The following is a 53,344-nucleotide window of genomic DNA, read 5'->3' on the forward strand; positions in this document are numbered from 1 at the left end:
CCACGCACGAGCGCAGGTGTTCCTCGCTCTGTGCCTTCGCCTCGTCGTCGCAATCACCAACTACGAACGCGGAGACAATCCGGGAAGCACGATCATCACGGTGTGAGAAGAGTTCTATGACACCCTCTGTCGTTTCCGGCAGTTCCACCGTCGCATTTGACACAATTAGTTACCGATATCCCCTCGGTCTGGACGGTTCGACAGCGCGGTGGACGAATACCCCCGGGCCTGTCCCGGTTATCGAACTTACGACGGCACGACGGTGATCGTGCTGCCGCGGTCGATGGCTCGTTCTAGTTCCTCGGCGATGCCCGACCCGCGCGAGACCTGGATCTCGCCGCCGCGGGAGACCGTCGCGGTAAAGAGATACTCGCCGTCGGCCTGCAGTTCAACGGTGTCGCCAGCGTGGCCCTCAAGCGGGACGATCACGTGCCGGGAGGTGACCTCCGGCTGGACGATTTCGCCCTCCTTGCCACCTGATTCGGTCTGGGGGCCGCCCGACGGCCCGGAGGGGCGCTCCTCGAAGGTCCGAACGTCGATGTCGATACCGAGGCGGTTCTCCACGTCGGAGATGCGGCCGCCGCCCTTGCCGATGACCTGCGAGATGTCGTCGTCCTCGACCCACACGATGGCGGTGTTGGGGCCGCGGAGTTCGACCTCGACGTGGCCGCGGGCAATCGAGCGGATTTCCCGTTCGACCTCCTGCTTGGCGAGGCGGTCGACGCCCGAGTCCTCTTGGTCGTCCTCGTCGCCCAGCGGCACTGTGACGACCTGGTTGTTGAAGGTGTAGATCTCGAACTCCGGCCGGCCGGTCTCGAAGTCCTTGACCATGATGACCGGTCGCGCGAGGTCGTCCTCCATGAGCCCCTGCGGGACCTTGACCTCGGTCGTCACGTCGTAGACCGTGTGGACCTCACCGGCCTCGATGTAGACGACGGTGTCGACGATCTGGGGGATGAGCCCCAGTTCGACGCGGCCGATGAGCCGCTGGAGCGCGTCGATGGCGCGGGTCGCGTGGACGACGCCGACCATGCCGACGCCGGCCAGCCGCATGTCAGCGAACACCTCGAAGTCGTCGGTCTTGCGGACCTCGTCGTAGATGGTGTAGTCCGGCCGGACCATCAACAGTGAGTCGGCGGTCTTCTCCATCGAGCCGCCGAGTTCGGTGTACTGCGTGATGTTCGGACCGACCTGGAGGTCGCGTGGCTTCTCCATCGTCTTGACCGCGTAGTCGGCGTCGACGAGGAACTCGCCGACCGCCTGGGCAAAGGTCGACTTCCCGGCCCCGGGCGAGCCGGAGATGAGGACGCCCCGTTGGTGTTCGGTGAAGCGGTCCCGGAGCTGGTCCGCGTACTCGTAGTCGTCCAGTTCGGTCTTGACGATGGGCCGGACGGCCGTGATTTCGAGTGCGTCGGCGAAGGGCGGCCGTGCGATGGCGATCCGGTAGTCCCGGAACTGGGTGATCGTCATGCCGGGTTCATCCAGTTCGAGGAAGCCGTCCGGCGAGGCGCGGGCGCTCTCCTCGATGTCGGCGGCGTACTCCCGAAGCTCGCTCTCGGTCGCGGGGTCGTCCCGGATCGGCGTGTACTGCATGTCGCCGATAGAGCCCTTCTTCGCGTACGGCTGGACGCCGACCTTGAGGTGGACGCTCATCGTCCCCTCGTCGAAGAAGTTCTCGATCTGGAGGCGGTCGACCGTCCGCTTGATCGGCTCGACGAACTCCACCGAGAGCCCTTTCGCACGGGCCACCTGGGCCTGCACGTCGTCGCTGGTCACGAGCGTTGCGTCGCGGTCACCGGCGATGTCCCGGATGAGTGCGTCGATCTGCCCTTCACCAGCCTCACGCTTCTCGATGGCATCGGGCCGCCGGCCCACGTACTCCACGTCGATGGTGCCTTCCTCGGCCAGATCGACGAGCGTCTGGAGCTCTTCGAGGCCCTCCCAGCCCGTCTCACGGCCGTCGTTCGCCTGTGCTTCGAGTTCGCCGACGACGGCCTCGGGGACCACGACCGTCGCGCCGGCAAAGCCCATGCCGTCGACATCGGTGTCGGGGTCGGCATCGGCTTTCACTTGGTCGGACACGCGGCCGTCGATGACCACGCTCGTGTCCGGTACGATTTCCATATCGGGCCGTTGGAGACTGCCGTTGATAAGGGTGTGGAGTCCACGTGCCCCGTCGGCCGAAGTGAGCGTCGCTGGACCGCCCTCTCGAACCGCCAAATCGCGGGCCAGCGAGCCTGCCTCGGATTTTTGCCGCTCCGGCTCCCGACCCACGGTATGAACGCGCTCGTGTCGCTGACCCGCGACCTCGTTTCGATCCCGAGTCACGACGACGAAGCGGCTGCGGGGGAGTACATCCGGCAGTGGCTCGAAACCAACACCGACGCGCGAGTCACTCGCGACGACCACGGGAACGTCATCGCTCGCAAGGGCCGGGGCGAGGAGTCGCTCGCGCTCGTCGGTCACCACGACGTGGTCCCGCCGGACGATACGCAAGTCGACAGCGACGGCGAGTACGTCGTCGAGGAACGCGACGGTCGGCTCTACGCCCGCGGCGCGGCGGACATGAAGGGATGTGTCGCCGCGGCGATGCTGGCGTTCCGGGACGCCGACCCCGCCAGGGAACTGATATTCGCCTCTTTCATCGGCGAGGAACAGGGCGGTGTCGGCTGTCAGGCCGCCATCGAGGACGGTTTCGCGCCCGACTACGCCGTCGTCGGCGAGGGCTCGACCGGCTACTCCACCCCCGGCGTCACGGACGTGGCCGTCGCCCACAAGGGCCGGCGCGGATCGACCATCGTCGCCGAGGGCGCGGCGGCCCACGCCAGCGAACCCGAGGCCGGCGCGAACGCCATCTACCACGCGACCGACGCCGTCGACGTGGTCCGGGATCTCGACTTCCCAGAAACGACCGTGCTCGGCCACGAAATGAGCGGAAGCGTCGCTGTCACCGAAATCGACGGGGGCTCGGCCTGGAACGTCATCCCCGAGCGGTGCGAGGTCACAGTCGACGAGCGGACGGTCCCCGGCGAGCGCGCGCCGCTTGACAGGGTCGAAGCTATCGACGGCGTCACCTGGCGCGTCGATCAGGATCTCCCGCCGATGGCCTGTGGTGACGCCGACTTCGCGGACGCGGTGCTCGACGCGGCGACCGCGGCCCAGGACGGTGCGCCAGAGCACGTCGTCAAACCGCACGCGACCGACGCCGGCTGGCTCGCCAAGGCCGGGACCGAGTGTGTGGTCGTCGGCGCGGCCGAACCCGGCGAGGCCCACACCGCCGACGAGAGCGTTTCGCTGGCCGTTCTGGAGCGGTGCTACGAGGTCTACGAGCGCGTCGCCGAGTCGTGGGCTGGTCGCTGAACCGTTCTCCCGATCGCCGACTTTCGGCGGCAGAGCGTGTTTGTTTTGCTAATCGGGAGAAAATGAGACGATCGGTCGACTATAATCCGAAATCCGGTATATTGATGTTTGGTTGACGAAATACTTGTCTATTCGTCTGTCCTTTTACATTGGCGACACTTCCAGCGACGTGGAGCGATGAAACGAAGACGACTCATGAAAGCGGCAGGCGCACTGGGCGTTCTTGGAGCGGGGACCGGCTCACAGTTCCTCGGCGAGAACATCGATCTCGCGGCAGCACAAGAAGAGGACGGAACGGACACATCGGAGTCCGACGACGCATACGAAGTCGATACGGTCGTCGAATCGACGCCCGAGAACGTGGTCTGGGGGGCAATCGACCCGACAAAAGAACCCGTAGAACGAGTCGAATCCGGCTCAGTCGTCCAGATCGAGACGATATCCCACGAAGGAATTTTGGAGGACCAACCAGGTCCGGAGGAGTTCTTCACGAATGCGGGGATTCCGGAATCGGACATCCTGGAAGACCAGGTCAGAGTGTACGAGGAGGTCCCACACGACGGCGGCGGGCCACACGTCGTCACCGGGCCGGTCTACATCGAGGACGCCGAACCGGGCGACGTGCTGGAGGTCGAAGTGCTTGATATCGACTTCCGCGTTCCGTACGGCGCGAACACGATGCGACAGCGGAAGGGCGGCCTCCCCTCGGAGTTCACGTGGAACGACAGCGAGGTCATCGAGTTCGACTTAGAGCGTGGTGTGGCCGAACTCAGCGACACGACCGAGATACCGCTGGAGCCGTTCCAGGGCATCATGGCCGTCGGTCCGACGATGACAACGGGTCGGGTGAACTCGGTGCCGCCGGGTCCGTTCGGCGGTAACATCGACATCCAGGGAACCGGCATCGGGACGACACTCTACTTCCCGGTGTTCGTTCCTGGCGCGCTGTTTTTCACCGGAGACGGACACGCGCTCCAGGGCAACGGCGAGGTCGATCTCACCGCACTGGAGACATCGCTGTCGCCGACGTTCCGGTTCACCCTGCACAAGAACGCCCAGCAGATGGACTGGCCCATCGCCGAGACTGACGAGGACGTGTACGTCATGGGAATCAACGACGACCTCGACAATGCGATGGAACAGGCGCTCCGCGAGGCGATTTCGCTGCTCGTCCACCAGAAGGACATGACGCCGACGGAAGCCTATCGCCTACTGAGTCTGGCCGGGGATTTCAACGTCTCACAGATCGTGGACATCAACAAGGGCATTCACGGTAAAATCCCGAAAGGCATCTTCACTGATGGCTTCGAAATAGACCCGCAGACCCTGGGTGAGAGTTTCTGAAAGGGCGATAGGCGTTCGACTGCGGCCGACATCCCCGCGGCGAGGCGGTGCGGCCGACGCACTCCTTACCGGCGACACCGGGTCTTTAGGGTCGCCGGCCTAACCCCGCTGTATGGCAACAGCGAGCGAGGACAGCGAGTCCACGTACGAGCAGTTCCTGGATCACGTCCGCCGCCTCCACTACGTCGGCGACGCCGGAGGGATCCTCAACTGGGACCAGCAGGTGATGATGCCCGACGCCGGGACGCCGGCCCGGGCGAAGCAGACCTCCGCCATCTCGACACTCCATCACGACCTGCTGACTGACGACGACCTAGCCGACTGGCTGGACGAACTCGACGACGCCGACCTCGACCCCGAGCAAGAGGCCGTCGTCCGGGAGGTCCGGCGGGACCACGAACGGGCCACTAGGGTCCCCGCCGATCTGGTCGAACGCATCTCCGAAGCGTCTTCGAACGCCCTGCCGGTCTGGAAGGAGGCCAAGGCCGAGGACGACTTCGACGCCTTCGCCGACATCTTGGAGGAACTGGTCGAACTCCGTCGGGAATACGCCGAGGCCATCGACCCTGACCGCGACCCCTACGAGGTCCTGTTCGAGGAGTATGAGCCGTATCTCGGCATCGACACCGCCGAGGCGGTGCTGACGGAACTGCGGGATGCGCTCGTCCCGCTCATCGACGACATCGCCGACAGCGACGTGACCCTCGCGGACCCGTTCGTGGGCACCTACGACGACGACACACAGCACGGCCTCGTCGAGACGGCGCTTGACACGCTGGGCTACGACTGGGACCGCGGCCGCCTCGACACCGCACCTCATCCGTTCTCGATGGGGACGCAGTTCGACGCTCGCGTCACCACCCGCTTCACTCCCGAGGACCCGCTGGACGCGCTCGGGTCGACCATCCACGAGTTCGGTCACGCCACGTACACGCTCGGCCTGCCACAGGAGGCGTACGGCACGCCGCTGGGCGACAACCGCGACCTCTCGGTTCACGAGTCCCAGTCCCGATTCTGGGAGAACCACATCGGCCGCTCGCGCCCGTTCTGGGACTTCTTCGCCGAGACGGCCAACGACCACCTCGGGACCGACGCCACCGCCCGGCAGTTTTACGAGGCGTCCAACGAGGTGTACGACGACAACCTCATCCGGGTCGAAGCGGACGAGCTAACGTATCACATGCACATCATCGTCCGCTTCGAGATCGAGCGGGACCTCATCCGCGGGGACCTCGACGTGGCGGACGTGCCAGCGGTCTGGAACGACAAGATGGAGGAGTATCTCGGCATCCGGCCCGACACCGACGCCGAGGGCTGTCTGCAGGACATCCACTGGACCAACGGGGCCTTCGGCTACTTCCCCACCTACACGCTCGGGTCGGTGCTGGCCGCGCAACTGGACCACCACGCACGCCAGGACATCGACGGCTTCGACGACCACGTCCGCGCCGGTGAGTTCGACCCGATCCACGACTGGCTCACCGAGCACGTCCACCAGCACGGCGCCCGCTACCGGACTGACGACCTCGTTCGGGAGGCCACCGGCGAATCCTTCACCGCCGACTACTTCCTCGACTACGTCGACGAGAAGTACCGCGCGCTGTACGACTGCTGACACGACGGCTGGCGACCCCGTTCTCCAGCTATCGTCTGTGATACCGTTGGGTATTCCGTTTTTATGTTGCCGTCCCATTCTTCTGAGTACTATGGCTGAGAGACCGGCGGAACATGCAACGAAACAGACAGGAACAGGGATCGACGACGATATCGACGCGGATATCGAGGACGACATCGCGGAGAACATCGATACGGAAGCCGGCTACAGCCACGAGGCGGCGAGCGAGATCCAGACGATGCTGGCCGAGCTGGAGAACTCGTCGGTCGGCATCGCTGAGGAGACCGACGACATCCGCGAACAGGCCGCCGAGCAGTACGAGAGTCTGACAGACATCGCCAACGAGGTGTCGAATCTCTCGGCGTCGGTCGAGCAGATCGCCTCCTCGTCCGAGGAAGTTTCGGCCGCCTCCCGCGAAGCGACGGAACTCGCCGAGCGCGGGCAGGGGAACGCCGACGATGTCCACGAGGCAATGGAGAACATCCAGCAGGCCGCCGATAGCGTCGCCGAGGATGTCAAGACGATTCAGGAGAGCGTCCAGGAGATCGACGAGATCGTCGATGTCATCAACGACATCGCCGACCAGACGAACATGCTCGCGCTGAACGCGTCCATCGAAGCCGCCCGTGCCGGCGAGGCCGGCGAGGGCTTCGCCGTCGTCGCCAACGAGGTCAAGAGCCTCGCCGAGGAGTCACAGGAGCAGGCGACGACCATCGAGGAGATGATCGACGGTATCCAGGACGACACCGAAAACGCCGTCGAGAGCCTCGAAGAGAGCAACGACGAGATCGACGAGGGTATCGATACCGTCGAGGAGTCGACCGAAATCCTCGAAGAGATCGACGACACCGTTCGCGAGGTCAACAACGGCATCGAGGAGGTCGCCACCGCCACGGACCAGCAGGCCGCCTCGACCGAAGAAGTGGCGAGCATGATCGACCAGTCCACGGGCGCAGCCGAGGAAATCGCCGACAGCACGGCCGATATCGCCGACAGGTCCGACGCGCAGACGGACCTTCTCACCGACATCAACCAGGCGATAGACGACCTTGTCGCGGACCTCCAGCGCAATACCTGAGTACCCGAATTAACCGCCTGTTTGTATCGGTTTTGTACCCCGAAACGTCGTCTCGGGACGAACCCGGCGTTTATTTCTCCGGGCTGCCAACCCTCGCTATGCGACCGGATCTGGATCCAGAACAGCTCGACCGGTACTCCCGGCACATCATCATGAACGACGTGGGGCCGGAGGGCCAGGCGGCACTCCTTGACACTGACGTACTGGTCGTCGGGGCCGGCGGCCTCGGCGCACCGGTGCTCCAGTACCTCGCGGCCGCGGGCATCGGACGGCTCGGCATCGTCGACGACGACACCGTCGAGCGGTCGAACCTCCAGCGACAGGTCATCCACGGCGACGACGACATCGGGCGGCCGAAGGTGGACAGCGCCGCGGAGTTCGTCACCGGCCTCAACCCCGACGTGACCGTCGACCGCCACGAACTACGGCTGGCGCGGGAGAACGCGACTGACCTGGTGGCCGACTACGATATCGTCGTCGACGCCTCCGACAACTTCGCCACGCGGTTCCTCGTCAACGACGCCTGCACGCTCTCGGGCACGCCCTTTTCCCACGGCGCGATCTTCCAGTTCGAGGGGCAGGTGACGACGTTCTCCGGCGACAGCCCGTGTTACCGCTGTCTGTTCCCCGAAGCGCCGCCGGAGGGGACCGTCCCCGACTGTGCGACCGCGGGCGTCCTCGGCGTCCTGCCGGGCACCATCGGCTGCATGCAGGCGACCGAGGTCGTCAAACTCGCGATGGACTACGGCGAGACGCTGGACGGCCGACTCATCGCCTACGACGCCGCCGAGATGTCCTTCGAGGAGATTCCGGTCGCGCCCAAGCCGGACTGCCCGGTGTGTGGCGACGACCCCGCTATTGCGAGCGTCGCCGACGCCAGCTACGAGGGCCGCTGCTCGCTTGCCGAGGACTGATCGGCCCGCGCTTCAAGTATTACCATTCTCACAGCTGATACTGCGGAACCGAGCTTTATGCGCCGATAGCCGCGAGTAGCGGTATCGCCTCCCATGTCTCGCCCAGACCACGCCCCCCACCCCCTCTCGGTCCGCCTCCGGAAGCCCGGCTACGTCGAACTCGTGTTCTCGCTGGTGCTCGTCTGGGGCTTTGGCGACGCGCTGTCGACGCTGTTCGCCGCTCGCTTCGCCGGCCCCGGACTGGAAGCCAATCCCTGGATACGGACGCTCCTCGTCCACGAGCCACTGCTCGTGATTGCGTTGAAGATGGCCGTCGTCCTCTACGTCGGCGTCGTCCTGCTGGAGTGTCGTGCCCTCGTCGAACGGGTCCCGCTGTGGCGGGCCTGGCTCCTGTCCATCGTCGCTCTCGGCGCGGCGGTCGTGGTCGGCAACACCTACGTCGGCCTGGCCGCGGCCGCTGCTTAGGCCCGGACGGTCCCGAGTTCGACCACGGCGTCCCGCGGTGGTGCCTCGAACAGGTCCGGCTGGCACAGCGCCGCCAGGAACTCAAGCGTGTCCACGAGCCGCGGTCCCGAGCGGTTGACGTAGTGGTGCCCGTCCATCACGTACGCTCGACCCTCGCGGACTGCGGTCAGGTCGTCGAAGCCCGGCCGGTCGGTCAGGTCGGCGAGGTTCTCGCGGGTCTGTGCCACGTCGAAGCCACAGGGGGCGGCCACCAGCACTTCGGGATCGTACTCGCGGACTTCCGCCCACTCCCGCGGTCGGGAGTGTGCGCCCGCCGCTTCCATCCCGTAGGTCCCGCCGGCCGTCTCGATCATCCCCGGAACCCAGTGCCCGGCGACCATCACCGGGTCCAGCCAGTCCAGTACCGCCACGCGGGGCCGCGTCTCGGCTCGCTTTGCCGTCGTTTCCACTGCAGCGACGCGGTCCCGGAGGTCCGCAACGAGTTCGGCGGCGCGGTCGTCGCGCCCGACCGCCGCGCCGACCCGGTGGATGGACTCGAATAAGTCATCGAGGCTGTGTACGTCAAGCGTCAGCACGTCGGCGTCCAGTCCCAGCTCCTCGACGGCTTCGGCGACCAGTACGTGGTCGACGGCGCACACGTCACAGACGCCCTGGGTGACGACGAGGTCCGGGTCCAGTTCCGCCAGCGTCTCGCGGTCGATGGCGTAGACGCCGTCGCCCTCCTCGGCGGCGGCGACCTGCTCGTTGATCTCGCCGCTTGCGGCCGTCGGGTCGACGCGCGACCGATTGACCGAGGGCTTCTCGCGGGCCGCCGGCGGGTGGTCGCACTCGTGTGAGACGCCGACCGGCTCGACGCCGAGCGCGTAGACGATCTCCGTCGCCGAGGGCAGCAGCGTGACGACTCTCATAGCCCGACCTTGGCCCGCGCGGACAAAAAGCTGCGTCGCTCGCACGCTTCGTTACGCTTACCGTCTGTCGCCGAGGAGACGCGGGCATGGAAGTCAAGTCGCGACACCACCTCCGCTCGGACGAGGTCGACACCATCACGACGGCGCTGTCGGAGAACCTCGGTGTCGAACTCGACGCGGACAGCTACGAAAAGGTCGAGTTCGACGACAGCGACTGGGATGTCGTCCTCGTCGACGGCGACCCGCTCGTCCTCTATTTGAACGGCGAGCCGTTCCTCACAGTACAGGGAGCCAATCAGTACCCGCCCGAGAAACACGTCGTCACCGTCGACGCCGGGGCCGTCTCCTTTGTCTCGGACGGCGCTGACATCATGCGGCCGGGCATTACCGAGGCCGACGACGACATCAGCGAGGGCGACCTGGTCGTCATCAACGAGGAGTCTCACGGGAAGTTCCTCGCGGTCGGGCGCGCACAGACCGACGGCGACGACATGGTCGGCGACAGCGGAAAGGTCGTCAAATCGCTGCACCATGTCGGCGACGACCTGTTCGAGTTCTCGGTGTAAGTCGAGCGTTCGGCCCGCGAGTTCGCCACCGTCACACCAGCGGCCGGAGTCCAAACCGGTTGAGGCCGTAGCTCAGACCGATTCTGACTGCCGCCTCGATGACACCAGCACCCACAGCGACCCCGAGCAGGAGGGGCCAGACGGTGAGATACGACGACAGCGGGTGGAGATGCGTCCCGTAGAGCCACTGCGACACCGTGTTGGCGAGTAGCCAGAGCGTCACGAACACCGGTGTGACAAGTGAGAGGCGGCTACAGAGATACAGCGGGATAGCACCCGTGAGGACCATCCCGACGACGGCGTAGCCGATTCCAAACGCGAAGGTCGCCGGGGCCTCCGACGAGAAGTGGACGCCGTTTGCAAACAGCCACGACAGCACGCCGATGGCATAGAGGCCGCCACCGGTGACTGCAACAGCGAGCGGCCTTGTCCTGATGGAGGGCAGGCGCATCGCTGTCAGTTTTCGCGGCGTCGCTGCATAACGGTTTGGCACCGTCCGTGCTCTGCTTCCGGCTGTCACCACGACTACTCAGGGATACACTCGGGACACGTTCGATGGACGAAAAGTTGAAACGGGTAGCGGACGCCGTGAGTGACATGGGACTGATGAGCAAGATCCTCGGAGAGTCTGGATCCTCGCGGAACACCGAGGATTACGTCGAACTGGACGCGAACGAATTCGAGATGACCGGGACGGAACTCGAACGCCAGGTCCGGATCGCCCGTATCAGCGACAAGCAGGACGTTATCGACATCAAAGACGCTGTCTACGACGGCGATGTGGTCGTCGCGGACATCACGCGCCATTCTACACAGGACCGCACGATGGAACACATCAGCGACGAGCTCAAGCAGGTCGCCAACGAGGTCGGCGGCGACATCGTCCAGAAGGACGACGACCAGCTCATCATCACGCCGGCTGGCGTCGGCATCGCCCGGGAACGCCTCGGTCGGTAGCGCTCGCGGCAGCTCCATTTGCGGGGCCGTGCTATTCTGTCTCGCTTGGTAGTCCGTCTCAGTCTAACTGCCCGTTTTCGGGGGCTTCAATGCGTTTTTCGGTGTCGCCACGCTAAGAGCGGCAATGACTGAACCGGCGATACGAGCCAGTGGGTTACAAAAGCACTACGGCGATGTCCAGGCGCTCGACGATCTGGAGTTGACTGTCGAGCAGGGCGAGTTCTTCGGGCTGCTCGGTCCGAACGGAGCCGGCAAGACGACCTTTATCAACACGCTGGTCGGCCTCGTCCACAAGGACGCGGGAACCGCCGAGGTGTTCGGCTTCGACGTGGAAGACGACTACCGCGAGGCCCGCGACCGCATCGGCGTCGCGCCACAGGAGTTCAACGTCGACCGCTTCTTCCCCATCATCGAGGTGCTGGAACACAAGGCGGGCTACCACGGTATCGGTCGGGCCGAGGCCCGCGAGCGCGCCGAAGACGCCCTGAAGACCGTCGGTATCTGGGACAAGCGCGACACGCGCTTCGACTGGCTCTCGGGCGGGATGAAACGGCGGTTCGTCCTCGCCCGCGCGCTCGTATCCAACCCAGACCTGCTCATCCTCGACGAACCGACGGCCGGCGTCGACGTACAACTCCGGCACGACCTCTGGGACATCATCAACCGAATGAACGACGCCGGGACGACGATCCTGCTGACGACCCACTACATCGAGGAGGCCGAACGCCTCTGTGACCGGGTCGCCATCATGGACGGCGGGCAGAAAGTCGAGGTGGCGACCCCCAACGACCTGATGGCCCGCGGCACCGACACCATCGTCCTCGAACTCGCCGAGATGCCGCGGACGGCCCCGCGGCTCGACGTGGATGGGATCACCGACATCGAACTGACCGACGAGGGGCTGGCCGTCACTGCGATGGGCGGGAGCCAGACCGCGCCGGCGATCATGCGCGAACTCGAAGCGCAGGGCCACACGGTCTCCTCACTGGATATCCGCCGTGCATCGCTCGAAGAGGTGTTCGTCGACATGACCCGCGACGACCGCGAGTACGCGGAGGTGTCCGCATGAACCAGAACACGACACAGTTCCTGACGCTTGTTCGGCGGGAAATCCTCCGGTTCGTGCGCCGGCCGTACAACACGTTCCTCCCGCCGATCATCACGAATGCGCTGTATTTCTCCGTCTTCGGCGTGATTCTGGGGAGCCGGATCGGCGAGATCGCCGGCGTCAGCTACCTCCAGTTCGTCCTGCCCGGACTTGTCGTGCTGGGGGCCATCTCGGACAGCTTCGAGAACGCTTCCTTCACCATCTTCCACGGGCGCTGGAACGACTACATTCAGGCCGTGCTCACCTCGCCGATGTCGAACCGGAGCATGGTGGCGGCCTACGTCTCGGCCAGCGCACTCCGAGGCATCGTCACGTCACTGCTGATCGTCGGCGTGGGGCTGGTGTTCACCTCGGTCCCCGTCGCCAACCCCGTCTATCTCGTCTCGTTCCTGCTGGTGATTACCACGCTGTTTGGCGGCCTCGGCGTCATCGGCGGGCTCTGGGCGAGTGACTTCGACTACCTCACGGTGATGAACCAGTTCATCCTCCGGCCGCTGGTCTTTTTCGGCGCGGTATTCTACTCGCTGGAAGTCCTGCCGGCGTTCTGGCGGAACGTCTCGCTACTCAATCCCATGGTATACATGGTGAACGGCGTTCGCTACGGCATGATCGGCGTCACCGAAATCGACCCGAACACGTCGCTGGCCGTCCTGACCGGGACGACCGTGGTCGTGCTGTCAATCGACTTCCTGCTGTTCAAGCGGGGCTACGGGCTCGCGGAATAACGCCGCGTCGGCCGCTCGATTCGACTCGGCTCTCGGTCGTCGGTGCCGCGATATCGCTCCGGAAAACGGGGCTGCTGGCTCGGCAACTGCCCTGGCCGCGCTCGAATGCCGGATTGGATCCGCTCCGGCGGGCGGACAAACTATGACAGGCTGCCCCGGAGCTGGTTCCGTGGCAACACGAGGGTGTCTCGTGGTCCGGATACTTCTGAGCGCCTCCGGACGGGGCGTATGTGAATGTATGCCACAACCGTATTTAGGTGTGACGCCTGTCTGACGCTGAGTGATACTGGCGGCGCTCGGTAGCCCAAACGTCTCGAACGGGTGCATGCCGGATGCGGCCCACACCGGGAACGATGCCGCAGTCTCGGCTCGCAAAACCGACGGATCTGTCGACTGGACGGCCGCCGTCAGACGTTGTCCGGTGCGTCGGCGTCGTCCTCGACCGAGCGTTTCAGCGAGTCACGCCGCGCTTTCGCGTCGCGGTCGGTCGCCTCCTCCAGGAAATCGTTCTTGATGGCGACGGCGTCCTCGGCCGCGTCGACGTTACCCTCGGCGATGACATCTTCGGCCGGTCGTTCGTCGATGTGCAGCGCGATCTTGTCCTTTTTCGAGCCGTACTCGACGCGGCCTGCGACGACCCGGTCGAACACCGGGTTGTCGGGGTCGTCGACGACCAGCAGGTCGGTGCCCTCGTACTCTTCTGTGTCGGTTACCTCTCCGAAGTACTCCTCGACGAACGCTTCCATATCAGGGACGCGGTCTTCGAGATGCTCGCCCCGTCGCATCTTGTACTCTCGCATGGGCGAGTTTTTGCGAGGGGCTGTCTTACCCTTTGCGTTCACTCCTCGCGCTGGGTGATAAGTGACCCCTTGTGACACTCCGGACAGAAGTCACCCTCGCGTAGCGAGGTCGACTCCACTTCGGTGGTGAACCCACACTCCGGACACGCGAACTCGCCCTCCGGAACCGTCACGGCGTTGTCGCTGACCGGCTCGACATCCGATTCGTCGTCGGTGTCGACGGGCATCGTCTCCGGTGACCAGTCGTCCCCGTCGTCGCCCGGCTCATCCGGCCACTCGCCGGGCTGGCGGTCGCCACCGGCCGGCTCCGTCTCCTCGTCTTCCTCGCCGAGAATGAGCCCGTCGTCTTTCTCCGGGTCGGTCTCGTCTTCGGTCACCGGCTCCTCGCCTTCGGCGTCCGGCACGTCGACCGTCGTCGTCGGCTCGTCCAGTTCTACGTCGACGCCTTCCGCTTCCGAGTCCGACGCTGACTCGCCGCTGTCGTCGATAATCTCGGCGTCGTCAGCCGACGGATCGACCGGTTCGCCGTCGTCCGCAACGCCGTCGTTGACTCCCGCATCCCCCGGCGCTTCGACCGGGCCGTCAACGCTATCCCAGCCGTCCGAACTCCCCGCCCCATCGTGGTCGGCTTCGTCGGCTCCCTCGACTGTCTCGTCGGTGGCCGGTTCGCTGGTGCCCGATTCTGCCGCTGTCTCGCCCTCCTCGTCTTCCTCGACGAGATCGCTCGCGATATCAGACGGCGTCTCGATGGCTGTGACCTCCTTGTTTTCCGAAACGATACGCGTGTCTCCACACCGCTCACAGGTCTCCCGTTCCTGGATGGTGATGACGACTTCGCTACCCTGCTCTTCGCGCTCGCGCTCGACGGTGGTCTCACCGTACTTGTGCCCGAGGACGGAACATTTGAGACCCATTGCCAGAACTTCCCACCGTGGCGTACTTAAACCCTGCCCGTTAGCTCGACAATTTATGAAAGATGACAAACCATTTCTCACCACCCTCTTCTTAATTTCGCCATAAGTTACGAAATTTTATAACCGATACAAGCGCAACGCTACGCCAATGCACCGGATATCGCTCCTCGCGTTGTCGGTTCTCGCCCTTTCGGCGCTTCTCGGCGGGACGGCGGTAGCGACTGGGAACCAGCCGCCGCTTGCCGACGCCGGGCTGGACCAGTCCGTCGAGCGAGGCGCGACAGTCCAACTGGACGCCAACGGCTCGCGCGACCCCGACGGGACAATCGAGCGCGTCGAATGGACCATTGAAGCGCCGGACGGTACGACGCGCACGCCAGACTGCCCGACCTGCGTCCAGACGACGGTTTCACCGACCGACACCGGCCAGTACAACGTCACCGTCACCGTCACTGATGACGATGGCGTGTCGCAATCGGATACACTTCGGGTCGACGTGGCGGCCGCCGGTGGGCCGTCAGTCTCTGTTTCGGCCCCGTCTGCGCTCTCCACAGGCTCACAGCGGAATCTGACTGCCAATGTGACTGCCGGCGAGGCCGACCTGCGAACGCTCGCTTGGGTTGTCAATGGCACCGCGCGGAACCGAACCCAACTTGCCGGTGAGAACGGATCATCGACGATTACGCATACGTTCAACGACTCCGGCTCCGTGGCCGTCCGTGCAGTCGCCTACGATGCCGCCGGACGGCGTGGCGTCTCTAATCAGACGGTACAGATAGTTAGCTCAGGTGGTGGCGGTAGCAGTTCGAATAGCTGTCCGGCTGGAACGATAAACTACTACGACAGTGGCAATAAAAATCAGGGGTGTACTTCGGCTGCCATGACCATCGGGGATACTACCGTTGACACTGACGGACGAGATGGTTTGTGGGTGTATGTGGATGGAGAACTCAGCCAAATTATCGAGGAAGAGAATATGAACAGGTACTCTGAGGATGGTCGTGGAGAGACATTTACTGAGGAGACTGTCGACGAGCGAAAAGCGGCGATAGGACAAAAGCGACAAAAAGCGAATAATGATGGTGGCAGTGGCGACAATGATGATGGGAGTAATGACAATGATGGTGGTAGTAGTGATGATGACAGTTCCAGCTCCGGTAGCACCCGTCCGGACTCTAGCGTACCGAATAACTTGATGGACCCGGACGGAGGGGCCGATGATGACGACGAGGATTCTTCACTGCCCGACGGACCATCGGTAGAAGACGACAACGCATTCGATAGTAGTGACGACGATGGCGGCCTATCCGATAGCGGTAGCGATGACAATGACGATGGTAGTAGCAGTGATGATGACAGTAGCAGTAGTGACAACGATGATGGCGGTCTACTCGGCGGTCTATTTGATGGTGGCGATGACGGCAGCGACGATAGTGGTGGCAGTGGCGACGATGGCAGTAGCAATAATGGCGGAGGAGGTTGGAGTTTCTGGTAACACCCTCAATTCTGTTTTACGAAGATAGAATTTATAAAGAGTAGTAGATAAATTCAAAATAGGATGGATAGAAATAGAAAAACTGGAGAGGTAGTTGCCTGCCTGTTAGTGATGATTGCAGGGACTCTCTTGCTACCAGTCGTGGCTCCAGTTATCACAGTGACGAACGTCGGTGAGTCTGCTGATGGGGACTTATTGATACCTGGTATCCAGCCCGAGGGTAGCTTCGTCAGTGCCCTGACCGCGTTCGCATCCGTTGGCGGGACTGTGCTTGATTCACCATCGGCGGGAGTGGACGGACGGTCGGCAGCTGGTTTGACACCAGAACTATTGCCAACCTTGATTGAAGCTCTGGCCTTTCCACCGTTCGAAAAAAACAAGAAAATAGATCTCAACAACGAGGCTCAGAATCATGAGTAATGTCAGGACTATCATTCGCTCTGTCGCTATCGCACTCTTAATTATCTCTGCCGGCTGTTCCGCGTTTGCGGGAGGCAGCGGACCAACCGAAGAGAAAGCTACGTCAACGCTGACGCCAGAACCCACGTCAGAAGTTACTGAAACCCCAACGTCCGTGGCTACGGAAACTGAAAGTGATCCAATTGATACGGAAGAACCTGAAACGGAAACCGAATCTGCCACTGAAGGAGAACTCAGTAAGGTAAAGAAGTTTGAAAAGTTCGATGAAGAGATGGAATACCTCTCAAGAGATGATGCCTCTGTCGAAGGAGAGGCTTTCCCTGAGAACGACTCATACCACCTTACATATGAAATGCGGGATACCACAAACCGCACTAAAACCGTTAATGACCGACTTGATCCGCTATGGACCTACTACGTCATTGTAGAGGAATATAATAACAACGACGAACAAGACCACACATATATCCCCGATACAGTCAATGTAACGTTCACTACGGAAGATGGTGGGGTGTTCGAGACGACCCATATCAAATATATTTGGGCATATAAATACTACACCGACGAATGGTCGCTCCGGATCTTCATGGCAAAGTATGGCTCTACTACTGAAGAGGGGCCAGCTTACCATGACAATTGGCGGTAGCGAGTCATCCAATTCAGAGCACAAGTCACAGAGAGTTCGTCGCTGACGACTTCGCTGTTCCGGAGGGAGTCTTGCGGCTTCAACATTTTACAGCGCGCCGAATCGGGCATTCACAGTAACCTCATGAGGGACAAAGATTAGACCCAGCCGGTTTTAGAGGGGGGTATGAGAGCGAAGCCGGAGTATCGCGACCGGGACGAGACCGAGGTTGCGGTGCTCGATGCGCTCGCTGATCGCCGCGATGAGGGGATGACTATCTTCGAGCTTCGGTCGCAAACGGAGGAGAACATCGACCGGATCGAGGACGCGCTTGCCGCCCTCAAGGCGGATGGCCTCATCGAAGTTGAGGACAACGGGGAGCGGACCGTCATTCTCCCCGGCGAAGGCGTGGTGGGCGAGTCACTGCCGGATGAAGAGGAGTCGATTCTCGACCAGATACGGAAGCGACTCCCGTTATAGCCGTGGCTGTCCCCCAGCGGCGTCACACCGCGTCCGACGGCGACGCCGCGCAGTTGTTCGGGCCGAGTTCGAGTTCGAATGCCGTGTCGTCGTCGGCTGTCTCGGTTCCGAGATTGATCGCGATAATCCGCTCGAAGTTGGCGGGGCGCGGCGGCATATCGTCACAGATGTATTCGACGAACGCCTCTCGTCCCATCTCGAACGCCCGAAGTCGGTCGCGGAGGGTGCCGAGGGTGGCCGTGAACGTCCCGTCGTCCGCCGGCGTGGTCGATCCGCTGTAGTGGCCCGGCGCGACGAGTGTCTCGGCAGGTAGCGCCGCGAGGCGTTCGGTCAACGTCCGGTGGAGATCGCGGGCGAGGTCGCGAGCGCCGTCGGCGCCGGCTTCCAGGTCCGGGCGGGCGACGCTGTCGAGGAACACGCTGTCGCCGGCCAGGAGCACATCACCGACGGTGAAACCGGTCATCCCCGTCGTGTGGCCGGGCAGCGGATGAGGGTCCAGTGTGGCCGAGCCGACCTGGAGTATTTCGTCGCCGGTCAGTTCGGTCACGTCAGCAGCGACGCCGCGGGCGGCCGCTCGCTCGGAAAGAATCGGTTCGGCATCGGTTTCGGCGGTGAGGCGGCCGACGCCGCTGATGTGATCCGCGTGGATGTGCGTGTCGACGGCGTAGGTGATCGAGGCGTCGTGGTCAGCGGCATCGGCGATGTATCGGTCCGTGAACGTCCGGAGCGGGTCGACGACAGCGGCTGAGCCGTCGCTGATAACCATGTAGCCGAGACAGCCCGACGACGGGCGGCGATACTGGAGGACGGTGGCGGCGTCGCAAGCGATTTCGCGGGCCTCGTAGAGGCGCGCCCACCCTTCCATACCGTCGCTGAGGTTCTGCGCGTCGAAACCGTGCTCGGTCAGGAGGCCGGCGACGAAGGCGCTGGCCTCGCCGCGGGCACAGACGACCGTTATCGGTCCGGTGCCGGCCACGTCGGCGACGAGGTTGTCCGCCTCCCCGGTCACTTTCGCCTGGAGGAACTTCGCGAGGGGGAGCTGTGTCGCCGTCACGGACTCGCCGCTGATCCGCCACTGTTCGTACTCGTCGCGGTCGCGTACGTCGAGCAAGCGGAGCGATTCGCCGGCGTCGAGTTCCGACTGCAACGCAGCTGCCGACAGCGATGGCGGGTCCGTCGGCGGATCGGGATAGTCCTCGGCCATGCCGACTGTAGCGCTGCCCGGCGGATAAATCGGGCGGGGACTTCAAGCCCGTGCCGCGCACAGCGGACGTATGGACGCCCGGGCCACTATCGACGCCGTTCGCGACCGGACCGAGACGGAGCGCAACAGACTGGGTTCCGATAAGGCACTCATCGCAGCGACGGATGCGACGTTAGAGACGGAGGCAGTACTCGCGGCAGCCGCGACGCGCGAGTCGGGACTCTCGGACGTGCTCGACCGCTGGGCCGACGAGACCGACGACGCCGCGGCGACGCAGTTTCAGGCGGCTGCCGCGGCCGCGGCCGAACGGACGGAACGCATCGGTACGGACGTGGACGCAGACGGCTCCGATGCGTTCCTCGATCACCTCGAAACCGTTGACGGACCCGCCCGGCAGGTGGGGGCCGGCCTCGTCGCCGCGCCGCTTGTGGCCGACCGGCTCTACCTGCAGGTGGTGAGCTTCTTCGTCAACGAGGCGGACGAACGACGGGCCGATACGTTCCGTGAGATCCGACAGGAGGCATCAGCGCTCGATCACGGGGAGACTGCGCTCGGTGCTCTTTCAGAGGGTGAGCGTGAAACGGCAGCGGCGGCCGCGACCGAGGCTATCGAAGCGGCATACGACGACTACGCAGCAACGCTGGAATCGATGGGACTGGACCCCAAACCGGTCTGCTAATCAAGTCGGTAGGTCGCCACGCGGTTGGCGGCGTAGAGAAAGCCCGCGACAGCACCGGCACCTGCTATCGCCACCGTCGCCGCCAGACCACCGCCGAGGAGCCAGGTCGAGTCAAGTAGCGGGAACCAGTCGCGGACGGCAAGCAGGTAGGTGAGGCTGGCCGGCGCGACGGCCACGCCGAGGACGAGGAAGTACAGCCCGAACGCCCAGCCGCTCGGGACGACGACCTCGCGGCCCTGTACTGACGAGGACTCGAACTTCGGGAACACGACGCCCGAGCCGACGGCGATAGCCGGCGCGGCAACGGTTGCGACGAGCGCGGTCGCGAGTCCCACAGCGAGCGTGACCGGCGGCGTCCCGGCCGCGGCCCCGAGACCGACCAGCAAGAGCGTCGTGATCGCGACGCCAGGGAGCGCGCCCGCGAGGACGAGGCCAGTGACGAACCCTCGGCCGGAGACGTTGGCGGTCAGCGTCAGCGGGAGCACGCTTTCCTCGCCGCCGAGCGGATTGAGCGAGAACGCCGCGCCGAACGCCGCGGCGCTGGCGAGGCCCGCAGTGAGTGGGAGTGTCGGCGGGATCACTCGCTCCAGAACGACGATCTGGAGGTGATACACTAGGAAGAAGAACGGCATGATAGCGAACTGGACGGTGACCGGGGCTCGCTTGGCTCGGAGCCAGGACTTCTGTGCGACCACGCGGGTAGCTGTTGGGACCCGCCCGGACAGGAGGCGGTCCGAGAGCGTTCGCTCGTCGGCGTCGAACTCGTGGTCGGGCTGGACCGGATCGGCGTACCAGGCCCGCCCGGCCAGCCACAGGCACGCGACTGCGCCGCCCGGGAGCATCGCGAGCAGCCCCACCGTGGCAACGGCAGCGGTGATCGGATTACCGCCGGTCCCCAGCACAAGCAGGACTACGTCGGCGGGCCAGGAGAGAGGCGACTGGGTCGCCACCTGGAGCGCGCGGAACTGTATCGTCGGGACGGCCGTCATCGCGACCCAGCCCAGCGGCAGGATGAGCGAGACGGCGGCCCCGACGCTCGCACGGTGGCTCGCGACGAACGCCGAGCGGTTCGCGACCAGTTTCGTCACCAGCCCCAGCCCGAAACCGAGGACCGTCCCCAGTAGCATGACCACGACCGACCCGACGAGGGCCACGACAGCGACGAGAAGGCCGGCGTCCCCGACCGCGAGCCCGCCCACCAGCGCCAGAATCGGGACGGTGAGCGCGAGCGACACGCGACCAGCCTCGGCGGCGAGCAGCCCGGCCGCCGCGTCCTCGTAGGGGACCGTCGTCAGCAGGCCGTCGGCGGCGTCGGGCTCGCCGGCTGATTTCACCGTGTGTTGGAGCGTGAAGAAGCCGACGAGTCCGAGCAGCCCGACGATGCCCGCCGTCGTCGCAAGTCTCACCGTGTGTGGCTCGCCGTCGGTGAGGTACCCGCCGAGAAAGACGGCCCCTGCGCCGAAAGCGAGGCTGTACATCAGAATACCGAACCCACCCCCCAGCAGCATGAGCGTCCCGCGTGTCGTGCCCATGAGCTTGCGCCAGGTGCGCCGTAGTTCAGTCCGCGCGATCAGGCGCGTTCGGCGTCTGTCCGGCCGCCTCATCGCTCTCCCGGGTGCTCGCTGGTCACGTCGAGGAACACGTCTTCGAGTGTGCTCCCGGATTCGACGCCGTCGGTCAGTTCTGCTGGTGCCCCTTCCGCGACCAGGTCGCCGTCGTACAGGACGCCGACGGTGTCGGCTAGCTCCTCGACGACGGGCAGGATATGCGTCGAGAGGAAGACGGTCGTCTCCGCGGCCGCGACCTCGCTGATGGTGTTACGCACCGTCCGGGCCGCCCGCGGGTCCAGCCCCGAGGTCGGTTCGTCCAGAAAGAGAACGTCGGGCTCGTGTAACAGTGCCTGGATCAGGCCGAGCTTCTGTTTCATCCCCTTCGAGTACGTCTCGACGCGCCGGTCGGCGTCCTCGTCGAGGTCGAACCGGTCGAGCAGCGATTCCACGCGGCCCCAGTCCTCGTGCCCGCGCAGGCCGGCGACGTACTCCAGTTGCTCGCGGCCGGTGAGTTCGTCGTACAGCGGCGGTTCCTCCGGGAGGAAGCCGATGTGTTCGACCACCGCGGCGCGGTCGGCGACTGACTCGCCCGCGACCCGGGCGGTGCCGCTCGTAGGGTTGGTCAGCGTCGTCAGAATGCGAATCGTCGAGGTCTTGCCCGCGCCGTTGGGGCCGAGAAAGCCGAAGACGCTGCCGCGCGGGACCGTGAGGTCGAGGTCCTCTATCGCCGAGACGCCGCTGTAGCGCTTCGTCAACCCCTCGGTGACGATTGCCGGTGCTGGAGGGCACATACGGGCAGTGCCGCACCGATTGTGAAAAGGTCTTGCTGTTGGCGAGTCCATGCCAGTCGAACGCGAGTCTGTCGGCGCTACTCTTCGACTGCTGCGTCGGCCGAATCGGCGTCTGCATCGGCTTCAGCGTCCGCATCTTCGTCATCGTCGTCGGGGTTCTCCACCACTTCGATGCCGCGGTTGTTCACCGCCGACGGGTCGAGCCCGACTTCCTGCAGGAAGTTCTTGTACTCGCGCTCGCACTGCTCGGCGTCCTTCTGGCGGTCGCTGGCGCGGTCACACAGCGCGATGAGGTCCTCGGGCACGTCGTTGCTGTAGACGATCCAGTGGTTGATGAGGTCAGACAGGCGGCGGATCGGCGAGGTGAAGTGCCCGTAAATCTCGAAGTTCAGCGCGTGGTGGCCGCCGAAGGGGTCGTTCATGTACTTCGCGCGGGGCATCACCTTCATCACGGCCCACTGGATCTTATCGAGCTGGCGACCGGGGGCCTGTTCGAGCGTGGCGTTGACGGCCTTCCGCGGGTCGTCCCAGGCGTCGCCGGGGATGGAGACGCCGTCGAGTTCCTGAATCTCGACCAGCGCCTCGTCCCACTCGTCGGGACTGGGCTGTGGGTGGACGCGGTACATCGCCTCGACGCCGCGGTTCCACATCAGCTCGTGCGTGACGGCCTTGTTGGCCTTCAGCATGCACTCCTCGATGATGGTGTGGGCGCGGTCGCGGGCGGGATTGAGGACGAGCGAGCCCTCTTCCTTGCGCTGTTCGTGCATCCGGTCGGCCAGTTCCCAGACGCGCTCGGTCTTCTCCGCGAGGTCGACGCTCTGGTCTTCCAGTACGTCTTCCGCGGTCTCCGGCTCGTCCAGCAGGCGTTCGGCCTCGGTGTAGGTCAGCCGGGCGTCGCTGCGGATGACGGACTTGTAGATGTTGATCTCCTCGTAGCCGAGGTTCTCCTTGTCGAGGTGCATCTCGACGGTGTGGGCCAGCCGGTCCTCGTTTGGCACGAGCGAGCAGACGGTCTCGGCGAGGACGGGTGGCAGCATGTGGACAGTGTAGGCCGGGAGGTAGACCGTGTTCCCGCGCTCGACGGCCTGGTCCCACATCTTCGTGTCGGGGTTGACGTAGTGGGTCACGTCGGCGATGTGAACCCAGAGGACGATCTCGTCCTCGCGCTCCTCGATGGAGATGGCGTCGTCGAAGTCCTGGGCGTCGATGGGGTCGGTCGTCCAGGTCGTCATCTCCCGGAGGTCTTCGCGTTCGTCGACCTCGTCTTCGATTTCGGCCTGCACGTCCTGTGTGCGCTCTTTGGCCTCCGCAAGTACCTCGGGCGGGAACTCGTCGGGGATACCGAACTTCTCGAACAGTTCCTCGCGCTTGTTCTCCAGATGCCGGGCCATCTCCGGGTCGATCTCGACTGGGCCTTGCCCCTCGGCGGTCCCGGCGGCCGCCTGCGCGTCCTCAGAAGTCATGTCACCCGGTACGAACAGGGCGTAGTTAGGGCTGTCGGGGTGGGATTGGGCCGTGACTCTCCCGTCTCAGTCCCCGTGAGCGTCGCTTTCGGAGAGTTCCCGGAACCGTTCGAGGAACGTCTCCCGGTCGGCCTCGCCGGCCCCGGCGGCGTCGAGTGTCGTTTCGAGGCCGTCGCGTGGCTGCTGGCACAGATCGGCGAAACAGGCCTTACAGAGGTGTTCGAACTCCTTGTCCTGGCGGTCCCATCGGTCGCCGTGCTTGTCGTACTCGCGGGCGTCGGACCGCGAGACGGAGTCCCCACACGCGATACAGGTGACTGACTTCCCCCGGGAGTTCCGGGACCCGAACATACGAACCCGTTGCGACTGACAGCGCTTAGAGCTTTTCGCACAGGCAACAGTTCCCCGTTCCGAGCCACACGTTTATTCACCAGCCGCCATTACACAGGGTATCGGCTACACGGAGCCAGGGACACCGAATGAAGCCACCAGAGACACTCGCTCACTCGACGTTGGACACGCTACCGATCAATATCGCTGTCCTCGACGACGAGGGGACGATCCTGTTTACCAACCGCGCCTGGCGGGAGTTCGCGGGCGACGAGGACGGGGAGATGGAGGGGACGAACTACTTCGCGACGACCGATGTCGACGCAGACGAGTACGCCGAACAGGCACTCGGGGGTATCGAGTCGGTCATCGACGGTGAGCAAGACCTGTTCACGATGGAGTACCCGTGTCACTCACCGGAGGAGAAACAGTGGTTCCTGATGCGGGTCGCGCCGCTGCCCGAGGACGAGGCCGGGAGCGCCGTGGTCGCACACATCGACATCACACAGCGGAAGCTCGCCGAACTGGCGGCCGAGCGCCGGAGCGAGGAGCTCAAAGCCGAGCGCCAGAACCTCAAACAGCTCGTCGACCGGGTCGACGGCCTGTTGAAAGCGGTGATGGGCGACGTACTGACCGTCGATTCGCGGGAGGCGATTCAACAGACCGTCTGTGACCGGCTGGCTGCGGTCGACTCCTACCAGTTCGCCTGGGTCTCCGAACTGGACCTGCGCGACGAGACGCTGTCGTCGACGGCGCTTTCTGCGGACCACCCGACGACGCTGTCCATCCCGCTGGACGCCGACGACCCGGTCGCGGAGGCGGCCCGCACCGAGGAGCTACAGATCGTGACCAGTGATATCGACGAGCAACACAGCCGGCTCGCCGATTCGGATGTCGCGTCGGTCGCGGCCGTTCCGCTCGTCTCCGGCGATTCGCTGTACGGTGTCCTCACCGTTTACGCCGACAGCGACGACGTGTTCGACCCCCGCGAACAGGCAGTGCTTGGGACCATCGGTCGCGCGACGGCGGCGGCCATCGACGCCCGCGAGACCAGCCGGCTGCTGACCGCCGACAACGTCACCGAACTCGAACTGCAAGTCACTGATCCCGAGGTGTTCTATATCGACGTGGCGAACGAGCTGGGCTGCTCGATGGAGTACGGGGGGAGCGTCCCCGACGGCGAGGATGCGGTGATGTTCTTCCTCGTCCAGACGGACGACCCCTCGGCAGTCTGTGCCGTCGCTGCCGACCATCCGCAGGTGTCGGGCGTCTCGCACGTCTCGACGGCGGATTCATCGGCACTGTTCGAATTCACCGTCTCGGACCCGCCGGTCGTCTCGGTCGTTGCTGACCGCGGTGCCCAGACGGGCGACATTCTGGTCGAACCCGGGCAGGCGACGGTTACCGTCACGCTCCCCGCGTCGATGGAGACCCGGACCGTGGTCGAGCAGGTCCGCAATCAGTATCCGGAGACGGAACTGCTCTCAGTGCGCGAGCGGGACGAACCGCCGGTCTCCCGGCAGGCCTTTATTGCGAACGTCGAGGAACGCCTCACTAACCGCCAGCTGACGGCGCTTCGGAAAGGGTTTCTCGGCGGTTTCTTCGACTGGCCACGCGACGTGTCCGGCGAGCAACTGGCCGAGTCGATGGACATCTGCCCGTCGACGTTCCACCAGCACCTCCGTGCGGGGGAGCGAAAGCTACTGGAAGAAGTGTTTGAGAACTGGTAACTAGTGGTTTCCAATACTCTTTGCGGCGGCGGACGCCTGCTGCGGTCCCCTAAGCAGTTTGGTAGTCCGCTTATCCCGGTAACAGCCGTAGATATATGTAGTGCTACCGAACCAGTGTCCTGTTTGCTCCCAGTTGATCGACAGGACACAGCTCCCCGCGACAGCGGCGCATCCACGGGCCGACCGGAGTATTACCGACAGCCTGCGGACAGACACGCGATGTATCGCCCGCCGAACGATCACCCGATAGCCTTCAATGCAATCAGACAACATCCAAACTAGCAAATCGATACAGCAGGAGACCGGACGGACGTTCCACCTCGCGACGCGTCTGCTTCCGGCGCGTATCCGTCACCCGACCTACGTCATGTACGCGTTCTTCCGGGTGGCCGACGAGGTCGTCGACCAGCCCGAGGGGCCGCCGCCGACCGTCCAACACGAGCAACTGGAGGTGATTCGTGAGGCTGCCCTCGGAAACATCGACCCGGCCGAGACCGACCATGTGGCCGTCCTAGCGGCGTTTCAGGACCTGGCCGAGCGCCACGACATCTCCGAGGAGACGATCAATGTCTTCATCGACGCGATGGAGATGGACATCGCCCAGGCCCGCTATGACACCTTCGAGGACCTCCGTGAGTACATGCGCGGCTCCGCTGTCGCCGTCGGCCACATGATGACCGAGGTGATGGACCCGCCACAGAAGGAAGCGGCCCTGCCCCACGCGACGGCGCTGGCCGAAGCGTTCCAGCTTTCGAACTTCCTGCGCGACGTTCGCGAGGACATCCACGACTACGGCCGGGTGTACCTGCCCCAGGAGACTCTGGAGCGCCACGGCGTGACCGAGGAGCAACTGGCCGACGCCGAGGTCGACGACGCGTTCCGCGCGGTGATGCAGGAGGAACTGGCCCGGACCGACGAACTGTACCGCGAGGGCGTCGCCGGCATCCGGTACCTGCCGGAAGACTGCCAGTTCGGCGTGCTGCTGGCTGCGGTCCTGTACGCCGACCATCATCGACTCATCCGTGACCGCGGCTACGACGTGCTGACGGAGACGCCGGATCTCACTCGCCGCCGCCGGCTGTGGCTCCTCGCTCGCACGTGGTGGCACTGGCGGCGCAACGGCGACCCCGAAGCGACGTTCTACACCGTGAGCGCTGTCTCCGAGCGCGGTCCCGGCGAAACGCCGACGGACGCTCACGGCCACGGGCAACCCGCGTGGCGTGGATGACAGCCACGCGCCGGGCATCGGTTCTGACACACCGTTGTCCCTGAACTAATGTTGCCCACGCTCACGTATCTCCAGTTCCACGCCCTGTTCGTGGTCCCGGTCGTGGCTGGATTGGCACTGACGGCCACCTACCGCCTCGGGAGCCGCCGAGACGTACTTACGGGGACAGCTATCCTCGCAGGACTGGCCCTCATCTACACGACGCCGTGGGACGGGGCGCTCATCCGGCGCGGCGTCTGGTGGTACGGCGACGGCACCGTGCTGGTGCGGTTCTGGTCGATTCCCCTCGGCGAGTACCTCTTTTTCGTCTTGCAGACCGTACTGGTCGGGCTATGGATCGCCCGGTTTCGGGTGGACACGGACCGGCCGCTGGCGACGCCACTTCGAACGCGGCTCGTGGGGTTCGGTGCTGCCCTCGTCGTCGTCCTGACCGGTCTCGCGCTCCTGCGATCCGACTCGGGCCTGTATCTCGGCTCGCTGCTGGCCTGGAGTGGCCCGATTCTCGCCATTCAGTGGGCCTTCGGCTGGCACTTTCTCGCCAAGGAATGGCGGACTGTCGGCGGCGCGACGCTGGCCCCGGCACTGTACCTCTGTAGTATCGATAGCATCGCCATCCGGCTCGGCGTCTGGACGCTCTCAGAACAGTACACGACCGGCTACGCGATCCCCCTGCTCGATCTGCCGATTGAAGAAGCAGTGTTCTTCTTCCTGACGACGTTGTTCGTCGTACAGGGGGTCGTTCTATACGTCTGGCTCGTCGACAGATGGAAGTGAGCGACCGTAGCGCCGTCCCGTCGCCGGTTCTCTACCGAATCGCACTCGCTCCCGGCTGGGTCGCCAGCCTCGCCGTCGTCGTCCCGTTCCTCGCTGGAGTCTCGATACCGCCCGCGCTCCAGTACGCCCCGTTGGTCGTCAGTGCTGTCCTGCTCGGTCTCCCCCATGGCGCGGTCGACCACCTCGCGGTCGCACGGACCCGCGGCGACCACCCGGACTGGCGAGCCATCGCCCGGATCTTCGCCCTCTACGGCGTTGTCGGCGGGGCCTACGCCGTCGCCTGGTTCCTCGCGCCCGCAGCGGCCTTCGTCCTGTTCATCACAGTGACGTGGTTCCACTGGGGCCAGGGTGACCTCTACGCGCTGCTCGCGCTGGCCGACGCCGACCACCTCCGGTCGCTCCCCCAGCGAAGCGGGACTGTCCTCGTCCGCGGCGGCCTGCCGATGCTGGTCCCGCTGCTCGCGTTTCCGGCGTGGTACCGCCGCGTTGCGACGGACCTCGTCTCGCTGTTCGCGCCCGAGGCAGTGGCCGCTATCGGGTGGGCGTTCCGGCCCGACGTTAGAACGGCACTCGCCGTCACCTACGGTGCGCTCGTCGTGGCGACGCTGGCCGTCGGGTTCGCTCGCGCTGACGCCCGCCGCCCGTGGCTCCTCGACGCCGGCGAGACGCTGGGACTCCTTGCCTATTTCGCCCTCGTCCCGCCGGTGCTCGCCATTGGCGTCTACTTCTGTCTCTGGCACTCGCTGCGCCACGTCGCCCGCCTCCTGCTGGTCGACAAGGCGGCCGTCGCCGCACTCGAAAACCGCAATCCTGCAGCCGCACTGGCCAGATTCGCCCGCGACGCCGCGCCGCTGACCGTCGCTTCGCTCGCCCTGCTCGGCGGACTGTATTTCCTGGTTCCGAACCCGCCGGGGTCCGTTCCCGAATGGGTCGCGCTGTATCTGGTGTTCATCGCCGTCGTCACGCTGCCCCACGTCGTCGTCGTCAGTATCATGGACCGCGAACAGGGCGTCTGGGCGTAATTAGTTCGGGTGACAGAACGAGCCAGTCGTCACAACAGTGACGGCACCGTTCCGACGACCACGAGTACGGCGGCACCGACGATTAGCCACGCGGCCCGGTCCCCGACCTTCGGTTCCTGTCCGGTTGCCAGCGCGTAGGCGCTCGCGCCGACGACTACCATACTGCCCACCACCGTTGCCAGTCTGGCAACCAACATGACACCCTCGGCACCGGTCATACGAAGGCCGTCGAATCCCAGTATCAGTCCGATGACCAGCACCGACGGATGGTAGAGCCGTTGGATATCCATATCCCAACGTGATATTCTTGTGATAAGAGTTTTCTGTGCCGGCTGGGTCGTTCCTTGGTGTCGAAAACGGCCATACCGTGCGACGACAGTGGCCGCGACGCGCGATCAATACCTTTGTGTGGCCGATAGATACCTCTTCTACGGAACTGTCACTGCAAAGAATCTGCGTGAAAACGGCCGGCTTACTTGCCCTTGCCGCCGTTGCTGCGCAGCGACGGGCGGGTCTTCTCTGCGCCCTTGCCTTTCTTGCCGAGGCCGCGGTTGCGGCGGCCGGCACCGGTCAGACCGCGGAAGACGCGGTCGGCCTGGTCGTCGGCACAGATCCACGACAGGTCGTCGTCGTTCTGGATGGCCGGGTGGTTCGGGTCGATGAGGATGACCTCGTGCCACTTCTGGCGGCCGTCCTGGCCGACGGAGTAGCTGTTGAGCACGCGCAGGTTCGGGAAGGTGCGGGAGGCGCGTTCCTCGGCGACGCGCTGGATGTCCTTCCGGCGGGTGATGCGCGTGACGCCCTGGCGCTTGGACCGGCGACCGGCCTTGTGTCGGCGCTTGCGTGCGCCGCCCTTGCGGACGGAGACGCGGGCGACGACGACGCCCTGTTTCGCCTTGTAGCCCTGCGAGCGGGCCTTGTCGAGGCGGGTCGGACGCTCGATGCGCTCGACGGCCCCTTCGTTGCGCCACTCCTGCTGGCGCTGCCACTGTAGTTCTGCGAGCTGTCCGTCACCTGGGTTCTTCCAGGCGTCTCGAATGTACGAATATGCGCTTCGTGCCATATGTGTTCACCACGGGCGTTGCGTGGTTCAAGTCGCGCGCGGCGCGACTCACATCCCGACCTGCACACGCAGGTGCCCACTGGTGCCCGTCGTCCAGCGAGTTACACGGAGTTTGCCGTTGGGACTCTTAAGCGGTTCGGACCACAGCCGCGAGTGTGATTCGATCACGCAGACACGGCCCTCGGTGGAACAGTCGCCAATCCACAGCCTGATAACACAAATCGTTAAGTTGTTGCCGGCCGGAGCGTAATGTATTACCATGACAGACCTTGGTGGCTTCCAGGATCACGTGGCGCGAATCGACCTTGGGGACGGCGACGTAGCCTACGAAGGTATCGACCAGGAGGACGCCGAGAAGTACATCGGCGCACGCGGATTGGGGGTGAAATACGTCTTCGACCAGGGGCCGGACGTGGACCCGCTGGGACCGGAGAACCTGCTGGCGTTCATGAACGGCCCGCTGACGGGAACGCAGGTAACGATGAGCGGCCGCATCGCCATCTGTACGAAATCCCCGCTGACGGGCACCGTCACAGATTCCCACCACGGCGGTTGGTCGGGCGCGCGACTCAAGTGGTCGGGCTTCGACGGGCTCCTGTTCGAAGGCCAGGCCGACGAGCCGGTGTATGCCTACGTCGAAGACGGTGAAGTCGAACTCCGGGACGCCTCGCACCTCTGGGGCCAGGGCGTCCACGACACCATCGACGACCTCGAAGCCGAAGTCGAAGGCTCGCTGGGCAAGAACCTCTCCGTGATGGCTATCGGCCAGGGCGGCGAGAACGAGGTCAAGTACGCCTGTATCGTCAACGAAGACGACCGCGCGTCGGGCCGCGGCGGTACCGGCTGCGTGATGGGCAACAAGAACCTCAAGGCCGTCGTCGTCAAGTCCGGCACCCGGATGCCCAAGCCGAAGGACCAGGAGACGTTCCAGGAAGGTCACAAGCAGGCGATGCAGGTCATTCAGGAATCCGACGTGACCGCGCCCAACGAGGGCGGCCTCTCGATGTACGGCACGAACGTCCTGATGAATCTCACCGAGGAGATGGACGGCCTCCCGACGAAAAACGCGAAGTACTCCTCGACGCGGTCGTACTCGGAGGCCGAGGGCGACGGCGAGCGCATCATTGATTCGGAGAACGTCTCGGGCGAGAACGTCCGGGAGAACATTCTGGTCGACGAGCCGACCTGTCACTCCTGTCCGGTCGCCTGCAAGAAGGAAGTCGAGGTGCAGGCGATGCACAAAGGCGAGGAGATGAACGTCCGCACCGAGTCCTACGAGTACGAGTCCGCGTGGGCGCTCGGTCCCAACTCCGGGCACGTCGAGCGCGACAAGATCGCCGTGATGCTCGAACGGTGTAACGACGTGGGCGTCGACACCATCGACGTGGGCAACACCATGGCGATGGCGATGGAGATGACCGAGGAGGGCAAGTTCGACGAGCTGGGAGACGGAATTGACTGGGGCGACGCCGATACGATGATCGACATGATCGACATGATCGCCCACCGCGAGACGGAGCTCGCGGACCACCTCGCCGAGGGGCCGGACCACCTCGCCGAGGAGTTCGACGCTCACACCAACTCTCTCGCCGTCAAGGGCCAGACAATGGCTGCCTACGATCCGCGCTGTATGAAGGGGATGGCAATCGGCTACGCCACCTCGAACCGCGGTGCGTGTCACCTGCGTGGGTACACGCCGGCAGCCGAGATTCTCGGCATCCCGGAGAAAGTCGATCCCCGAGAGTGGGAGGGGAAAGGCGAGCTGTGTGCCACCTTCCAGGACCTGCACGCCATCAGCGACTCCTTCGACATCTGCAAGTTCAACGCCTTCGCGGAGGGTATCGAGGAGTACGTCCTGCAGTACAACGGCATGACCGGCCTGGACGTGAGCGAGGAAGAACTGATGGAGGCCGGCGAACGCATCTACAACCTCGAACGCTACTACAACAACCTCGCCGGCTTCGACGGGGCCGACGACGACCTGCCCAACCGGTTCGTCGAAGGCGACGAGCACGCGATGCCGGCCCAGGGCGGTTCCGAGGGCGAACTCGCGGAGCTCTCGAAGATGAAAGACGAGTACTACGCGGTGCGTGACTGGGAGAACGGCGTCGTCACCGACGAGAAACTCGACGAACTGGGCATCGACATCGGCCCCGGCACCGGCGTCAGTTCCGGCGGCGCAGCGGCCCCGAGCGACGACTGAGCCAGCGCCGGCCACCGAACACACCTATTTCTCTAATGCGCAAGGAAGACATCGACGACTTCGAATTCCAGGTCGAGTCCCGACTGACCAGCCACGGCGTCTACGTCACCGACTTTGCCGACGAAGGCGAGATGTACTGCCTCACCTACGAGTCGATTTCGGCCGACGAGGCGGCCGTCATCCCCCACCGAGAGATCGGCCGGGTCATCAACGTCCTGCGGGACCTGCATGCCGACGACTGGTCCGGGGTCGACGTTGAGGCGACCGTCACGGACCTCGAGGGAACCGAACTCGGCGAGTGGTCGGTCGACAGCGAGTGGATCGACGACCTCGAAAACGGCGATCTTTCCGAGACGGATTTCTCCCAGCGCGTGCTGGAGACGATCACGGTTCGGCAGTAATCGCCAGCACGTCCCTGATCTCAAGCGTCGCCTCGAACTCCTCGCTTCTGTCCAGCCGCCGGCCGTCGCGCTCGAACTGGGCGTCGTGGGCCCGTCGAACAGCGTCCTGTTCGCGCTCGCCCAGATCGAGGTCCGCGCCGATGGTGTCCCAGTGGCCCGCCTCGACACAGACGTAATCGGCCGCTCTGGGGCCGTTGATGCGCTCGTACTCTCTGTCGTAGGCCGCGCGGTGTTCTCGGAGATACGTCTGGACCCGTTCGAGCAGGTCCGGGAGCTGATCGAGTGGTACGCTGGCCTGCGTCCCGGCCAGCAGGACGATCTGGCCCTCGATGGGGTACGATGGATCAGCCATCGCCGGGTCAGCCGCCCGCCCGCATCGCCTTCTGTGCGAACTTCTCGATGAGCGGCTCCAGCGTCTCCGGGTCGCCGTCGAACTCGATAGTTACTTCGTTGAGCTGGAGGCTCGGCCCGATAGCGACCTTCTCCTCTGAGAGGCGCGCCATCCAGCCGTCGCCTTCGACGGTTGTTTGGTCCCGTTTCTCGCCGCCGAGGTTCTCCAGATAGCCGATCGCGGCCCGAACCGAGATCCCGCGAAAACTCCGTTCACGCTCCATCGTGTGGTCGTTACGGGTGCGGTCGTCTAAACCTATCGGCGCTCCGGAACTCGGTCCCCACAACCGCCTTCCTCGGATGGATCCCCTCTCCCGGACAATGCGGCTTACCCCGGCCGGATCCCCTCTCCCGGACAATGCGGCTTACCCCGGCCGGATCCCGTCGTCGACGATGCGGGCGTTGCGTTCGCGGTTGACGCGTTCGTCTAAGTCCTCGTGGTCGTAGATCTGGGCGATGACGGCGGCGTGGAGGTCCCGCCAGGCCATCGCGTAGATGGGCGACTGGCCCCACGCGCGGAGTTCGACGACGTACTCGTCGTAGGCCTCCCAGCGCTGCTCGAACTGCTCGATGTGGTCGACGACAGCGCTGGCCGGCTCCTCGGACCCGAGTGCGGCGTTGAGCTCCCGCTCCCAGCCGCCGACGGCCTGCTCCATGTCGCGTTTCGTGTCGTCGCTGTCCGGCGGCAGCGAGTCGACGATTCCGGCCGGTATCCCCAGTTCGATGTCATCCATACCGCTACACGTGGTTCGTGGCAGATAAATCCCGGCGATGGGCGAACATGTTCGCCTCTACTGATTTATCGCGGCACGTCTTAGGACACGTATGAGCAGTGAGACACTTGAGCGGCAGTCGTCGCCGGACCTGACCACCGTTGCGGTCAGGTGTACCGGCCACGTCCGCCGGGCGGTCGGCGAATCGTCGATGACGTTTACCTTCGAAGGGAACACGCTGCGTGACTTCCTCGACGCGTTCTTCCGGGAGTACGACGTGAGCGACATGCTCATCGCTGAAACCGAGGCGGACGCCACCACGGAGGGCTGGGCTCCGGAGATGGCGGACCTGCCGGGCGACTGGGCGAAAAACCCCGAGGGCGAGCAGACCAGATGCTACGCGCGAGTCGCGGTCAACGGGAAGTTCAACGAACATCTCGGCGGACTGGACACGGAACTGGACGCCGGCGACCGCGTCGGGTTGATGTTCCCCTTTATTTTCTGTTGCTGATCCGACGACTGCGTGGCCGGACCCCTATCCGCCGGCAACCGGCGGGAACACGCTGAGTTCGTCCCCGTCTTCGAGTGCGGTCTCCAGCCCGTCGAGGTGTGTGATATCCGTGCCGTTGCGCAGAATCGTCAGGTACTCGCGCAGTTTACCGTCCTCGAACAGGTCCATCTCGGTGAACTCCTCGGAGAGGGCCCGGAGCACGTCGCCGGCCTGCAGACCGTCCTCGAACTCGCGCTGCAGTGTCTTCTGTCCCACGGCTTCCCGGAAGTTGGCGAAAAACCGCAGTTCGATTTCCATGCCGCTGCGTTGGCGGTCAAGCGGCTTAAATCACAGCGCTCGGGACTGCGAGACCGTGCGGCGGCGCGGTTTGCTATCGTTGTATTCGATTTATCATGGACCTCGAATTCCTATCCGGCGGGAACGCCTTCGGCCCGTTTTAGCGTCGGGGTCCCTTCCTCCGGATATGGAACGCGTGGTCGCAAGCGACGATCCGATGATAGATATCGACCGACTGCGGGCGGAACTCGACGCTGAAGTCGTTGCCGCGGAGACGGACACCGAGGACGCGCTCAGAGACGCAGCCGACAGTGCGGCGGCGCTCGTCGTGGACGTGAACACGCCGATCACGGCCACAGTGCTCGATGCGCTGGATGACCTCCGAATCGTCGCGAGAGCGGGCGTCGGTATCGACAACATCGACGTGGCGGCAGCGGCGGACAACGGTGTGACCGTTACGAATGTCCCCGAGTACTGTACCGACGAAGTCGCCACCCACACGGCGACGCTGTTGCTCGATTGCGTTCGGACCGTCGCCGCCTACGACCGCGACGTTCGTGACGGCGAGTGGGGCTGGGAGCGGACCCGCCCGGTACACCGCGTCCGCGACCGGACGCTCGGCCTCGTCTCCTTCGGCCCTATCGCGCGCCGAGTGCGCGACCAACTGCGGGGGTTCGATCTGGACGTAATCGCCTACGACCCCTACGTTGACACCGAGGAGATGGCCGCGGCCGATGTCGAGAAGGTCACGCTGGAGACGCTGTACGAGCGGGCCGACTACGTCTCTCTCCACGCGCCCCTGACCGATGAGACGGCGGGGATGATAGACGCCGACGCGCTCGCATCGATGCGCGACCACGCCGTTCTCGTCAACACCGGCCGCGGCGGCCTCGTCGACGAGGCGGCGCTCCGAACGGCGCTGGAGGAGGGGACGATTGCGGCCGCCGGTCTCGACGTTCTGGCCGAGGAACCACCGACGGCGGACCATCCGCTGGTCGGTCTGGACAACTGCATCGTCACGCCCCACGCGGCCTGGTACTCCGAGGAAGCCCGCGAGGATCTGAACGCCGCTGTCGCCGCGAACGTCGGAGCCGCGCTGGCCGGTGAGACGCCGCCGGATCGCATCGATCCGGACACGGACTGGCTGTAGTCCCGGCGGGTGCGAGTGCCCAATCGCGCGTCGTATCAACCATACTAGCTTATCTCCCGTGACAGCCTCCCATCCGATATGACAACACGATTACTCACTGTGCTGGTGTTGTCGCTGGTCGTTTTCGCCGGGTGTGTCGGCGGGGACCCGGCGGCTGATGGCGGGACCGAAACGACTGACGGTGGGGCCGTTCCGGCAGATCAAAGCGACCTCTCGGTTGAGGCGGCTGACCGCCTCCTGCGGGACGCGGGCAGTTTCACCGCGACGTGGTCGTACTCGACGACTGAAGCCGGCGAAACAGCGACGATTACGAACGCTTACCAGGTGGACCTGCGGGCGAACCGCTCGATAGAGACCTTCTCGATGTCCGGGCCGGACGCCGGGACCGAGTTCGAAACGTTCGTCGCTGACGGCTCTGCCTACACGCGGTACGAGACCGACGACGAGGCGTTCTACCAGGTCCGCCCGCAGGACGACACGGCCTTCCAGTCGGCCGTCGACCGTGGGACGCTCAGCTACGAATCCGTCGACGACGCCCGTCTGATCGGGGCGGAGACCTTCGACGGTGTCACGGTCGACCGCTACGAGTACTCGGACCTCTCGACCTGGCAGCAGTTCGGTGCCGGCGCGTTCGGCTCCGGCGGAAACGTGACTGTGACCGACTTCACCGTCGTGATACTGATCGACGAGAGCGGGCTGGCACGCCAGACAGCATGGACGCTGACCGGCGAAACTGACGACGGCGAAACGGTCTCAGTCGAGTGGCGCTACGAGATTACCGGCGTCGGGTCGACTGAGGTTCCCGACCCGGACTGGCTTGACGAGGCTCGCCAGCAGTCGGACGGAGCCACGTGAGTCGCGTGACCGCTCTCAGCAGCGGAGGAATTCCCGTCGCTGGTCACCCAGGGTGCTCTGACCGGTGACTGCCGTCTTGATGTCACGAACGAGATTCGAGAGGTACGCGCGGGGTCCGGGGTCACACGTGCCGACGTGTCTGGCCTGGCGGTAGTCACAGCAGAGCGCGACCGGCAACAGCGGGGCCGCGAACAGGCCAGACAGCGTAACTCCCAGCTGGAACGGGTGGCCGGCCGGGACGACCAGCCACGCCGCGGCCACGACCGCCCAGAACACCGCCCCGTAGATGACGGTGTGTCGCCAGTTGTGTGCGGGGAGTTCGTACCCGCGGTCGTGGGAGGGAGCGTCGGCCGATGCGTCGCCAGCGACCGGTCCGCCGGGCGACTCGCTGGAAGATGGGGAAACAGGACAGGACATACTTCCAGTATCGTCTTCGGGGACAATCACAACCCGTTTGGCATACGCCGAACGAGACCGTGCGTATAAGCCGCTCGACACGCAACGGGGCGTATATGCGAGAGTTCATCTTCACCATCGATTACGAGCGGAACGTCGACCCCGTGATGGACGTGTTCATCGACTACCCGGAGACCCACTCCCGGACCATCGCGTGCAACGTCACGAAAGACGGGATGTGGCGGCTCGAACGGGTCGCCGGCCCGGAGGCGGCGCTTGACCAACTGGACGACGTGTACGACGACCCGGTCCAGTGTACCGAGTGTATCGGCACACGCGACTGCAAGACCGACTGGACCTACGAGGTCATCGGGTCGGACCCCGGCGTCCGGACGGTGTACAGCTACCGGTCCGAAGCCGGGGACTGCCACTCGATTCCGCGGCTGGCTATCGACCATGTCGGCCGCGGCGTCCTCGTCGAGACCGAGCGCCGCGGCAGCCGGTGTGAGTGGCGACTCCTTCTGTGCAGCGACGCCGGCGTCGACGGGCTGTTCGAGGAGATGGAGTCCGAACTCCGTGAGGGGCTCACCGTCGAGTTCCGGCAGCTCAGTTCGCCGTCGTACTGGGTCGATGAGGCCGTGACGCTGGCGGAGCTCCCGCCGGAGCAACAGGCCGCCGTCGAGGCCGCCGTCGAGCACGGCTACTACCGGACGCCGCGGGACATCTCCCTTACGGACCTCGCCGAAACGCTCGATGTGTCGCGGTCGACGCTCCAGTACCGCCTCCAGCGAGCCGAAGCGTGGATCGTCCGGTCGTTCGTCACGCGGTCGATGGGGCCGGTCCAGGCCGACGAGGATGTCGCCGAGGGCGGACGCCTCCGAATCGGCCGCTCGGGCGTCTAATCGTCGTCCGGAGCCGCTCGTCTGGGGCCGGACTATCCCGTTTTGCGACGGGCCTGCCGGCCGAGTGTGACGACCGCAATCGACAGCAGCGCGGCGATGACGAAAAACAGCCCGTCGCCCTGTGTCACTAGGATCGCGTCGAACTGCACTACTCGCACACCGAACGCGTATTCCAGCGCCTGTCCGACGCCGATAGTAACTGCGACCGCTGGAACGGCAGCGATGCCCAACAGAACGAGTAGGAGCGTCGGGACCTGCTGGAGTGCGCTAACGAGCGGCATCGCCCCGTCGTGTGTCGTCAGCGCGACCAGCGCCGCATACGCCAGTATCTGGACGCCGAACGCCACCGCTATCACGACGTAGCGGCGCAGGTCGGCGGGCCAGCGGGGTGGATCCATGTGGTGTAATGATGGACAGATAACATAAGTTCGCCCCTCGGAGGAAGTTCGGCGTGTGCCAAACGAGTCCTCATGCAGGATGCACCCCTACAATTGGGTACGACCGCGGGCGTCCCACGCGCTCGCAGAGACACACTATGACGACACGCAGCATCTACTCCCCCGACGAACGCGGTGACAGTGTGGACGAACAGGCCGAGTCCGAGGCGAGCACCGGCCACGCGTGCCCGGACTGTGGCGGGAGCCTCGTCACCGACGACAGTCGCGGCGAGACCGTCTGCGAGTCGTGTGGTCTCGTCGTCGACGAGGACGAGATCGACCACGGGCCGGAGTGGCGCGCCTTCGATAGCCAGGAGCGGGACAACAAGCGCCGCGTCGGCGCGCCGACGACAGAGATGAAACACGACAAGGGCCTCTCGACCAACATCGGCTGGCAGAACAAGGACGCCTACGGCAACTCACTGTCGACGCGCCAGCGCGAGAAGATGCAGCGCCTGCGGACCTGGGACGAGCGGTTCCGCACCCGCGACCACGCCGAGCGCAACCTCAAGCAGGCGCTGGGCGAGATTGACCGGATGGGCAGCGCCCTCGGCGTCCCCGAGAGTGCCCGCGAGACGGCCAGCGTCATCTACCGCCGCGCCCTCGACGAAGGAATGTTGCCCGGCCGCTCCATCGAAGGGATGGCGACCGCCGCGCTGTACGCCGCCGTCAGGCAGGCGAACCTCCCGCAGACGCTCGACGACATGGCCGTCGTCAGCCGCGTCGACGAGATGGAGTTCACTCGCGCGTACCGCTATCTCAACCGCGAACTCTCGCTGCAGGTCGGCCCGCCGGACCCCGCAACCTACCTCAGCAAGTTCGTCTCCGAACTCGACGCCGACGACGCCCTCGAACGCCAGGCCCGCGCGCTCATCGAAGCGGGGAAGGAGGCCAACGTCCACAGCGGCAAGAGCCCCGTCGGCCTCGCGGCCGCGGCCATCTACGCCGCCGGCCTGCTGCTGGGCGAGGAGATGACCCAGGAGACCGTCAGCGAGGCCACGGACATCAGCACCGTGACCATCCGCGAGCGCTACCGCGAACTGCTGGAAGCCGAGGCGGAACTCGACGACAGCGCCGTCGACGCTGCCAGCGGTGCTGAATCCGGCGCGAGCGCCTAAGCTGTCGCGCAGCCGTTTCTGTTCTCAGCTCCGTTCCCCTTCGAAGTCCTCTAACCACCCCTGCACCACGCTCTGAATCGCGCCGGTCGTGCTCCCGACGTGGAGAATCTGATACCCCGACTCTGCTTTCTCGTTCACGTCGTCCATCCCGAATCCGAGGCCGCCGACGGTGACATCCGCTTCCACCGCCGCCGCGCGGACCGCCTCCACTGCCTCCTGTACCTCCGGATGGTCGATTTCGCCGGGGTGGCCCATTGACACCGAGAGGTCGAACGGCCCGATGAACACGAAGCCCAGTTCTGGCACGTCCAGAATCGCGTCGATGTTCTCGACGGCCTCCTTGGTCTCGATTGTGGTCCCGACCAGCGTCTCCTCGTCCGACGCTTCGACGTAGTTCTCACCGAGACCCCAGCGGCGTGCCCGGGGCGCGGCCAGTCCTCGGTCGCCGGCCGCACCGTCGTATCGGAACCGGCCGGACTTGACGGCCTCCCGGACCTCTTCGGCAGTTTTGACTCGTGGCAGGAAGACGTTCTTGACTCCCAGGTCCAGTGCCTTCCGCACCAGCGTCGGGGATGTGTCCGGCAGCCGAACCAGCAGTTCCGTCCCGGTGCCGTCGGCCGCCCGCAGGAGGTTCTCGACGGTCGCCGCGTCCCACGGATCCGGCCCGCCGTGTTCGAAGTCGAGCCAGACGAAATCGACGCCCAGGTCGCCGTAGAACTCTACCAGCGTCGGGCTGTACGTGTTATCGAGGACGCCCAGCGCGACATCGCCGCTGTCGACCGTCTGGCGGAGCCTGTTCGTCGGCAGTGGTTGCGTCATACATATCAATGAAGTGTAACGCTGATAAGCGTGATGCGGAAACCGGTAGCCAGTACTGCCGTCCGGACGGCGACCCCTTACTGTCCCGGCAGCGGACAGAGGCTCGCGGTCAAAACGGCGATTTCGTCGGTGTGATTGTGCGCGCCGTGGGCCTGCCCGCGCTCGTTCAGCACGACCCCCGGCGCGGCGATGACTTCCTCGGTGTCGTCCTGCTGGACCGTCACCTCGCCGCGGACGACGTGGAACACGTTCGTCGCCCCGTCGTGTTCGTGGGGGTCGATTGTCGCATCCGGCCCCAGCGCGAACGCCTTCACCAGCACGTCGTCTGTCACTGCCAGTTCCCCGTCGATTACGTCTCCGTCAGCCGGTTCGGCGTCGAACTCTGATAAGCGGTCGAGCGTCATACCGGCACGTCGGCCGGCGCTTCCTTAGCCGTTCGGTTGCTAGGAAACGTTGTGTCTCTTTTTATTTCTTGAGTGAGTGTATTGTCTAACAGCCAGAAAGCCCCGGCTGGCTGAACTCGGGGGTGGTTCGAAAGACGCTTCGCGTCTTTCGTCATCACGAGAGAGCTTCGCTCACTGTGGTCCTTGCGTCGTCCGCCTTCGTTCAGCCAGCCGCCCCTTTCAGTCCCACCCAGCCTGGAGGGATCAACCGTCTTTGGGTGGGGCTTTCTGGCTGTCAAAACACCCGTTCCCATCGCAGGCCCTTCCCATATCTCACACATCTGCTAGCCGGAATGCGAGACTGTACATCGTCCCGGTTCGCTCGGAGCCGATAGCAGCAACTACGTCGTCAGCCATCGCAGTCAGCGGCTCTCCAACCACGTCGGGAAGCCGGTCCGCGTACCCACGCACCACCTCAGCGTGGGCGTCCAGGTGCGCCTCGGTCCAGGGCACAGGGTCAAGCAAGGTCTTCTTTCGCTCGACAGTCCAGCCGTGGTCGGCGAACACCGCGGCCAGCAAAGCGGGCGGATAAAAAGTCAGTGCCGGCCGGCCGTCGACAACCCGCGCGGCGGCGTTCTCCACAGCGAACAGCCGGTTGACAGCAGCATCGGCCGGTGGTACCGCGTAGTCGTCGACAACGAGGTGACCGTCCGACTTGGCGACCCGTGTCAGCTCGGCCGCGACAGCGTCGAGATCAGTTGGCGGCAGAACGTTACAGAGCCCGTGGGCGGTGACGAGGTCGACGCTATCGGTCGAAAGCGGCGTCGCCCGGAGATCAGCCTCGATAACTGCGAGACGGTCGGCGTTCCCGTCGCCAAGGCGCTCGCGGACCGTCGCAGCGTGGTCGGCGTCGTTCGTCACCGCGTACACCCGCTTCGCGCCGGCGGCCAGCAGCCCGGCCGTCGTGTTGCCGACGCCGGCCCCGGCTTCGAGACAGACCTGTCCTTCGACTTGCCGGTCGGCGAGGGCGGCCGTCACCGTCTCCGGAACGCTGTCCACGCTCAGTGATGCAGTTGCTCGGGAACCGGGCTGTCGTCGTGCCGGGCCTCTTCGATGAGCGCGCGCTGACGTGCCTCGTCCATCCCTTCGGAGCGGCTGGCGGCGTCGAGCACCATCTTGACGAGCTTCGGGTCGCCGGGGCTGACGACGGTATCGAGGCCCTGGGCGGCGGCGAAGTCGAACCGCTCGCGGATGGCCTCGGGCGTGTCGACCGGCTCGTACCAGTTCGCGTACGGACGGTCGGCCTCGGCCAGTTCGTCAGTCGGCGGCCACGACCCCTTCGCGAAGGCCTTGATGCCCAGCGTGCCGATACCCTCGGCCTCGCAGCGGTCCAGCACCGCTTCGTAGTCGTACTCGCCGTCGTCCTTGCCCGCAACGACGGGATTCAGCGGGAACATCACCGTTTCCAGGTCGTCGATGCGGTCGATGGCGTCGAGGATGAGTCCGGGGTCACCGTGGCTCGTCAGCCCGATGTGGTCGATTTTCCCCGCTGCTTTCGCCTCCCGTATCGCGTCCAGCGCGCCGCCGTCGGCGGTGATGGTGTCCAGTTCGTCCTCGTATTCTAGGCCGTGGATCTGGTAGAGATCGATGGTGTCGATGCCGAGGCGGTCCAGCGACCGGTCGATCTTCCGCGCAGCCCCCGCGTACTCGCGCTCCTGGGTCTTACAGCCCAGGAAGACCTCCTCGCGGTACTGGCGCAGCTTCGGCCCCAATTTCAGCTCCGCGTCGCCGTAGGTCGGTGCCACGTCGAAGTGGTTGATGCCGTGGTCGAGTACGAGTTCGACCATCTGGTTCGCCCCCTCCTGTTCGAGCCAGTTGAGTGCGATCGAGCCGAACGTCAGCACCGTACTCTCCTGTCCTGTCTCGCCAAGCGCTCGGGTCTCCATACTGGTCGCACGGACCGGAGACCAATAACCGTTGGTCGATTGCCGTGGTCACGACCGGCGAGTGACAGCCGGAGTGAACGAGCCGATGCCCGTCCCGGGCCGAACCTGCCACCAGTGTGTACCCACGCACAAGCCCACTGAGAGACACAATCGATAAGGCGGTGTCACAGTGATAAATAATAATGATACATGCAGACGGGCCGCTGCTGACGGTTGATCTGACCGCAGGTGAAACCGATACCGAGAACATCGACCCACTCCTCGAACAGTATCTCGGCGGCCGCGGCGTTGGCACGCGGCTGGCCCACGAGCGGATTCCCTTCGACGTGGACCCGCTCGGCGCACAGAACCGGCTGGTGTTCTCGACGGGGCCGATGCAGGCCGCCCAGATGAGCTTCACCGGGCGAATGAACTGCACCGGCGTCTCGCCACTGACCGACGGCTTGCTCTCCTCGAACGCCGGGGGCTTCATGTCCCGGAACTTCGCCGATACGGGCTACAGCGCCGTCGAACTCACCGGCGAAAGCGACGAACTCGTCTTCGTCCACGTGCGCGACGACGGCGTCGAGTTCGAGGCCGTCCCCGACCTCGCTGGCGCGACGGTCCCCGAGACGCTGGAGTATCTCGACGCCGAACACGGCATCGAGTCGGACCAGACGGCGGTCATTGGCCCGGCCGGGGAGAACGCGGTCCGGTTCGCGTCTATCATGACCAGCGAAGAGCGAGCTTTCGGCCGCGGCGGCCTCGGCGCGGTCATGGGCGCGAAAAACGTGAAGGGCGTCACGTTCGCTGGCGACTCCCCGCCGGACATCGAGATTCCGGCGATGCAGATGGACATCCACCGGGAGGCCGCGACGGACGACCACATCATGAAACGGCAGGGAACCGTCTCGGTGATGGACCTCGCGAACGAGGTCAACGGCCTCCCCTCGTACTACTTCTCCGAGCAGTCTTTCGCCGGTGTGGAGGGCATCAACGGCGACGCCGTCGAATCGAAGAAGTACAAGAAAGGGACCTGTTCGGCGTGTGCCTTCGCCTGCAAGCTCCCGACGCGGGACGAGGAACGCGGCGTCGAGACCGAAGGCCCCGAGTTCGAAGTGGCGATGGCCTTCGGCTCGAACTCCGGTGTTGACGACATCGTTGACGTGATGCAGTCCAACGCGCTCTGTGACCGCCTCGGGATGGACGCCATCTCCGCGGGCAACACCGTCGCGGCCTACCTCGCCAGCGAGGACGCCTTCGGCGACACTGACCTGATACACGAGACCGTCGAGAAAATCGCCCACCGTGAAGGCGTCGGCGACACGCTGGCTGAGGGTATCGACCGCTGTCACGACGACCTCGATGTCGAGAACTGGACGGTCAAGGGAATGGACTTCGCCGCCCACGAGGGGCGTGTCCTCCACGGCCAGGGACTCTCCTATGCCGTCGCCAGCCGCGGCGCGGACCACATGTACGCGACGGTTTACTCCGTCGAGTACCCACTGGTCCCTGACGACCAGGCCGTCAACCCGGAGGGAACGCTCGGCAAAGCCGACATGCTGGTCGAACGGGAGAACCTGATGGCACTGAACGACAGCGGCGTCGTCTGCAAGTTCTCGCGGGACTTCATGACGCCCGAGCGCTACGAGGACCTCTTCGACGCCGACTTCGAAGACCTGCTCGCAGTTGGCGCTCGGACTGTCACGCTCGAACGCCACTTCAACAACCAGCGTGGCTTCGACCGAACGGACGACACTCTGCCGTACGATCTCCCCTCGTTCGAGACCGCACTGGAGGAGTACTACGATGCGAGGGGCTGGTCCGACGACGGCATCGTCCCCGAGAGCGCGCTGCCGGTCTGATTCTCTACCGACCGCTCGTCCGAAGTGGGCCGTTCAAATATCATCTCCATCGGAGAGTGTCGACGCTGGGTCTGTCGGTCCCGATATCCCCTCCGCTTCGGCGTCACAGGGGAGCGTTGCTGCCAGTCGCTCGGCGACCATCGGACTGACCAATCCGGCCAGTTCCATCGCTTCCGCTTCGTGGTCGTCGAGATCCAGTACACCGCGAAAGAACCACGAGACGGTTACGTACGTCTCGTGTAACTCCGCGGCGTCCTCGCGCCCCGACTCGGTCAGCGTCACCCCGTCGTAGGGCTCGTAGGAGACGAGCCCCTCCGCTGCGAGCCGCTGACACATCTCTGTCACCGCCGCCGGCGACCGGTCGAGCATCTCTCCCAGAACGCCCGGTGCAACGGGCGGGTCGTCCCGATGCTGAGCGATGTAGATCGCCAGCAGGTACTCCGGCGCTGTACTCATTACTCCGGTGAGTTCGTATCGCTCACTGTGGGCTCGCCGTTCCTCGACTCCTCAGTCGACTGCACGTTGGGTTCGAAGACCATCGCGTAAGCCCCGCCCACAGTCGAGCGCGCACACGTCGCGGACGTTTACCCATCGTCTGCTTCCCCCGGCTTCCCGATAGTGGTGTTGGCGGTCATCGTGTCCGACCCCCGTATCCGGTACTGTTGTCTGCCATATGATTTAGGCTCACCTAATAATATAAAACGTCTGTGGTTTTTAGGACAGCCTAATCTCTGGTCGGTTCCCGATTTGGAAACAGGAATCTGCCACTGGTAAGACGACTTGTCTCCCCCGGCGTACGGACCATTAAGCGAACAACTGCCGCTGCCGCTTCGAACCGGCCCGATCGGTACGCATCCCGGATTTGATATAGCACTATCTAGTTTATTTTCCGAAGAGCGGCATAACTCCGACTCGTTGCGGAACCAGTCAAACGAGGTGCGACGCGGCAACAGCGTCGCTGGAACGTTGCTATGCAGTAAACTCAGTGATCGACTCGAACGAGTCGGTTGCCAGTTGTTCGGCGACGGCTCGCCTGTCGACATCCCTGATTTCCTGCGGATATTTCCGCTCGAAATAGCTCACGATGTTCTCGACATCCCGAGTTAGCAGTTCGCGCGCGTTTTCGTGGTCTGTCGGGACCGCCTGGGGCCAGTCGAAGACGACGACGCCCTCGCTCGTGACGAAGACGTTGTACTCGCTCATGTCCGCGTGGACATACCCCTCGCGATAGGCCGTCTGCATCTCTTCGAGCACGAGATCCAGAATCGGCAGTACCTGTTCGGGTTCGAGTTTCGTCCGGGAGAGTTCGACGCCGTCGATTTTCTCCATGACGATTGCATGGCGGTTCGTGTCGATGGGCTGGGGAACCGACACGTCCGGATACAGTGTTTCGAGCGCGTCGTATTCCCGCTCTGCGGCCTTCCGAGCGGTGTAGAGCCACGAGACGTGATCGCGGTCGGCGGTGTACTCCCGCTCTTTCATCACTTCACGGAAGTTAGTGTACCCCTCGCGGTGGTACTTCAGGGCCACTGGTTTGTACGAGTGGGCCTCGTACACGTCGCTCTCCTTGCCCACCCCAAGCGGCGACCCAACGCCGTCGATGGTGTCGCGTTCGGCAAACGTATGCAACGCGAGCGTGTCGTACCCTTCGAAGGTGAGTTTGAAGCCTTCGTACTGGATGGTCTTGCGCTCGACCAGCCCCCGGTCTGCACAGCGGTCGAGTCGGTAGTCGACATCCTCCGTCGTCAACCGGGAGAACTCGGTCAATTTCTCGCGGGCGACGTACTCCGAGAACCGCATTCCCTGTTCGACGCCCGAAAGCAGATGGAAATCCTCGGGTTCCAGCTCTGCCATCACTGAAGCCACGTTCTGGACCATTAGATCCCTGTACTCGGCCGACTCGTAAAAGACCGACGCGTTCGCTGGATAGTGCCATAAATGAATAACAGCTATATCAAAATCTTTCCCGGCCTCAGTTGGCCGCGTTGTCGTCGGACTGTAGGCGTGTTGACCGGTGTTCCGATTCGGTCGAATCTTGGATACTGCGGTGTCTGGTCTGTGTCCGGCCGTTTACTACTGATAGACGGGTAACACACGTGATCGGTGGGATCCCGAGTCAGGTGATACTGGGTCGGTCTCATGACGAACCCGAGTTCGTCTGCCGGGAATTCTATCCGTATTAATTATGTGATTAATCAGAACAGTACTCTCCTGTCCAGTACTTCGGGGCCGAAACCGATCCTAGGCCGGTGTTTCACCGAGTAAGTGACACTTTCACCCATATCCTCACACATTTTGAGAGTGATATTATCGGTCGGCTATTACTGTTGCACCGCCGTTTTTCGTCGCTCAAAACATGCTTGATTCCTCGTGAGTGTGGGCGTAAAGGACCGCAATTGCGGGCATCAGTGGTACCGTATCTGAACAGAATGGTAAGCTAAACATCAGCTGGAAAATACGTTCCTAATCAGAGTACCTGTATATGTGAGGCGGACCGCGATTCGCTTCGGATTCCGTTGCTATCGTAAATTACTTTCTACTTTTGGTTATCTGAGTATAAGCAGACTGCGTGAGCAGACGAAACCGAGACCGGCTCAGAGATTCGCTGCGCTCGCTTGCTCTCCATCCCCGCGACCGACGGCTCGCATTTCCAGTTTTGTTCGCTGTCGGCACTGAGATTTACTTTTTCTTGACAATAACACTGGGTTTTTCTCGCCCGCCGATGGCTCCAGACGCCGGTATCTTCCAGCATATCGGCTGGTACGTGACACAGGGCGGTCGGTTGTACGTCGACGCCTGGGAACCGAAACTCCCGCTGTCGTACGAGACAACTGGGATTCTGGCGGTGCTGTCTGGCGGGGACATGTACCGGCTCCACCTCCTCAGCGTGTTACTGATGATCGGGTCTGTGTGTGCAATCGTCGGACTCGTTGTGGTGCTCGTCCACGATATCACCGGTGACGATACCGCTGCGGCACTGGCCGGCCTCTCGCTGTTCCTCTTACCGGGGTTCGCCGTTCGGCCGGCGTATGGATTCAAAGCGAAATACCTGCTCGTTCTCTGTGGGTTACTGGCGATCTATCTGTACACGCGTGGCTACCCGGCACTGAGCGGTGTGGCTGCAGCAGCGAGCGTGGGATACTGGCAGGCAGGCGCTATTTTCCCGGTGATTGTGGTCGGCCTGGCGATCCAACATCGCGACACGCGGGCGCTTGAGCGTGTCGTCGCTGGCGGGCTCGGGTTTACACTCGTCATGTTGATGCCGGTCTTTTTGATCTGGCACTCGGCTTCAGAGATGGTCGCTCAGGTCCTTCTCGTGCCACTCCGAACGGAGGAACACACTTCGTTGCTTGCTCGGATTGTCGCTGGCGTCGTTCACTTCAAGTGGGCGTCGCCATTCGTGTTACTCGGTGGACTCGGCCTCGCTCACACCGCCCGATGTTGGTTCAGGAGCAGCGATGGCGTTGTCGGGCGTACCGACTGGTGGATCCCGGTCGGTGCCGCGTGGTTCGCGTTTCTGGTACTGTTCGTCGATTTCGAGACCGGCGGCTACACCGACCTCATACCGGGGCTCCCGTTCGTCGCAATCGGTATCGGGATTGTTGCCGCGACGCTTCGTGATCAGCAACCGAAGCAGTATCTCGGGAGCGTGCTAGCCCTCGTTCTCGTTGTGAACGTCGCCTTCCTCGGCAGTGTCGGCGCTGTCTTCACACCTGTCGACACGCCGGGCCCGGAACCGATGTCGGACCTCCAAACTCACGACCTCCCGGCACAATACGAGGAAGCCGAACCGGTTCCTGATGTCCGGTATATTTACTGGCAACAGATCGAACCGGCGGGGTGTCACTACCGGATCTCAGTGATGGAACTGCGGTGGCTCGACCGTATCGGCTCGACAACCGAGAGCCGCTGTGTCGACTTCGGAACCGCCAGAGCCCGGCTTGCGGGCGGGTAGCCGTTACGACTCCGTGGCGTCGTAGTCGGAGAGCGACGTTTGCGTCGTGTCGACTGTGCCCGTAATGACGTACGGAACGATGATGCGGAAGAACTGGGCGACCAGGACCAGCAGAATCGGGCCCAGGAAGATGCCGTAGAAGCCAAAGGCGATCGGTCCGAGGATGTACGCGAACATCAACAGGCCGACGTGAGTCAGGTCGCCGCTGACGTAGGGCCGGATCAGGAAGTCCGGGATCGTATCGACGACGATCAGTGTGACCACGAGGAAGAGGGCGACCCAGGCCAGAGCAGCCGTCTGTCCCGTGACGACGGCGGTAATCGCAAGCAGCACAGCCACGGGCAGGTAGACGATTTTCATCCCGACGACGGGAATGAGGCTGCCGATACCGGTCAGCGCACCGACCAGTGGGGCGAAGGGAATCCGTACCGAGCTGGGTGCGACCAGATTGTACAGCGAGAACACGAAAATCCCGATGACGCCCGTCACCAGCGCGTTCAGGATGTTCCCGAAGAGAATCGAGGAGAGTTCGTCGTCGACTGCCGCGGCGTACTCTCGGAGGACGCCCGAGCCGTCGAAGGTGTCGAGGAACCAGCCGACGAGCCGCGGCCCGTCGGTGAGCAGGTAGTACGTGCCGGCGAACATGATGAACACGCGAAGCAGCAGCGACGTGAGCAGACTCAACGAGTCGATAATCGTGTCGGAGACGCGTCCCAGCCACGACTGGACCGTGGCGTTTTGCAGCAGGGCCAAGAGTTCGGCTGGCCCCATTGTCAGAAGCTCTCCGACGCCGAGGTCGGCTAGCGGTCCCGGCAGCGACCCACCCTGGAGCCCCTGAAACTGAGAGAGGTACGCCGCACCCAGACCACCCTCGCCGAAAAACGCCTGTAACTCGGGAACAATGAGGATGAGCGTGTAGCCGACCAGCACCACGAACGGCAGGAGAAAGAAGAAGATCGTCGCGGCCGCATGGACCTGCTTCTGGTAGGGCATCGCCCGCTTCAGGTACGACTCGGACAGCGGCAGCTTCCCCAAGCGGCGATAGATCGGCCGGCTAGCGTAGTACAGAAAGATAGTGAACACGAGCGTCGGAATGAATTCGGACAGGACGAGCCCGACCACGACCAGGAGTGCCACACCCGCGAGGGCAAGGAGGACGCGCCGTCCGAGGTCGGTACTATATTCCATATGTTTTCAACACAACATGTGGATAAAAAATAAAACCACCGGTGGCCCGACGATTTCCCACAGGACGGGCGGTAAGAGGTATCTCCGCCCTCTCGGTTTCGGTTACAGCCCTTCGAACTGTGCAATCCGCGCCCGCCAGTCTTCGGGAATCGGACGCGAGGACTCCGCGTCGCGGTCGTACGTGACCACGGTCGTCTCTCCGGTCGCAGCCACGCCGTCGTCGGTTCGGACCTCGTACTCGAACGGGAAGCTCTTCTCGCCCAGACGGGGCACCCGGACGCCGACGGTGACGGTGTCGGTGATATGGACCGGCTGGACGAAGTCGACTTCGAGGTTCGCGATGACGATTCCGGTTCCCGACTCGCCGCCCGAGAGCAGCGCCTCGCCGCAGTCGACTACGTCGTCCAGGTAATCGATGCGAGCCTCCTCGAAGTAGGTCGCGTACGTCGCGTTGTTGACGTGGCCATACGTGTCGATGTCCGTGTACCGGACCTCGACTTCGGTCGTGTACTCGAAGCTCATGCCAGCAACTCCGCGTGTTTCTGTTTGAGCTTCTCGATCTTCGGCGGGATGGTCAGCTGGCAGTAGCTCTGGTTCGGGTTCTTCTCGAAGTAGTCCTGGTGGTACTCCTCGGCGGGGTAGAACGTTTCCAGGGGTTCGACTTCGGTGACGATGTCGCTGTCGTAGCCGGGCTGGATCTCCTCGATGAGCGCCTCGACCGTCTCGCGCTGGCTCTCGTCGTGGTAGAACACGGCCGAGCGGTACTGGGTCCCCACGTCGTTGCCCTGGCGGTCCTTCGTCGTCGGGTTGTGCGTCGTGAAGAAGACGGCGAGGAGGTCATCGTAGCTCACCACGCTAGGCTCGTAGGTGAGCTGCACACACTCTGCGTGGCCCGTCTCCTCGCGGCAGACCGCCTCGTAGCTGGGGTCGGCGACGTGGCCGCCGGCGTAGCCCGAGACTACCTCGGTCACGCCCTCGACCTGCTTGAACACCGATTCCGTACACCAGAAACAGCCGCCCGCGAGCGTCGCTTGATCAGTCATCACCGGACGTACGTGCCCAGCGTACAAAACTCACTGGCCGCGTTCGTCCCAGACAGGCGGCGGCTACCGGTCGACCTCGCCCATAATGGTGTCGAGACTCCCCAGTGTGGCCACGAGGTCGGGGACGTACTCGCCGCGAGCCATCTCGGACAGCGCCTGAACGTGGGAAAAGGAAGGGCCGCGGATCTTGAACCGCGCGGGGGAGTCTGTCCCATCCGAACGGATGTAGATGCCGAGTTCGCCCTTGGCGGCCTCGATGGCCCGGTAGATTTCGGTGTCGGGGTCGGGCCGGAGCGTGCGGGGGACGTTGGCCTGAATCTCGCGGTCGTCCTCTGGCCAGTCCTCCAGCAGGTCGACGCACTGGCTGATGATCTTCGCGGACTCCTCCACCTCGCGCAGGCGCACGAGCAGGCGCGCGAAGTTGTCGCCGCCCTGTTCGGTGACGACCGACCAGTCGAGTTCGTCGTAGTAGCCGTAGGGGTCGTCGCGCCGGAGGTCGTAGTCGACGCCCGAGGCTCGTGCGACTGGCCCGGTACAGCCATAGTCCTTCGCGGTCTCCGTCGAGAGATGGCCCGTGTCGACCGTCCGCAACTGGAGGATCTCGTTGCTGGTGAGCATGTCGTGGTACTCGGTCAGTTTGTGGGGGAGGTCGTCGAGGAACGAGCGTATCTTCTCGAAGAACGCCTCGCGGGGGTCGGGCAGGTCCCAGGCAACCCCGCCCAGCCGGAGATAGTTGAACATCAGCCGCTGGCCAGTGAGGTCTTCGAGGATGTCCTGGACGAGTTCGCGGTCTCGAATCCCCCACTGGAAGGTGGCGGTGAACTCGCCGACCACGTCGAGCGCGTAGGTGGCGACCGCGAGCATGTGCGAGAGGATGCGCGAGAGTTCGCCGCCCATCGTCCGGATGACCTGGGCGTACGCCGGCACCTCGATGTCGGCGAGGTCCTCGGCCGCGCGGGCGTAGGCCCACTCGTTCAACAGGCCGCCCCCGCCCCAGTCCCAACGGTCCGGGTACGGCATGATCTGGTGACGGTAGGTTCCCTGCTGGCACATCTGCTCCTCGCAGCGGTGGATGTAGCCGATGTCGGGGTCGACGGCCGCCACCTGCTCGCCGTCGAGTTGGACGTTCAGGTGGAGGACGCCGTGGGTTGAGGGGTGGTGTGGCCCCATGTTGAGGTGCATCGTTTCCGGGCCTTCGCGGTGGTCTTCGAGCAGCCGCTCGTGCTCGCGGAAGGAGACGATCTGTGGCTGGTCCTGATTGTAGTCCCGGCTCAGGGGGTGGCCCTGCCAGGTCTCTGGCAGGAGGATACGCCGGAGGTCGGGATGGTTCTCGTATTCGATGCCGACCAGATCGTAGGCCTCCCGCTCGTGCCACGCCGCGGTCGGGTACACCGGCGCGGCCGACTCGCTGCTCGGTGCGTCCTTGGGCGTTGGAACCACGACCGAGAGCTCCCGCATCGGGTCGGCGTAGCACCGCAGATGATAGATGGTCTCGAACCGGTCGGCGTACTCCTGTGCTGTGACGCAGGCACAGTGGTCCAGCCCCGCTTCGCTCCGGAGCGTTGAGAGGACGGTCTGGACCTCGTTGGCGCGGATGACAACAGCCGGAGCGTTCTCGTGGCGTTCGGTAGAAAGGACGTGGTCGGCAATCGGCTCGATCAGCGGATGGGCGTCGTCGGCGCGGTGGACTGTTTGGGCCATCTCCGTGGCCGCGTATTCGCCGGGCCGGTTCCTCGACTTATCCCCTCACTCCCGAGGTTATTTTAAATACCAGTGGGAAACTATCGGGTATGAAATACGTCACGCTCTCGCTGTGGATGGCCCCCGAAGTCCGCCATCCGATGCACCAGTTCGTCGTCGAGCATGACGGCTACGAGGCGAGCTATCTCCTCCGTGGCAACGAGGTCGGCACGGACCTCCAGACGTTGCTGTTTCACGTCGACGGCTTCCCGCCCGACCCGTACCGGGCGGCGCTGGAGCAGGCCGACACCGTCCGGGAGTACGCCATCTCGACGTGCCCCGACGAGACGTTCTACCTCTACGTGCAGGACTCGCCCTCGGCGACTGGACACGATCTCGTCGACGCGATCACGCGGGCCGGCCTGGTCATCGTCTCGCCGGTGGCCTACCGCGCCGACGGGACGGTCGGTCTCACGCTGGTCGGTCCGGGCGGAACGGTCCAGCAGGCAGTCGAAACGGTTCCCGACGGCGTCTCCGTCGACGTGCGGGAGGTCGGTGAGTACGACAGCCGGCGACTCGACACCGGAGCGGCGCTCACTGACCGGCAGTTCGAGGCCGTCGCCGCCGCCGTCGACTGCGGCTACTACGGCGACCCCCGCGAGGGCGGCGTTGACGATGTCGCCGACGAACTCGGCTGTGCGCCCGGCACTGCCGCCCAGCACCTCCGGAAGGCCGAGGCTCGCGTGATGGCCGATCTGCTCGAACAGCACAACACACCGGTGTAGCCGGCGCGGTGTCGTCGGGACCGCGGGTGCCACGCTCCCGAAAAACTATAAACTCTGGAAGAGTGTCATCTAGCGTTGCTTGTGAACGCACCGCAGGGAACAGTCGTCCCCCGCTCCCAAGACTCACAGTGACCATGGACACAGTAACCATCGACGACGTACCGACCGAACGGAACCCGATGCAAGTACACGACATCCGCAAGCCCGTCTCCCGCGAACTCGGGACCGAGCACTTCGCGGCGAACTACTTCGAACTCGCTCCTGGAGACTCCTTCTCTGGGGGCCTCCACCGCCACCACGATCAGGAGGAGGTGTTCTACATCGAGCAGGGCGTGGCCACCTTCGAGGTCGGCCTCGACCGCGAGGAAGTTGCCGTTTCGAGCGGCGAACTGATCCGCTTCGAACCCGGCGAGTTCCAGCAAGGCTACAACGCCGGCGACGAGCGTGTCATCGGCTGGGCCTTCGGCGCGCCCGGCGCGAGCCACGACTGGGACGACCTGGAATCCAGAGCCCACTGTCCGGAGTGCGACGACGAGCGGACCCACAGCGTGGCCCTTGCCGGCGACCGCTTCGAACTCACCTGTACCGACTGCGGAAACGTGCAGGGCTAGCAATTACCTCGGTCGTTTTTGACAAAGTAACAGCAAGTGAGCACGGCCAGAAAGCCCCCTCGCGGACGACTCGTCTGACTCCGTGCGCTCCTCGCGTCGCTGCGGTGCTACTGTCGTCAGACTCGTCCTC

The 53,344-nt window shown here is 64.2% G+C and carries 58 protein-coding genes and 1 pseudogene; 31 read left to right on the forward strand and 28 right to left on the reverse strand.

Annotation, left to right across the window (positions count from 1 at the left end):
• A pseudogene (locus tag NDI54_RS03815) lies at positions 1 to 106 on the forward strand (IS5/IS1182 family transposase); the annotation flags it as partial.
• Between the two features lie 140 nt (positions 107 to 246).
• Here NDI54_RS03815 and NDI54_RS03820 read toward each other — a convergent pair.
• Positions 247 to 2,124, reverse strand: a complete 1,878-nt coding sequence (locus NDI54_RS03820) for a PINc/VapC family ATPase (RefSeq protein WP_310895154.1) — start codon at positions 2,122 to 2,124, stop codon at positions 247 to 249.
• A gap of 153 nt (positions 2,125 to 2,277) precedes the next feature.
• Between NDI54_RS03820 and NDI54_RS03825 the strand changes: the two genes are divergently transcribed.
• From NDI54_RS03825 to NDI54_RS03850, 6 genes are all read left to right on the forward strand, one after another.
• The gene (locus NDI54_RS03825) at positions 2,278 to 3,360 is read left to right on the forward strand and encodes a M20 family metallopeptidase (RefSeq protein ID WP_310895155.1); all 1,083 of its coding nucleotides are present in this window, start codon (positions 2,278 to 2,280) and stop codon (positions 3,358 to 3,360) included.
• A 177-nt stretch (positions 3,361 to 3,537) separates the two neighbouring features.
• Positions 3,538 to 4,704, forward strand: coding sequence for an acetamidase/formamidase family protein (locus tag NDI54_RS03830; protein ID WP_310895156.1), 1,167 nt, complete (start codon positions 3,538 to 3,540; stop codon positions 4,702 to 4,704).
• Between the two features lie 112 nt (positions 4,705 to 4,816).
• Positions 4,817 to 6,319 carry a carboxypeptidase M32 gene (locus tag NDI54_RS03835; RefSeq protein WP_310895157.1) on the forward strand — a complete coding sequence of 501 codons (1,503 nt, stop codon included), beginning with the start codon at positions 4,817 to 4,819 and terminating at the stop codon, positions 6,317 to 6,319.
• Positions 6,320 to 6,410: 91 nt separating this feature from the next.
• Positions 6,411 to 7,397: a methyl-accepting chemotaxis protein gene (locus NDI54_RS03840; RefSeq protein ID WP_310895158.1), complete on the forward strand. Its 987-nt coding sequence runs from the start codon at positions 6,411 to 6,413 to the stop codon at positions 7,395 to 7,397.
• A 98-nt stretch (positions 7,398 to 7,495) separates the two neighbouring features.
• The gene (gene ubaA / locus NDI54_RS03845) at positions 7,496 to 8,311 is read left to right on the forward strand and encodes an SAMP-activating enzyme E1 (protein ID WP_310895159.1); all 816 of its coding nucleotides are present in this window, start codon (positions 7,496 to 7,498) and stop codon (positions 8,309 to 8,311) included.
• A 93-nt stretch (positions 8,312 to 8,404) separates the two neighbouring features.
• Positions 8,405 to 8,776 (forward strand): DUF5658 family protein, encoded by a 372-nt coding sequence (locus NDI54_RS03850; RefSeq protein ID WP_310895160.1) that lies wholly within the window; start codon positions 8,405 to 8,407, stop codon positions 8,774 to 8,776.
• Here the strand turns inward: NDI54_RS03850 and NDI54_RS03855 are convergent.
• Positions 8,773 to 9,684, reverse strand: a complete 912-nt coding sequence (locus NDI54_RS03855; protein WP_310895161.1) for a cobalamin-binding protein — start codon at positions 9,682 to 9,684, stop codon at positions 8,773 to 8,775. The genes NDI54_RS03850 and NDI54_RS03855 overlap by 4 nt on opposite strands.
• 86 nt (positions 9,685 to 9,770) lie before the next feature.
• On the opposite strand from NDI54_RS03855, the gene NDI54_RS03860 reads away from it, so the two are divergent.
• A complete protein-coding gene (locus tag NDI54_RS03860; protein WP_310895162.1) occupies positions 9,771 to 10,250 on the forward strand; it encodes an RNA-binding protein in 480 nt (159 codons plus the stop codon).
• A gap of 31 nt (positions 10,251 to 10,281) precedes the next feature.
• On the opposite strand, the gene NDI54_RS03865 is transcribed toward NDI54_RS03860, so the two are convergent.
• Positions 10,282 to 10,701 carry a hypothetical protein gene (locus tag NDI54_RS03865; RefSeq protein WP_310895163.1) on the reverse strand — a complete coding sequence of 140 codons (420 nt, stop codon included), beginning with the start codon at positions 10,699 to 10,701 and terminating at the stop codon, positions 10,282 to 10,284.
• A gap of 146 nt (positions 10,702 to 10,847) precedes the next feature.
• Between NDI54_RS03865 and NDI54_RS03870 the strand changes: the two genes are divergently transcribed.
• The 3 genes from NDI54_RS03870 to NDI54_RS03880 all read left to right on the forward strand — a co-directional run bounded on the left by NDI54_RS03870 (position 10,848) and on the right by NDI54_RS03880 (position 13,040).
• The gene (locus tag NDI54_RS03870) at positions 10,848 to 11,207 is read left to right on the forward strand and encodes a cell division protein SepF (RefSeq protein ID WP_004591046.1); all 360 of its coding nucleotides are present in this window, start codon (positions 10,848 to 10,850) and stop codon (positions 11,205 to 11,207) included.
• Between the two features lie 124 nt (positions 11,208 to 11,331).
• Positions 11,332 to 12,276 (forward strand): ABC transporter ATP-binding protein, encoded by a 945-nt coding sequence (locus NDI54_RS03875; protein ID WP_310895164.1) that lies wholly within the window; start codon positions 11,332 to 11,334, stop codon positions 12,274 to 12,276.
• Positions 12,273 to 13,040 (forward strand): ABC transporter permease, encoded by a 768-nt coding sequence (locus tag NDI54_RS03880; RefSeq protein ID WP_310895165.1) that lies wholly within the window; start codon positions 12,273 to 12,275, stop codon positions 13,038 to 13,040. The genes NDI54_RS03875 and NDI54_RS03880 overlap by 4 nt, the downstream gene beginning before the upstream one ends.
• 407 nt (positions 13,041 to 13,447) lie before the next feature.
• Here NDI54_RS03880 and NDI54_RS03885 read toward each other — a convergent pair whose 3' ends face one another.
• A complete protein-coding gene (locus NDI54_RS03885) occupies positions 13,448 to 13,840 on the reverse strand; it encodes a DUF5611 family protein (protein ID WP_004591049.1) in 393 nt (130 codons plus the stop codon).
• A 38-nt stretch (positions 13,841 to 13,878) separates the two neighbouring features.
• Complete coding sequence (locus NDI54_RS03890; protein WP_310895166.1) at positions 13,879 to 14,754, reverse strand: DUF7093 family protein; 876 nt, start codon at positions 14,752 to 14,754, stop codon at positions 13,879 to 13,881.
• A 148-nt stretch (positions 14,755 to 14,902) separates the two neighbouring features.
• Between NDI54_RS03890 and NDI54_RS03895 the strand changes: the two genes are divergently transcribed.
• The 4 genes from NDI54_RS03895 (at position 14,903) to NDI54_RS03910 (ending at position 17,774) form a co-directional block, all read left to right on the forward strand.
• Positions 14,903 to 16,249 (forward strand): PKD domain-containing protein, encoded by a 1,347-nt coding sequence (locus tag NDI54_RS03895; RefSeq protein WP_310895167.1) that lies wholly within the window; start codon positions 14,903 to 14,905, stop codon positions 16,247 to 16,249.
• A 63-nt stretch (positions 16,250 to 16,312) separates the two neighbouring features.
• Complete coding sequence (locus NDI54_RS03900; protein ID WP_310895168.1) at positions 16,313 to 16,669, forward strand: hypothetical protein; 357 nt, start codon at positions 16,313 to 16,315, stop codon at positions 16,667 to 16,669.
• Positions 16,662 to 17,315: a hypothetical protein gene (locus tag NDI54_RS03905; protein ID WP_310895169.1), complete on the forward strand. Its 654-nt coding sequence runs from the start codon at positions 16,662 to 16,664 to the stop codon at positions 17,313 to 17,315. Before NDI54_RS03900 ends, NDI54_RS03905 begins: the two co-directional genes overlap by 8 nt.
• Before the next feature lie 165 nt (positions 17,316 to 17,480).
• Complete coding sequence (locus NDI54_RS03910; RefSeq protein ID WP_310895170.1) at positions 17,481 to 17,774, forward strand: DUF6432 family protein; 294 nt, start codon at positions 17,481 to 17,483, stop codon at positions 17,772 to 17,774.
• A 22-nt stretch (positions 17,775 to 17,796) separates the two neighbouring features.
• Here NDI54_RS03910 and NDI54_RS03915 read toward each other — a convergent pair whose 3' ends face one another.
• Entirely contained in the window at positions 17,797 to 18,978 is a 1,182-nt protein-coding gene (locus NDI54_RS03915; protein WP_310895171.1) for an MBL fold metallo-hydrolase, read from the reverse strand.
• Positions 18,979 to 19,048: 70 nt separating this feature from the next.
• On the opposite strand from NDI54_RS03915, the gene NDI54_RS03920 reads away from it, so the two are divergent.
• Positions 19,049 to 19,657 (forward strand): transcription antitermination protein, encoded by a 609-nt coding sequence (locus NDI54_RS03920; protein ID WP_310895172.1) that lies wholly within the window; start codon positions 19,049 to 19,051, stop codon positions 19,655 to 19,657.
• Here NDI54_RS03920 and NDI54_RS03925 read toward each other — a convergent pair.
• From NDI54_RS03925 to NDI54_RS03940, 4 genes are all read right to left on the reverse strand, one after another.
• Entirely contained in the window at positions 19,654 to 21,261 is a 1,608-nt protein-coding gene (locus tag NDI54_RS03925; RefSeq protein WP_310895173.1) for a hypothetical protein, read from the reverse strand. The two genes, NDI54_RS03920 and NDI54_RS03925, sit on opposite strands and share 4 nt — an antisense overlap.
• Positions 21,258 to 21,998: an ABC transporter ATP-binding protein gene (locus NDI54_RS03930; RefSeq protein WP_310895174.1), complete on the reverse strand. Its 741-nt coding sequence runs from the start codon at positions 21,996 to 21,998 to the stop codon at positions 21,258 to 21,260. The genes NDI54_RS03925 and NDI54_RS03930 overlap by 4 nt, the downstream gene beginning before the upstream one ends.
• A 77-nt stretch (positions 21,999 to 22,075) precedes the next feature.
• Positions 22,076 to 23,461 carry a ribonuclease R gene (locus NDI54_RS03935; protein ID WP_310895175.1) on the reverse strand — a complete coding sequence of 462 codons (1,386 nt, stop codon included), beginning with the start codon at positions 23,459 to 23,461 and terminating at the stop codon, positions 22,076 to 22,078.
• Positions 23,462 to 23,527: 66 nt separating this feature from the next.
• Positions 23,528 to 23,812 carry a DUF7562 family protein gene (locus NDI54_RS03940; protein ID WP_310895176.1) on the reverse strand — a complete coding sequence of 95 codons (285 nt, stop codon included), beginning with the start codon at positions 23,810 to 23,812 and terminating at the stop codon, positions 23,528 to 23,530.
• Between the two features lie 128 nt (positions 23,813 to 23,940).
• On the opposite strand from NDI54_RS03940, the gene NDI54_RS03945 reads away from it, so the two are divergent.
• From NDI54_RS03945 to NDI54_RS03960, 4 genes are all read left to right on the forward strand, one after another.
• A complete protein-coding gene (locus tag NDI54_RS03945; RefSeq protein WP_310895177.1) occupies positions 23,941 to 25,521 on the forward strand; it encodes a bacterio-opsin activator domain-containing protein in 1,581 nt (526 codons plus the stop codon).
• A gap of 256 nt (positions 25,522 to 25,777) precedes the next feature.
• On the forward strand, positions 25,778 to 26,749 hold the full coding sequence (locus tag NDI54_RS03950; protein WP_310895178.1) for a phytoene/squalene synthase family protein: 972 nt from the start codon (positions 25,778 to 25,780) through the stop codon (positions 26,747 to 26,749).
• A gap of 48 nt (positions 26,750 to 26,797) precedes the next feature.
• Positions 26,798 to 27,523: a lycopene cyclase domain-containing protein gene (locus NDI54_RS03955; RefSeq protein WP_310895179.1), complete on the forward strand. Its 726-nt coding sequence runs from the start codon at positions 26,798 to 26,800 to the stop codon at positions 27,521 to 27,523.
• Entirely contained in the window at positions 27,514 to 28,545 is a 1,032-nt protein-coding gene (locus tag NDI54_RS03960; RefSeq protein WP_406600165.1) for a Brp/Blh family beta-carotene 15,15'-dioxygenase, read from the forward strand. Before NDI54_RS03955 ends, NDI54_RS03960 begins: the two co-directional genes overlap by 10 nt.
• 29 nt (positions 28,546 to 28,574) lie before the next feature.
• Here NDI54_RS03960 and NDI54_RS03965 read toward each other — a convergent pair whose 3' ends face one another.
• Together NDI54_RS03965 and NDI54_RS03970 are read right to left on the reverse strand one after the other, a co-directional pair.
• Entirely contained in the window at positions 28,575 to 28,835 is a 261-nt protein-coding gene (locus NDI54_RS03965) for a hypothetical protein (RefSeq protein ID WP_310895181.1), read from the reverse strand.
• A 182-nt stretch (positions 28,836 to 29,017) separates the two neighbouring features.
• Positions 29,018 to 29,608, reverse strand: a complete 591-nt coding sequence (locus tag NDI54_RS03970) for a 50S ribosomal protein L15e (RefSeq protein WP_310895182.1) — start codon at positions 29,606 to 29,608, stop codon at positions 29,018 to 29,020.
• Positions 29,609 to 29,867: 259 nt separating this feature from the next.
• Here NDI54_RS03970 and NDI54_RS03975 point away from each other — a divergent pair, with 259 nt between their 5' ends.
• Entirely contained in the window at positions 29,868 to 31,811 is a 1,944-nt protein-coding gene (locus tag NDI54_RS03975; RefSeq protein ID WP_310895183.1) for an aldehyde ferredoxin oxidoreductase family protein, read from the forward strand.
• A 35-nt stretch (positions 31,812 to 31,846) separates the two neighbouring features.
• Entirely contained in the window at positions 31,847 to 32,212 is a 366-nt protein-coding gene (locus NDI54_RS03980) for a hypothetical protein (RefSeq protein ID WP_310895184.1), read from the forward strand.
• On the opposite strand, the gene NDI54_RS03985 is transcribed toward NDI54_RS03980, so the two are convergent.
• The 3 genes from NDI54_RS03985 to NDI54_RS03995 form a co-directional block, all read right to left on the reverse strand.
• Entirely contained in the window at positions 32,196 to 32,564 is a 369-nt protein-coding gene (locus NDI54_RS03985; RefSeq protein ID WP_310895185.1) for a hypothetical protein, read from the reverse strand. The genes NDI54_RS03980 and NDI54_RS03985 overlap by 17 nt on opposite strands.
• Positions 32,565 to 32,571: 7 nt before the next feature.
• Positions 32,572 to 32,826: a hypothetical protein gene (locus NDI54_RS03990; RefSeq protein WP_310895186.1), complete on the reverse strand. Its 255-nt coding sequence runs from the start codon at positions 32,824 to 32,826 to the stop codon at positions 32,572 to 32,574.
• Between the two features lie 141 nt (positions 32,827 to 32,967).
• Entirely contained in the window at positions 32,968 to 33,336 is a 369-nt protein-coding gene (locus NDI54_RS03995; RefSeq protein ID WP_310895187.1) for a hypothetical protein, read from the reverse strand.
• A 91-nt stretch (positions 33,337 to 33,427) separates the two neighbouring features.
• On the opposite strand from NDI54_RS03995, the gene NDI54_RS04000 reads away from it, so the two are divergent.
• Positions 33,428 to 33,826 (forward strand): pterin cluster protein, encoded by a 399-nt coding sequence (locus tag NDI54_RS04000; RefSeq protein WP_310895188.1) that lies wholly within the window; start codon positions 33,428 to 33,430, stop codon positions 33,824 to 33,826.
• A 24-nt stretch (positions 33,827 to 33,850) separates the two neighbouring features.
• Here NDI54_RS04000 and NDI54_RS04005 read toward each other — a convergent pair whose 3' ends face one another.
• A complete protein-coding gene (locus NDI54_RS04005) occupies positions 33,851 to 34,123 on the reverse strand; it encodes a ubiquitin-like small modifier protein 1 (protein ID WP_310895189.1) in 273 nt (90 codons plus the stop codon).
• Between the two features lie 166 nt (positions 34,124 to 34,289).
• On the opposite strand from NDI54_RS04005, the gene NDI54_RS04010 reads away from it, so the two are divergent.
• Both NDI54_RS04010 and NDI54_RS04015 read left to right on the forward strand, forming a co-directional pair.
• On the forward strand, positions 34,290 to 35,252 hold the full coding sequence (locus NDI54_RS04010; protein ID WP_310895190.1) for a C-terminal binding protein: 963 nt from the start codon (positions 34,290 to 34,292) through the stop codon (positions 35,250 to 35,252).
• 78 nt (positions 35,253 to 35,330) lie between these two features.
• The gene (locus NDI54_RS04015) at positions 35,331 to 36,107 is read left to right on the forward strand and encodes a DUF7537 family lipoprotein (protein WP_310895191.1); all 777 of its coding nucleotides are present in this window, start codon (positions 35,331 to 35,333) and stop codon (positions 36,105 to 36,107) included.
• 15 nt (positions 36,108 to 36,122) lie between these two features.
• Here the strand turns inward: NDI54_RS04015 and NDI54_RS04020 are convergent, their stop codons facing one another.
• On the reverse strand, positions 36,123 to 36,524 hold the full coding sequence (locus NDI54_RS04020; RefSeq protein WP_310895192.1) for a hypothetical protein: 402 nt from the start codon (positions 36,522 to 36,524) through the stop codon (positions 36,123 to 36,125).
• 95 nt (positions 36,525 to 36,619) lie between these two features.
• Between NDI54_RS04020 and NDI54_RS04025 the strand changes: the two genes are divergently transcribed.
• Positions 36,620 to 37,405, forward strand: a complete 786-nt coding sequence (locus NDI54_RS04025; RefSeq protein WP_310895193.1) for a helix-turn-helix domain-containing protein — start codon at positions 36,620 to 36,622, stop codon at positions 37,403 to 37,405.
• Positions 37,406 to 37,437: 32 nt separating this feature from the next.
• Here NDI54_RS04025 and NDI54_RS04030 read toward each other — a convergent pair whose 3' ends face one another.
• On the reverse strand, positions 37,438 to 37,803 hold the full coding sequence (locus NDI54_RS04030) for a hypothetical protein (RefSeq protein WP_310895194.1): 366 nt from the start codon (positions 37,801 to 37,803) through the stop codon (positions 37,438 to 37,440).
• Between the two features lie 137 nt (positions 37,804 to 37,940).
• Between NDI54_RS04030 and NDI54_RS04035 the strand changes: the two genes are divergently transcribed.
• Positions 37,941 to 38,960: a transcription initiation factor IIB gene (locus tag NDI54_RS04035; protein WP_310895195.1), complete on the forward strand. Its 1,020-nt coding sequence runs from the start codon at positions 37,941 to 37,943 to the stop codon at positions 38,958 to 38,960.
• 24 nt (positions 38,961 to 38,984) lie between these two features.
• Here the strand turns inward: NDI54_RS04035 and NDI54_RS04040 are convergent, their stop codons facing one another.
• From NDI54_RS04040 to NDI54_RS04055, 4 genes are all read right to left on the reverse strand, one after another.
• A complete protein-coding gene (locus NDI54_RS04040; protein WP_310895196.1) occupies positions 38,985 to 39,779 on the reverse strand; it encodes an HpcH/HpaI aldolase family protein in 795 nt (264 codons plus the stop codon).
• A 77-nt stretch (positions 39,780 to 39,856) separates the two neighbouring features.
• On the reverse strand, positions 39,857 to 40,183 hold the full coding sequence (locus NDI54_RS04045) for a cupin domain-containing protein (RefSeq protein ID WP_310895197.1): 327 nt from the start codon (positions 40,181 to 40,183) through the stop codon (positions 39,857 to 39,859).
• Positions 40,184 to 40,495: 312 nt separating this feature from the next.
• Positions 40,496 to 41,221: a class I SAM-dependent methyltransferase gene (locus NDI54_RS04050; protein ID WP_406600166.1), complete on the reverse strand. Its 726-nt coding sequence runs from the start codon at positions 41,219 to 41,221 to the stop codon at positions 40,496 to 40,498.
• A gap of 2 nt (positions 41,222 to 41,223) precedes the next feature.
• A complete protein-coding gene (locus NDI54_RS04055) occupies positions 41,224 to 42,108 on the reverse strand; it encodes an aldo/keto reductase (RefSeq protein ID WP_310895198.1) in 885 nt (294 codons plus the stop codon).
• A gap of 182 nt (positions 42,109 to 42,290) precedes the next feature.
• Between NDI54_RS04055 and NDI54_RS04060 the strand changes: the two genes are divergently transcribed.
• On the forward strand, positions 42,291 to 43,952 hold the full coding sequence (locus NDI54_RS04060) for an aldehyde ferredoxin oxidoreductase family protein (protein ID WP_310895199.1): 1,662 nt from the start codon (positions 42,291 to 42,293) through the stop codon (positions 43,950 to 43,952).
• A 33-nt stretch (positions 43,953 to 43,985) separates the two neighbouring features.
• Here NDI54_RS04060 and NDI54_RS04065 read toward each other — a convergent pair whose 3' ends face one another.
• On the reverse strand, positions 43,986 to 44,408 hold the full coding sequence (locus NDI54_RS04065; RefSeq protein WP_310895200.1) for a metal-dependent transcriptional regulator: 423 nt from the start codon (positions 44,406 to 44,408) through the stop codon (positions 43,986 to 43,988).
• 513 nt (positions 44,409 to 44,921) lie between these two features.
• Complete coding sequence (locus NDI54_RS04070; RefSeq protein ID WP_310895201.1) at positions 44,922 to 45,830, reverse strand: serine/threonine-protein kinase RIO2; 909 nt, start codon at positions 45,828 to 45,830, stop codon at positions 44,922 to 44,924.
• 844 nt (positions 45,831 to 46,674) lie between these two features.
• Between NDI54_RS04070 and NDI54_RS04075 the strand changes: the two genes are divergently transcribed.
• Entirely contained in the window at positions 46,675 to 47,907 is a 1,233-nt protein-coding gene (locus tag NDI54_RS04075; RefSeq protein WP_310895202.1) for a DolP-mannose mannosyltransferase, read from the forward strand.
• Between the two features lie 3 nt (positions 47,908 to 47,910).
• Here NDI54_RS04075 and NDI54_RS04080 read toward each other — a convergent pair whose 3' ends face one another.
• The 4 genes from NDI54_RS04080 to NDI54_RS04095 all read right to left on the reverse strand — a co-directional run bounded on the left by NDI54_RS04080 (position 47,911) and on the right by NDI54_RS04095 (position 51,839).
• Positions 47,911 to 49,095, reverse strand: coding sequence for an AI-2E family transporter (locus tag NDI54_RS04080; RefSeq protein WP_310895203.1), 1,185 nt, complete (start codon positions 49,093 to 49,095; stop codon positions 47,911 to 47,913).
• 102 nt (positions 49,096 to 49,197) lie between these two features.
• A complete protein-coding gene (locus NDI54_RS04085; RefSeq protein WP_310895204.1) occupies positions 49,198 to 49,617 on the reverse strand; it encodes an acyl-CoA thioesterase in 420 nt (139 codons plus the stop codon).
• Positions 49,614 to 50,138, reverse strand: coding sequence for a peptide-methionine (S)-S-oxide reductase MsrA (gene msrA / locus NDI54_RS04090; RefSeq protein WP_310895205.1), 525 nt, complete (start codon positions 50,136 to 50,138; stop codon positions 49,614 to 49,616). Before msrA ends, NDI54_RS04085 begins: the two co-directional genes overlap by 4 nt.
• A gap of 63 nt (positions 50,139 to 50,201) precedes the next feature.
• A complete protein-coding gene (locus NDI54_RS04095) occupies positions 50,202 to 51,839 on the reverse strand; it encodes an NADH-quinone oxidoreductase subunit D (RefSeq protein WP_310895206.1) in 1,638 nt (545 codons plus the stop codon).
• An 89-nt stretch (positions 51,840 to 51,928) separates the two neighbouring features.
• Here NDI54_RS04095 and NDI54_RS04100 point away from each other — a divergent pair, with 89 nt between their 5' ends.
• Both NDI54_RS04100 and NDI54_RS04105 read left to right on the forward strand, forming a co-directional pair.
• On the forward strand, positions 51,929 to 52,603 hold the full coding sequence (locus NDI54_RS04100; protein ID WP_310895207.1) for a helix-turn-helix domain-containing protein: 675 nt from the start codon (positions 51,929 to 51,931) through the stop codon (positions 52,601 to 52,603).
• Positions 52,604 to 52,737: 134 nt separating this feature from the next.
• Positions 52,738 to 53,214, forward strand: a complete 477-nt coding sequence (locus NDI54_RS04105; protein WP_310895208.1) for a cupin domain-containing protein — start codon at positions 52,738 to 52,740, stop codon at positions 53,212 to 53,214.
• The last annotated feature ends 130 nt before the right edge of the window (positions 53,215 to 53,344 follow it).

Origin of the sequence: Haloarcula terrestris, from assembly GCF_031624315.1 — an archaeon.
Classification (GTDB): Archaea; Halobacteriota; Halobacteria; order Halobacteriales; family Haloarculaceae; genus Haloarcula; species Haloarcula terrestris.

What these genes read in the sequence shown, in the direction of transcription:
- NDI54_RS03830 (WP_310895156.1), top strand. Translation starts at nt 3,538, where the DNA reads ATGAAACGAAGACGACTCATGAAAGCGGCAGGCGCACTGGGCGTTCTT.
- NDI54_RS03955 (WP_310895179.1), top strand. Translation starts at nt 26,798, where the DNA reads ATGTTGCCCACGCTCACGTATCTCCAGTTCCACGCCCTGTTCGTGGTC.
- NDI54_RS03900 (WP_310895168.1), top strand. Translation starts at nt 16,313, where the DNA reads ATGGATAGAAATAGAAAAACTGGAGAGGTAGTTGCCTGCCTGTTAGTG.
- NDI54_RS03980 (WP_310895184.1), top strand. Translation starts at nt 31,847, where the DNA reads ATGCGCAAGGAAGACATCGACGACTTCGAATTCCAGGTCGAGTCCCGA.
- NDI54_RS04105 (WP_310895208.1), top strand. Translation starts at nt 52,738, where the DNA reads ATGGACACAGTAACCATCGACGACGTACCGACCGAACGGAACCCGATG.
- NDI54_RS04065 (WP_310895200.1), bottom strand. Translation starts at nt 44,408, where the DNA reads ATGAGTACAGCGCCGGAGTACCTGCTGGCGATCTACATCGCTCAGCAT.
- NDI54_RS03995 (WP_310895187.1), bottom strand. Translation starts at nt 33,336, where the DNA reads ATGGATGACATCGAACTGGGGATACCGGCCGGAATCGTCGACTCGCTG.
- NDI54_RS04100 (WP_310895207.1), top strand. Translation starts at nt 51,929, where the DNA reads ATGAAATACGTCACGCTCTCGCTGTGGATGGCCCCCGAAGTCCGCCAT.
- NDI54_RS03870 (WP_004591046.1), top strand. Translation starts at nt 10,848, where the DNA reads ATGGGACTGATGAGCAAGATCCTCGGAGAGTCTGGATCCTCGCGGAAC.
- NDI54_RS04030 (WP_310895194.1), bottom strand. Translation starts at nt 37,803, where the DNA reads ATGGATCCACCCCGCTGGCCCGCCGACCTGCGCCGCTACGTCGTGATA.
- NDI54_RS03835 (WP_310895157.1), top strand. Translation starts at nt 4,817, where the DNA reads ATGGCAACAGCGAGCGAGGACAGCGAGTCCACGTACGAGCAGTTCCTG.
- NDI54_RS03940 (WP_310895176.1), bottom strand. Translation starts at nt 23,812, where the DNA reads ATGTTCGGGTCCCGGAACTCCCGGGGGAAGTCAGTCACCTGTATCGCG.
- NDI54_RS04045 (WP_310895197.1), bottom strand. Translation starts at nt 40,183, where the DNA reads ATGACGCTCGACCGCTTATCAGAGTTCGACGCCGAACCGGCTGACGGA.
- NDI54_RS03865 (WP_310895163.1), bottom strand. Translation starts at nt 10,701, where the DNA reads ATGCGCCTGCCCTCCATCAGGACAAGGCCGCTCGCTGTTGCAGTCACC.
- NDI54_RS03935 (WP_310895175.1), bottom strand. Translation starts at nt 23,461, where the DNA reads ATGACTTCTGAGGACGCGCAGGCGGCCGCCGGGACCGCCGAGGGGCAA.
- msrA (WP_310895205.1), bottom strand. Translation starts at nt 50,138, where the DNA reads ATGACTGATCAAGCGACGCTCGCGGGCGGCTGTTTCTGGTGTACGGAA.
- NDI54_RS03860 (WP_310895162.1), top strand. Translation starts at nt 9,771, where the DNA reads ATGGAAGTCAAGTCGCGACACCACCTCCGCTCGGACGAGGTCGACACC.
- NDI54_RS03880 (WP_310895165.1), top strand. Translation starts at nt 12,273, where the DNA reads ATGAACCAGAACACGACACAGTTCCTGACGCTTGTTCGGCGGGAAATC.
- NDI54_RS03925 (WP_310895173.1), bottom strand. Translation starts at nt 21,261, where the DNA reads ATGAGGCGGCCGGACAGACGCCGAACGCGCCTGATCGCGCGGACTGAA.
- NDI54_RS04005 (WP_310895189.1), bottom strand. Translation starts at nt 34,123, where the DNA reads ATGGAAATCGAACTGCGGTTTTTCGCCAACTTCCGGGAAGCCGTGGGA.
- ubaA (WP_310895159.1), top strand. Translation starts at nt 7,496, where the DNA reads ATGCGACCGGATCTGGATCCAGAACAGCTCGACCGGTACTCCCGGCAC.
- NDI54_RS03920 (WP_310895172.1), top strand. Translation starts at nt 19,049, where the DNA reads ATGGACGCCCGGGCCACTATCGACGCCGTTCGCGACCGGACCGAGACG.
- NDI54_RS03945 (WP_310895177.1), top strand. Translation starts at nt 23,941, where the DNA reads ATGAAGCCACCAGAGACACTCGCTCACTCGACGTTGGACACGCTACCG.
- NDI54_RS04025 (WP_310895193.1), top strand. Translation starts at nt 36,620, where the DNA reads ATGCGAGAGTTCATCTTCACCATCGATTACGAGCGGAACGTCGACCCC.
- NDI54_RS03960 (WP_406600165.1), top strand. Translation starts at nt 27,514, where the DNA reads ATGGAAGTGAGCGACCGTAGCGCCGTCCCGTCGCCGGTTCTCTACCGA.
- NDI54_RS03970 (WP_310895182.1), bottom strand. Translation starts at nt 29,608, where the DNA reads ATGGCACGAAGCGCATATTCGTACATTCGAGACGCCTGGAAGAACCCA.
- NDI54_RS04015 (WP_310895191.1), top strand. Translation starts at nt 35,331, where the DNA reads ATGACAACACGATTACTCACTGTGCTGGTGTTGTCGCTGGTCGTTTTC.
- NDI54_RS04020 (WP_310895192.1), bottom strand. Translation starts at nt 36,524, where the DNA reads ATGTCCTGTCCTGTTTCCCCATCTTCCAGCGAGTCGCCCGGCGGACCG.
- NDI54_RS04010 (WP_310895190.1), top strand. Translation starts at nt 34,290, where the DNA reads ATGGAACGCGTGGTCGCAAGCGACGATCCGATGATAGATATCGACCGA.
- NDI54_RS04060 (WP_310895199.1), top strand. Translation starts at nt 42,291, where the DNA reads ATGATACATGCAGACGGGCCGCTGCTGACGGTTGATCTGACCGCAGGT.
- NDI54_RS03895 (WP_310895167.1), top strand. Translation starts at nt 14,903, where the DNA reads ATGCACCGGATATCGCTCCTCGCGTTGTCGGTTCTCGCCCTTTCGGCG.
- NDI54_RS03975 (WP_310895183.1), top strand. Translation starts at nt 29,868, where the DNA reads ATGACAGACCTTGGTGGCTTCCAGGATCACGTGGCGCGAATCGACCTT.
- NDI54_RS03885 (WP_004591049.1), bottom strand. Translation starts at nt 13,840, where the DNA reads ATGCGAGAGTACAAGATGCGACGGGGCGAGCATCTCGAAGACCGCGTC.
- NDI54_RS04095 (WP_310895206.1), bottom strand. Translation starts at nt 51,839, where the DNA reads ATGGCCCAAACAGTCCACCGCGCCGACGACGCCCATCCGCTGATCGAG.
- NDI54_RS03825 (WP_310895155.1), top strand. Translation starts at nt 2,278, where the DNA reads ATGAACGCGCTCGTGTCGCTGACCCGCGACCTCGTTTCGATCCCGAGT.
- NDI54_RS03875 (WP_310895164.1), top strand. Translation starts at nt 11,332, where the DNA reads ATGACTGAACCGGCGATACGAGCCAGTGGGTTACAAAAGCACTACGGC.
- NDI54_RS03855 (WP_310895161.1), bottom strand. Translation starts at nt 9,684, where the DNA reads ATGAGAGTCGTCACGCTGCTGCCCTCGGCGACGGAGATCGTCTACGCG.
- NDI54_RS03950 (WP_310895178.1), top strand. Translation starts at nt 25,778, where the DNA reads ATGCAATCAGACAACATCCAAACTAGCAAATCGATACAGCAGGAGACC.
- NDI54_RS04070 (WP_310895201.1), bottom strand. Translation starts at nt 45,830, where the DNA reads ATGGTCCAGAACGTGGCTTCAGTGATGGCAGAGCTGGAACCCGAGGAT.
- NDI54_RS04040 (WP_310895196.1), bottom strand. Translation starts at nt 39,779, where the DNA reads ATGACGCAACCACTGCCGACGAACAGGCTCCGCCAGACGGTCGACAGC.
- NDI54_RS03965 (WP_310895181.1), bottom strand. Translation starts at nt 28,835, where the DNA reads ATGGATATCCAACGGCTCTACCATCCGTCGGTGCTGGTCATCGGACTG.
- NDI54_RS03890 (WP_310895166.1), bottom strand. Translation starts at nt 14,754, where the DNA reads ATGGGTCTCAAATGTTCCGTCCTCGGGCACAAGTACGGTGAGACCACC.
- NDI54_RS04055 (WP_310895198.1), bottom strand. Translation starts at nt 42,108, where the DNA reads ATGGAGACCCGAGCGCTTGGCGAGACAGGACAGGAGAGTACGGTGCTG.
- NDI54_RS03990 (WP_310895186.1), bottom strand. Translation starts at nt 32,826, where the DNA reads ATGGAGCGTGAACGGAGTTTTCGCGGGATCTCGGTTCGGGCCGCGATC.
- NDI54_RS03820 (WP_310895154.1), bottom strand. Translation starts at nt 2,124, where the DNA reads ATGGAAATCGTACCGGACACGAGCGTGGTCATCGACGGCCGCGTGTCC.
- NDI54_RS04075 (WP_310895202.1), top strand. Translation starts at nt 46,675, where the DNA reads ATGGCTCCAGACGCCGGTATCTTCCAGCATATCGGCTGGTACGTGACA.
- NDI54_RS03910 (WP_310895170.1), top strand. Translation starts at nt 17,481, where the DNA reads ATGAGAGCGAAGCCGGAGTATCGCGACCGGGACGAGACCGAGGTTGCG.
- NDI54_RS03840 (WP_310895158.1), top strand. Translation starts at nt 6,411, where the DNA reads ATGGCTGAGAGACCGGCGGAACATGCAACGAAACAGACAGGAACAGGG.
- NDI54_RS03905 (WP_310895169.1), top strand. Translation starts at nt 16,662, where the DNA reads ATGAGTAATGTCAGGACTATCATTCGCTCTGTCGCTATCGCACTCTTA.
- NDI54_RS03915 (WP_310895171.1), bottom strand. Translation starts at nt 18,978, where the DNA reads ATGGCCGAGGACTATCCCGATCCGCCGACGGACCCGCCATCGCTGTCG.
- NDI54_RS04035 (WP_310895195.1), top strand. Translation starts at nt 37,941, where the DNA reads ATGACGACACGCAGCATCTACTCCCCCGACGAACGCGGTGACAGTGTG.
- NDI54_RS04000 (WP_310895188.1), top strand. Translation starts at nt 33,428, where the DNA reads ATGAGCAGTGAGACACTTGAGCGGCAGTCGTCGCCGGACCTGACCACC.
- NDI54_RS03850 (WP_310895160.1), top strand. Translation starts at nt 8,405, where the DNA reads ATGTCTCGCCCAGACCACGCCCCCCACCCCCTCTCGGTCCGCCTCCGG.
- NDI54_RS04085 (WP_310895204.1), bottom strand. Translation starts at nt 49,617, where the DNA reads ATGAGCTTCGAGTACACGACCGAAGTCGAGGTCCGGTACACGGACATC.
- NDI54_RS03930 (WP_310895174.1), bottom strand. Translation starts at nt 21,998, where the DNA reads ATGTGCCCTCCAGCACCGGCAATCGTCACCGAGGGGTTGACGAAGCGC.
- NDI54_RS04080 (WP_310895203.1), bottom strand. Translation starts at nt 49,095, where the DNA reads ATGGAATATAGTACCGACCTCGGACGGCGCGTCCTCCTTGCCCTCGCG.
- NDI54_RS03985 (WP_310895185.1), bottom strand. Translation starts at nt 32,564, where the DNA reads ATGGCTGATCCATCGTACCCCATCGAGGGCCAGATCGTCCTGCTGGCC.